Raw genomic sequence first — 52,885 nt, forward strand, 5'->3', positions numbered from 1 at the left:
ATCTCTTGAAATCCCAAAAAATGCACACTTTTTCCGGTATACCCTTCAAAACCCTTGCACTTTTTTTCTGTTTATCAGCCTCTAACCTTTGATATATCAAGGTTTTAGGTTTATTCAGCAAACCCTAGATATTTAATATATTTGTCAGAATCAGGATGTCCAGGATTTAAGGATTTTCAGGATGGAGATATTTAATATTTTCAGAATATGATTATATTACTTTCGATATAAAGATTTTGAATGTTTTTTGATAAATACTATATTATTACAATCTCCAAATCATCTTGAACAAAATCCCAATAAAAATCCTGAAAATCCTCAAATCCTGGATATCCTAATTCTGACAAAAAATCTCTCAATCATCATCAAAAAATCCAAATAAAAATCCTGAAAATCCTCACATCCTGGATATCCTAATTCTGACAAAAAAATCTCTCAATCATCATCAAAAAATCCCAATAAAAATCCTGAAAATCCTCACATCCTGGATATCCTGATTCTGACAAAAATCTCTCAATCATCATCAAAAAATCCCAATAAAAATCCTGAAAATCCTCAAATCCTGGATATCCTGATTCTGACAAAAATCTCTCAATCATCATCAAAAAATCCCAATAAAAATCCTGAAAATCCTCAAATCCTGGATATCCTGATTCTGACAAAAAAATCTCTCAATCATCATCAAAACATCCAAATAAAAATCCTGTAAATCCTCAAATCCTGGATATCCTGATTCTGACAAAAAAAATCTCTCAATCATCATCAAAACATCCAAATAAAAATCCTGTAAATCCTCAAATCCTGGATATCCTGATTCTGACAAAAACCTCATTTACTCAATCGGAAACCCAGGAATAATTTGATCAATTTCTCCCATAATACGTAAAGTTTCAGTTAACACAACCACGATTTTTTGATAATGGATAATTTCCTCATTTGATAATTTGCGTTTAGCATTTTTTCTGTCCTTTAACCATTTATCTAAAACTTGATATCCACCAATCTTAAATTCCCAGATATGTTGAGGAATATCTGTAAAATAATTCTGTTTATTAATATATACCCTTTGTAATTCTGAATTATAGGTGACTTCAGTAATTTGATGATCTCCTATTTCCTGATATGTTGTAATTAAATTATTCAGAATATCAGATTTCATTAAATGTAAATTAACTAATGCTTCTCCTTTGTTTGCTAAAGCATTAAATAGATTTTGATTACTTGTCAAAGGAAGACGGGGAAAATCTATTTTAAGAAATTCAGCGTATCTACTGCGATAAGTAGGACTATGAAAAATAGCATAAGCATAGTAAAATATTTGTTCTGGTGTGGGTATTTTACCGAGTTTATTTTTAATCGCTTCTAAAAATTGAGAAGATAAATTAGGAGTTTTTTCAATAAAAAGACTCGTTTGTTTATTTTCAGTATTAGGGTAGATATAGAGAGGAAAAATACTTGGTCTTCCTCTATTACTAAAAAAACTACGATTATCAGCAATTGTATTACAAACCATAAAATGTGTATATTGATTATCTCCTGAAGCTACTTGTCGCATTAATAATAAACCCAAATTATCTTGAATTAAATTATTTAAAACTTTTTCTTGCATTCTTCTTAAAATGCTGTGATAATAGGTAAATCTTATATCAAATGGTCGGTAGTAAATAGGTTTAATTAATTCTTGTTTTACGCCGTCTCTAACAATTAATAAACGAGATTTAAAAAAATTCCAGTTGGGAGAATCGGAAATTTTATAAATTTCAGCTATATCTTGATCCAAAATTTTATCATTGCATAAGGTTTGCATAACTTCCAACAATGTATCTCGTTCAAAAGCAATTAAAACATCGTCTTTACCTGTTTCTATAACATTAGAGTAAACTGAAAATATGTCTTGAACACTCCACAAAGTTTGATACTCTTGTTCTATATCTACAGAAAAATTTCTGGGGTTTAAAAAATAATTAGGTGCAGTAGGTTTAACCTCTATCCAATTAACATTATCCAAACTTGTAGACTCTAAAAAATTATATTTTTCCTCCCGACATCCCCACAAATCATAATAAAAAACCTGCGCTAACTCCTTCACCCCATCTCTAGATTTATAAGCAGTAGAAAAATAATCAGGTGCGCTTTTTTCCCTGACAGCAATTAAAATCGCTACCCCTTGCTGAATATCAAAAACATTTTCATCAACACCCCCATCGGGTGAGGTTTCTTTTAATAAAGAATTACCATGTAAATCCATTATATATAAAGTATCAAAATACTTTAATAACTCCTCTCTCATTCCTCGATGAATCAAACCATTAATATAGGAATGATTAGTAATAAAACCGATAATTCCATAACCTTGAGGAGTTTTTTGAATTTGATATTGTGCAAACCGAATAAATTTAATATAATCATCATCTAAAGGTTGAATATTTTTCTCACCTTCTAATCTCACCCTACCTTTATATAATTCTAAAAGTTCCCCAATATGGGTTAATTCTGTAACTGTTTTTCCAGCTTTACCATTTTTCAAAACTTTATTCCACACTAAACCCGTATATTCAACATCTGCTAAATATTTCTCATCTTTATTTAAAATTCTCTTGCGTTTACTCGCATTTTGTGAACTGACAGAATAGGGAGGATTACCCAATACTACCATAATGGGAATTTCTGTTTTCACATTTGCAGCTTGACTAGATTCTTCCGCGATAATTTGGGTAATACCAGGAATTAAATCACCTTGTTTTATCCCTTCTTCCAAAGCATTAGTTAAATAGATTTTTAACCTTTCATCCGGTGCAAACTCATATTTAAAATCTGCTAATAATAACCCTAATTTTAAATGTGCTATTGTATAAGCAGTCATTAATAATTCAAATCCAAATAAACGATTTAAAACTTCTGCATCTTTTAACCACAGATTCCATCTATCAACACCATATTTAGCAACATTATCACGCATTTGTTTAATAACTGCATATAAAAATGTCCCTGTTCCCGTTGCAGGATCAAGAATTGTTACTCGTCTATTACCTAACCCGTATTCTAAATCAAAAATATTTCTATCAGTTAAAATATCATTAACTGCACGCACAATAAAATTAACTACAGGTTCAGGAGTATAATAAACACCGCGACTTTTTCTTAAAGATGCTTGATAAGCTGCTAAAAATGTTTCATAAAAATGCAAAACTGGATCTTCCGTTCGCGTTTCTCGACCAAAATTTTCTAAAATATTGGTCATATCTATTGTGTTAAATAATTCTATTAAATTTTCAATTGATTTGTGAATTTTACTAACACTATTAGCACCATTAGCATTAATTACTATATCGAAAAACCCTTTTAAAAAAGGTATTCTTTCAGTAATATAAATACTAGCATTGGTGCGGTTAAAAACAAAATCTCCTGGGTTTTGTGCATGATTTATCTTTGCAGTAAATAAACCATAAGCGATAGTTTGGGCGTACATATCCGCAAAACTAGCGTTATCTATATCTAAAAGTAGTAATTTTTTAAATGTTTCTTTTAATTCTTTTAATTCGTCCGTAGTTGTTTCAATAATCAAAGATGATGCAATAGCATTTCTGATAGTTTTAGTATAAGTTGCCATTGCTTTAGCCAAATCATAATAGTTATTAATGTCTTTGGCTTTTTGATTAATAAATGACTGTAATAATTCTGTTATCGGTTGTAAATCATCAACCAAAGAAATTTCATTGTCTTTGATATTAGCTAATTTAGCTATTTTTGCACATTCACCATCTACATACCAACGAAAATCTAGATAATTTGTTAATATAAAATTATAACCAATATTAGATTCTAAATAGCGTTTAATTTGTTCAGATTTATCTAACTTACTAATATCAACATTAACATCCTTAGCCTCAATATATCCCACAACCCGATCATTTTTTCTAATAGTCAGGTCAGGAATACCAGCTTGATTACCTTTTTCTTCCACTATAACATTAACACCAATAATCAAACCCTCTATCAGACGTTCTAAACTAGAGTAATGACTACGTTCACCACCATGTTTAATCTTGTCTTGTAAATCTTGGATATAATTATTAAAATCTGACATAAGTCTCTAAAAACCTCTTACCTTTGTGTACTTTGCGTCCTTTGCGGTTCAATCAAATTAAGCCTGGGATAATTTTCCATTGTTAGATAAAAATCAAATGACACATTTGGCTTATTACCATCTTATAGAATTTCTATAGTCAACCTAATTAATTACTTAATGGGGGAGGAAAACGAATATCTGTGTTAAATTGGTTAATCCTAGAACTTTGATAAATTGGTAAAACACATTCTAAATTTTCATGGGGACGGGGAATAATATGATGGGAAAGTATCTCACCACCATTCACTTTTAAAACTGATTCTAATCCTTCTGTGACTGCCATTTTCACTTCAGCCACATCACCACGAATTAAAATTGTAATTCTGCCTAAATCGGTATTTTCATAACCTACAAATGTGATTCTAGCTGCTTTACACATTGCGTCTGCTGCTTCCACTGCTGCGGGAACACCATATACTTCTATCATGCCTAATGCTAATGTCAATGTTGTTTTCCTCCTATTGTTAGCTCAAATTTTGTTAGCTCAAATTGGCGTAAACCATTAATAAAACCTCAATTCCCAAAGAATTTTCAGACTGTCACCTGTCACCTGTTCCCTGTCACCTACTATAGTTATCTGGAATACCTACAGGTGATAAACCAGCGATCGCTCTTAAATTTTGACACCTAATTAATTCATTAAAATCTAAACCAGAACGCCCTTCAATTTTTGCTACTGTTTCAATGGCAGTTAACAAATGTTGGGCTGCTTCTGCTTCTGAATAACCCCGTCTTTGGGCGATAAAAACGGCTGTTGTATCGGCTTTTAATTGTGATGCTTGGGATTGATTGATGCGCCAGATTCGCACCCCAGCTAAAGCACTTAATCCCCCAGCTATAATTACACCTATCACATCAGACTGAGCAGCTTCCACTACTCCACCCAATAACCCTGCTAAAAACACTCCTTGATAAATGTCTGGTTGTATCCACTTCACCCCTGTTAACCAACTTACCTGATGTAACAGTAGTAAATCTCGCTGTGGTTTTGTCAAGCGTCGCCACAAATCAAAATTAATATATATTGGTCTATCCTGACTCCAGGGTAAGGGAAAAGCGGCATCTATGACTTGACTTTGTTCTGGTTTACTGACAATTTTAGTCATCATCCGCCCAGAAGCGGGCATGACATCTAACAAACGGCGAATTTCAATATTTGGCTCTATCATTTTCATTATTAGAGATAATATTATTATGTATATTAATTTACTACTAAAACTTTACTGAAAATATTTATATGGACGCTTTTGCTCCCACACCACCAGAATGGACAAATCAAGCAGTTCACGCTTATGAATTTTGCTGTCCCAAATGTCACTCTAGCAGTAGAGAAGCGGTACAAGTTTGGTTAAATCGGCGATCGCCTGTGACAACACCAGAAAATCGTCGCAAATGGCAAGAATTTTACCTGTGTCATTGTGGTTGTGCTTGGTGGGCTTGGAGTAGCGATCGCAAAGCTCCCAACTAATATCAATCACATATAGACAGTGACAATTAAGAAAGCAGACAGGCAGGGTGCAGGGTGCAGAGTGCAGGGGTAAAAGAGTTTATATTCTGACTCCTGACTCCTGACTTCTGACTCCTGACTCCTGACTCCTGTACGGGCGTTCGCGAAGCGTGCTGGAAGCATCAGCATTCGGGCAATCAATTATCAATTTTTGTCTAAGGTTATTTTCCTGTAAGGGCGAAGCATTCGGACGATAAATTATCAATTTTTATCACAGGCTATTTTCCGAATGCTTCGCCCCTACTTCGCCCCTACTGACTTCTTCTACATAAGCTTTCACTTGCAAATCAATACCAGTAATTGCAGTACCAACTACAACTGCATCAGCACCTACTAAATTCAATGCTTTTTTTGCTTCTTTGGGGGAAGAAATACCACCTTCACAAATAACAAAGGTATCTAATTTTTCTACTATCTGTGTGAGAAGTTCCCAACCAGGAGGGGCAAAATTTTTAGTTTCCGCAGTGTACCCAAAAAGAGTAGTACCAACAATATCAGCACCTGCGTCAACAGCTAATTTTGCAGAAGTAAATGTATCCACATCTGCCATGACTGGTTTACCTAATTCTTGATGAATGCGGGTAATAATATCAATTAATTTTTCATCACCTGGACGATATCTAGTAGTGGCATCTATAGCAATAATATCAGCACCAGCTTCAGCCACTGCTACAGCATGATGAAACTGGGGGGTAATATATACATCAGAACCTGCTATTACTTGTTTCCAAAGTCCAATAATTGGTACATTGACTTTTTCCCGCACGGCTTTAATATGATTGGGTGTGTCAATTCTCACAGCAACCGCACCATTATTAACTGCTGCTTGTGCCATTGCTGCAATAATATAAGGATCATGTAATGGTGAGTCTACAGGTGCTTGACAGGAAACAATTAAACCTTTTGGTAAATTAATCATGTTGAATTTTTAGTATTTTATAATCCAGCAATTTATCAAATATTCTGACTCCTGACTCCTGACTCCTGACTCCTGACTCCTGACTCCTACTTTAATTGTTTTGGTATCCAAACAGTAAAAATTGAACCCATACCTACAGTTGATTCTACTTCAATTCGACCCCGATGAAGTTCTACCAGTTGTTTAGTTAAAGCTAAACCAACTCCTGTACCTTCATAGCGACGACGATAGGGAGTATCAAGTTGTTGAAATTTCTCAAACAGTAATGGTAATTTTTCTTCTGGTATACCAATTCCAGTATCTTCTACTTGAAATACAGCGGTATTTTCTTCTACCCATAGACGTAACGTGACATTACCACCTTCTGGGGTGAACTTAATAGCATTAGTTAATAAATTCCAAAGAATTTGTTCTATTCTTCCAGAATCAGCTTGAAAAATATCACTGGTAGAATTAATTTGTAAATCAAGTTTCAGGGTAACTTTTTCACTGGTTGCTTTTTCTAATAAAGAGTCTAATATCTTTTCTGCTGACTTCACTAAAGAAAATTCAGCAATATTTAATACTGTTTTCCCCGCCTCAATCTGTGATAAATCGAGGATATCATTAATCATTTCTAATAAGTGTTCTCCGCTGTCATGGATAGTTTGTAAATAATCCCGTTGTCGTTGACTTAACTCACCCAAAGGCCAGCGCAATAATGTAGAAGACATCCCAATAACATAAGTTAAAGGAGTTAATAATTCATGGCTGATAGTAGCGAGAAATTCACTTCTGAGACGACTGGCTGCTTCTGCTGCTAAAAGTGCTTCTCGCATTGCCATTGTCCGTTCAATTACTCGTTGTTCTAAAGTTTGTTTTTCTTGAGTCAAAGTGCGTGTAGCTTCTCGCAAAGAACCCATTAATTCAGATTGATGAATAGCTATAGCTAACTGTTCTGCAACTGATGACAACAAGCTTTTTTCACTTTCACTCCAATTACGAGGAGTATGACATTGATGAGCAATTAATAAACCCCAAAGTTTATCTTCAAAAATAATCGGGGCTGCCAACTTTGCCCTAATTTTATTCTTCCTTAAAAAATTCAATAAACAATCTTCTAGGGAATAGGTTTTTTCTACATCATCTACTGCTAAAGTAAAACCTTGGTGATATTTTTCCCAAGATCCAGAATTTCGATTCAGACAGTTTTCTTCTTGCAAATTCAAAACAGAGGTAATCGAATCTTGTCCTAGAGATTCATATACTACACAACCCCCATACTGTTGACGGTCTTGTTCTGTAAGTTTAGAGTTGACTACAGTAGGTGCTAAATATTGACAGTTAAGAGATGTGTTTTGCGTATTAGCTGGAGATGATAAAAATTTATAGATGACTAATCTATCTAATTCCAAAAACTCACGTACTTGAGTAATTGCCGTGTCCATAATTACAGGCAAATCTAGACTTTTACGGATTTGCGTTGTTACCTTATTTAACAGCCGTTCTTGGGCAATTTGTTTTGTGAGAGCATCTTCTACAGGTTTACAACTAAAACCTTCCGTGAGAATGGAAATAGTAGATGTTTGTGCGTCCTTGTTAACAAGTGGGAGGAGATATTCCAATAACAATAGGGTGAATTTACTTTGCAGCGTTGCATCATTAGGAGCAAGAACTTGTTGATATTGTGTGATGTTTTTGTAAGTGTAAGAATGAGACTCAAATAAATTTCTTAAATTAGATACAAAAGCAGCGATCGCTTGGGAATTAAATGTCAAACTAGCATTTAAGCAATTTAAGGTAACATCTTCCTTGTGTGCTACCCTACTTCCATCCTCTCCTGCTTCTATGTTGCCTAACAACAGCGCACTAAATCGCTCAGAAACTACAAGCGTAAATCGTTGTTGTTGCCACTCAACAGGAATGAGAATCCGCGCCAGCACAGCTTCTGTAAGTACCAAAGCAGCACTGCCTATTGCTTGAGCCATCTGGTGCAACAACTCGCCAAGCCGATTAAATATACTTAAAGGCAAGGTTCGAGAAAAGCTCAAATCGGGAGAACTAAGCATTTTCAAAATTCTAATGAGATGGGCGGAATACCTAAGTAGGGTAATGGGGAATGGGTAATGGGTAATGGGGTTATTTACCTCCCCAGCTTCCCATCTCCCTATCTTCCCATCGTCTTAGCCTGTTCGTAGGACTTGCAGGATTTTTCCTGGTTTTTTGTGATTGTGTACTAATCAACAGTTTAAGGTAGTAATAAAGAATTATGCATCGTATAAGTGCCACACCAGGCGGATGGAATCAGTCAGACGGTTTAGTTTTTCTGGAACAAACCCCAGCCCCTTTCGTTTTGATTACTGCTGCTGACACCGACATTCAAACTTTAGCAGCAACAGTACCAAAATTACCTGCCGAATTTCCTCAAATTAGAGTTGCTAACCTGCTGCAACTACAGCAACAAATCAGTATTGATAATTATGGCGAACAAGTTTTAGAACTTGCCCAGGTAATTGTTTTGCGCCTATTAGGAGGAAGTTCCTATTGGGCGTATGGTTTGGAAGTGGTGCAGGAAATTGCCGCAAGTAATGGCATAACTTTAATTGTAATGCCTGGAGACGACGCTCTTGATCCAGATTTAATATCAAAATCAACTATTTCTACTGAACTTGTTAACCAAGTATGGCAGTATTTCCGGGAAGGTGGTATAGAAAATTTCCTGAATGCTCTACTTTTTATCTCTGATATTTCCCTCTTAACCACATTCAACCCCCCACAACCACAACCTGTTCCCCGTGTGGGATTGTATAAAGGACAGGGAGCAGGGAGCAGGGAGCAGGGGGAAGATTTTTCCCAGTTACCCAAAATAGGTATTTTATTCTACCGCGCCCATTATTTAGCCGGAAATACAAAAGTTATTGATGCTTTATGTACTGCATTAATCAAGAAAAATTTACAACCTGTACCGATTTTTGTTTCTTCTTTACGTGAACCAGGTGTAACTGATGAGTTAATCAAGTTTTTTCAACCTGAAGATTCTCAACCTATTAGCCTGTTATTAAACACTACCAGTTTTTCTCTAGCACGTTTGGAGACGGAAACACCGCAAATTGAACTGTGGGAAAAGTTAGATGTGCCGGTGTTACAGGTGATTCTTTGTGCTAGTTCAGTGGAACAGTGGGAAGCACAGTTACAGGGTTTAACTCCCCGTGATATGGCCATGAATGTGGCTTTACCAGAGGTAGATGGGCGGATTATTACTAGGGCGGTTTCTTTTAAAAGTTGGCAAACTCGCAATGATGACTTGGAAACTGATGTAGTCGTTTATGAACCTTTGAGCGATCGCATTGATTTTGTTGCCCAACTGGCTGCAAATTGGGTCCGATTACGCCATAAAATGCCCTCAGAACGTCGTCTATCTCTAATTTTGGCAAATTACCCCAACACCAATGGTAGGCTGGCTAATGGCGTAGGTTTGGATACTCCTGCTAGTTGTGTAGAAATCCTCAAGTCCTTAAAATCGGCTGGTTATGATGTGGGCGATATCCCCGCTGATGGTGATGAGTTAATTAAAATTTTAACTGCTGGTGTTACCAATGATCCAGAAGGAAAAGATTGGAAACGAGTAAATCAAAGTCTTTCTGTAGAAGAATATCAAGCGTATTTTGCTAGTTTACCCGCACCTGTACAACAAAGAATTATTGAACGTTGGGGAGATGGGGAGGTAAATAACCCAATCACCAATCACCAATTTCCGATTCCCGGTATTCAATTTGGTAATGTTTTTGTAGGTATTCAACCATCAAGGGGTTATGAAAATGATCCGAGTTTAAATTATCATGCACCAGATTTAGAACCAACTCACGATTATTTGGCTTTTTATTATTGGGTAAGAGAAATTTTTGGCAGTGATGCGATCATTCATGTCGGAAAACATGGCAATTTAGAATGGTTACCAGGTAAAAGTGTAGCTTTATCTAATACTTGTTATCCTGAAATAGCCTTTGGTCCCATGCCTCATTTATATCCTTTTATTGTTAATGATCCAGGTGAAGGTTCACAAGCTAAACGTCGTTCTCAAGCAGTAATCATTGACCATCTTACACCACCCATGACACGGGCGGAATTATATGGAGCATTGCAACAGGTAGAAAATTTAATTGATGAATATTACGAAGCAGAAACTTTAGATCCTTCTCGTTTACCCACATTACGCGATCGCATTCAAGAATTAGTCATCAAAGAAAATCTCTACAAAGATTTAGGTATCACTGATGAAAAGGATATTGTAAACTTTGAAAGTTTAATTTTAAACTCCTTAGATGGTTATTTGTGCGAACTCAAAGAAGCACAGATCCGCGACGGTTTACACATTTTCGGACAAGTTCCCCAAGGTAGACAACTAAGAGATTTAATCATTGCGATCGCCCGCATCCCCAACCGTCATTCTATCGGAATTACCCGTGCGATCGCAGAAAATTGGGGTTTAGATTTCGATCCTTTAACAACAGAATACAGTAATAAATTTCATCCTCCTGAAACTCTCTGTGCGCCTCTGCGTCTCTGCGTGCAAATTAAATCTTGTCATACCCACGGCGATGTCATTGAACTATTAGAAGAAGAAGCCGCTTTTTTAGTCGAAAAAATCATCAATTCCCAGTCACCAGTCACCAGTCACCAGTCACCAGTCCTTAACTGGATAGAATTAAAACTTCTTCCAGCATTAAAAAACACAACCCAAGAAATTACCAACTTACTTAAAGGAATAGATGGAAAATATGTTCCTAGTGCTGCATCTGGCGCACCGACAAGAGGAAGGCCAGAAGTTCTTCCCACAGGTAAAAATTTCTATGCTGTAGATATTCGCGCTATTCCTACAGAAACCGCCTGGGATGTGGGCAGAAAAGCAGCAGAAAATCTCATTGAAACCTACACTCAAGAACATGGAGAATATCCCAAAACTCTGGGTTTATCAGTTTGGGGAACTTCTACCATGAGAACAGGAGGAGATGATATTGCGGAAGCTTTAGCTTTACTTGGTGTGCAACCGATTTGGGATGGTGCAGCTAGAAGAGTAGTAGATTTTGAAATTCTACCTTTATCAATTTTAGGTCGTCCCCGTGTTGATGTGACTTTGAGAATTTCGGGATTTTTCCGTGATGCTTTTCCTAATTTAATTGATCTATTTTCTCAAGCAGTGGCAGCGGTTGCAAGTTTAGATGAACCAGAGGAGGAAAACCCGTTAGTAGGTGCGGTAAAGCAAGATATTGATTTATGGACACAACAAGGTTTAAGTTTAGAAGATGCCAAAGAGCGATCGCTTTATCGGGTTTTTGGTTCTAAACCCGGTGCTTATGGTGCTGGACTTCAAGGTTTAATCTCTTCCCAAAACTGGCAAACTGATCAAGATTTAGCCCAAGCTTACATCAACTGGAGTTCCTACGCTTACAAGGGAACAGAGAATCATAATACTGTCACCTCTCAAGAAGTATTTGTCGAAAGATTAAAAAAAATGCAGGTTGTTCTACATAATCAAGATAATCGAGAACATGATTTACTTGATTCTGATGACTATTATCAGTTTCAAGGTGGTTTAACTGCTGCGGTTCGTTCTCTCCAAGGCAAAAACCCCGAAACTTATTTTGGTGATAATGCTAATACATCTCAACCCAAAGTCCGTAAACTCAAAGAAGAAATTACCAGGGTTTATCGTTCCCGTGTGGTTAACCCGAAATGGATAGCAGGGGTAATGCGTCATGGTTATAAAGGCGCGTTTGAAATGGCAGCAACGGTAGATTTTTTATTTGCCTACGATGCCACCGCCCAATGTGTGGAAAATTATATGTATCAGGGAATTGTAGATAATTATTTACAAGATTCTGTAGTTTGTGAGTTTATTCACAACAAAAACCCTTGGGCTTTGCGAGATATAGCTGAAAGGTTGCTAGAAGCACACAAACGAGGTTTATGGGAAGATGTCAATTTAGAAACTTTGGAAAATTTGAGAAATTTAGTCCATGAAGCAGAAGCAGCTATAGAAGAAAATTAGTTATTGGGCATTGAACATTAGGTTATTCATCCGCCCAATCACCAATCACCAATCACTTATTGATTCCTATGCTGATTGATCAAATATTCTGACTCCTGTACAGGTGAAGCATTCGGGACATCAATTATCAATTCTCGTCCAAGGCTATTTTCCGAATGCTTCGCCCCTAAGACTCCTGACTCCTGACACATTAGCTAAAGTGGCATTAATGCCCGTTGGCATTTGGGACAAACAGCATGAATAGTTAATTGACAATCTAATAAGTGATAACCTTCTTTTTGGGCTGTTTTTGCACCGATTTTCAAAATTGAATCGTTTTTGAACTCAATTGTAGTATTACAACGAACACAAATCAGATGGTGGTGATGATGGGGGTAAGGTTGGTTAATTTCATAGTGTTTATGTCCTTCACCCAACTCTAGTTCCCGTAAAATTCCCATCCTGGACATTAACTTGAGGGTGCGATAGATGGTTGATAAACTGATACCCTCACCATCACTTTCTAGGCGATGATAAAGATCCTCAGCACTTAAATGTTCACCCTGGGGAAGTTCTTGAAATATATGTAGAATTGTTTCTCGTTGAGGAGTTAAACGCCAGCCTCGGTCGTTTAGTTCTGCCTTAAGTGAACCAGTTGTGTAGACAGTCATACTAAATTTTCTCAACAAAGCCTGTTAATTGAGAATATAACAAATATTAGGAGCAATTTGCAACAATCCTAACTTATTGAGAATGTTTGTTAGTTGTTATTGGGCATGGGGCATGGGGCATGGGGCATTGGGTTATTCATCTTCCCAATCACCAATCACCAATCACCAATCACCAATCACCAATCACCCTAACTTAAAGATTCTAAATAGTCGCGGACGAGGTTACGGCGCTTGGGTTGGCGAAGTTTTTGTAAGGCTTTGGATTCTATTTGTCGTACTCTTTCTCGTGAGAGGTCTAAAGCGCGGCCTATTTCGGCTAATGAATAGGGATGTCCATCGGATAAACCAAACCGCATCAAAATCACTTCACGTTCACGGGTGGTTAAATCTGCTAGTAAATGCTGCAAATCTTTATGTAAAGATTCTCGCATTAACATTTCTTCTGGGGTAACGCTATCAGTTTCTAATAAATCTCCTAACTCGGTGTCTTTGTCTTTCCCTACTTTGGTTTCTAGTGAAACAGAACGAGGAACTCGCAACAACACTTCCCGCACTTGGGTAGGTGTCATATCTAACTCAAGTGCTAAATCTTCTAAAGTAGGTGTACGACCTTTTTCTTGAGCAATTTTCCGTTGTGCTTTTTTGATTTTGTTGAGTTTTTCGGTAATATGAACAGGTAGGCGAATTGTCCGGCTGGAAGTAGCGATCGCTCTGGTTATTCCTTGACGTATCCACCAATAAGCATAGGTACTAAAACGATAACCCTTTGTAGGATCAAATTTCTCTACTGCTCGTTCTAATCCTAAAGTACCTTCTTGTACTAAATCTAATAATTCCAAGCCACGATTTTGATACTTTTTGGCAACAGATACTACAAGGCGCAAGTTAGCCTTGATCATGTGTTCTTTGGCTTGAAGTCCTTGAGATTGAATTTCATCAAGTTCTTCTACTGTCAACTTGGCAATTTCCGCCCAGCGTTTTTTACCTTCTGATAATGTAGGTTTAAGCTCGGATAATTCTATGCCAGCAGTTTTAGCCCATCTTTCTAATGAGGGGCGGTGTCCTAATTCAGATACTAAACGCTCCTGAACTTCTATTAAATTCAGATAAGGGGCAATTACAGCGTCACCTTGTTTTGCTGCGTTAGCAAGCACGATCCGCATCCGCAAATATCGCTGTACTTTTTGAGCTTCGGAAACTTCTTCATCCCGCCCTAACAAACGTACTCGGCCAATTTCTTGAAGGTATAAACGTACTAGGTCTGTACTACGACGGTTGGTATTATTTGCAGCCAAGTTATGAGGATCAACAGCAGCTATTTCTATATCTTGTAGTTCATCTAGGGACAAATCACCCTCATCAATATTGAGATCAGAATTTAGATCAGAGTCTAATGTTAGGTTAGACTTTTGGGAATCGTAGGCTGCATCTGTGTGAAAAGATGTTGCGGGCATAATGTCTTAATTGTGAAGGTACTAATAGATTACGGTCAGCTAAAATCGCTAAAATTACGGTCAGATCATCAACTGTTGCTATTGTTCCCGTAATTCACGATGAAATAACACAATTGAATTTTGCAGTACAATTCTTTGCAGAAGGAAGATTGTACTAATTCTGCGGGGCTGTCTGAAAAGTAGGTGGCGAATATAATTCGCTAGTACACAACTCAACTTACCCTACCTAAGCTACAACCAAAATTATTAATGGTATAAAATTAGATTCTTGAACTCACTTAGGGATACACTTTTACCGAATTTTTTTGGTGACTGTAGGTTTTTGATTGAACTCATAGACGTTTCTAGCTACAGCCAGGCTGGAAACACAGTAGCGGTATGTAGAGATGTTCTGGTGGAACTTCTCTAAGGACGAACGTCTGTATAGCAGTCAAAGCTTCTTGGTACATAGGGAAAGTAAATAAAAAGTACATCAATTGTTGACTTCATTTACCTGCTTTTTGCGGTAATCACTGACTTAGTTAACTGAGATGTTCTAGGAATATTTACGGTTATTTTCATAACTATGTACAATTCTATCCCTAGTAATTTTGCTGTTGATAAACTACATAGTTATATTTACATGATGGGGGAAGTAGTTTCCTGACGATTTAACAATTTCTTTAGTGATTATTTGGTAATTAGCAGATGTGAGTTACGAAATAATGCTTATAGTGGAGCATGGTGCAAGCCATTAATTTATTGGTGATATTCTGGCTTAGTATCTCTTAACATGAGTTCATCTAATGCCTGTTTGGGTGTAACTTGAGTTTCCAATAACCGATAAACCTGCTCAGTAATAGGCATAGTAATATTTTGCTCCTGGGATATTTGCATCAAAACTTGACAAGTGTTTACACCTTCAGCGGTTCCTGGTAAAGAGGCGAGAATTTCTGTCAGCGTTTTTCCACTGGCCAACTGATAGCCGACTTGATAATTACGGCTTAAGGGGCTGTTGCAGGTGGCTAACAAATCTCCTAGACCGGATAAACCATAAAAAGTTTCCGTTTTTGCGCCTAAAACTTTACCAATACGAATGATTTCTGTCAAGCCGCGAGTTACTAAAGCTGCTTTGGCATTAGTTCCCAAATGCAAACCATCACAGACACCAGATGCGATCGCCATCACGTTTTTGAGTGTACCACCTAGTTCCACACCTACCGGATCAGAGTTAGTATACACACGAAAACGTCCAGAAGAAAAGACTTGTTGCACGACTTGGGCAGCAGCGGTATTTTTGCTGGCTACTACGGTAGCAGCGGGTAAACCCTGAGAAATTTCTTCAGATAAATTAGGGCCTGAAAGGACAACTACTGAATGATCAGGAAATTCGGTTTGCCAAATTTGGGAAGGTGTACGGGTTGTTTTCGCATCTAAACCTTTGGTAGCGGTAACAAATATTGTCTGTGGAGATACTTGACAAGATTTAACCGATAACGCTACATCCTGTACACCTTTCATAGATATAGCGGATAGGACTATTTCGGCATTTTTAACAACATCCTCTAAGGAAAGATCACCCTGGCGTGACCATAAACGCACCTGATGATCATTTGCACGTGCTAAATTTGCCAGGGTTGTACCCCAAGCACCTGCACCTAAAATAGCGATCGTTTTGGTCATTGGTAATGGGTAATGGATAATGGGTAATTGGTAATTAGTAATTGGGGAAGAAGGGAACAGGGAACAGGGAAAGAATTTTCTCCCCAGTCACCAGTCACCAGTCACCAGTCACCAGTCCCCTATCTGGGATAACGTTTCATTAATTCCCTGACTTGTTCAGCATGATAGGAGCTTCTTGTCAAGGGGGAAGAAACAACTTGTAAAAATCCGATTTCTTCACCATAAGCTTGCCAAGCTGCAAATTGTTCAGGAGTAATAAAATCAGTAACTTGCAGATGTTTTTGACTGGGTTGGAGGTATTGCCCAATGGTCAAAATATCACATTTTACTGATCGTAAATCTTGCATGACTTGGCGAACTTCGGCATCTGTTTCACCTAAGCCGACCATGATACCAGATTTGGTGTAAGTGCTAGGGCAAATTTGGTGAGTACGTTCTAACAGAACCATCGTTCTTTGATAGTCACCTTGGGGACGTACTCGACGATACAAACGTGGGACGGTTTCCGTATTATGGTTTGTGACTTCTGGTTTAGCCTGGAGTATGATTTCTAGTGCATCCCAGTTTCCGCATAAATCAGGAATTAGCACTTCAATAGTAGTTTTGGGTGATACTTCACGAACTGCGTTAATACACTTAACAAACTGGGACGCACCACCATCTACTAAATCATCTCTGTTCACGGAAGTAATCACGACGTGATTTAGCTGCATTCTGCGAACAGCCTCCGCGAGTCTTGCGGGTTCGGTGGGATCTAAGGGTTTGGGTTTTTTCTCAAAGTCAATATCACAGTAAGGACAAGCTCTGGTACAGGCTGGACCCATAATTAAAAATGTAGCAGTTCCAGCGTTGAAACATTCGCCAATGTTGGGACAGGATGCTTCTTCACAAACTGTATTCAGGGCTAAATCCCGTAAAATTTCTTTAACGTTACCAACGCGCTCCCACTGCGGTGCTTTTACCCGCAACCAGTCTGGTTTTACAGTCACAATCCGCTTTGTTTACTGAAGTTATACAACTATAATCCTAGCAAGCAAAGTCCTTTATAAAATATTTTGTTTTTTTATTTGGCTATGGTTATGATATACTAGTCTTGATAAGCATATTTTTTTTACGGGATGTAGCGCAGCTTGGTAGCGCACTTCGTTCGGGACGAAGGGGCCGCTGGTTCGAATCCAGTCATCCCGATTTTTTTATCATGTATAATTTTTTGCTAACTTGCCTGGTCAGTTTTGGTGTAATATTTTAAGCTAAACCATTAATATTAAAAATCCTACAGTACAGTAAATGTTTGAGCAAACTTTTAAAAATATTGATGATGTTCTCTGGAAAGAGGCCGGGTGTACTACAGAGTTAGATTACACTGAACAAACTTCATGGTTATTGTTTTTGAAGTATTTGGATGATTTAGAACAGGAACGATTTGATAAAGCAAAATTAAGTGGCGAATCTTATGCGTTTATTATTGATGAAAAACATCGTTGGTCTGTTTGGGCAGCACCAAAAAATACTTCGACTTCGCTCAGTAAGCAGGGTAAATTAGATCATGATCATGCCTTGACTGGTGATGATTTGATTGATTATGTAAATGATCAGTTATTCCCTTATTTACGGAGTTTTAAGGAACGGTCTAGCGGTTCAGATACCATAGAATATAAGATTGGGGAAATTTTTGGCGAGATAAAAAATAAGTTTCAAAGTGGTTATAGTTTGCGGGATGCGTTGGAATTTATTGATGAATTAAGATTTAGATCCCAGCAGGAAAAACATGAGTTATCCCATCTCTATGAAGCGAAAATCAAGAATATGGGAAATGCGGGGCGTAATGGTGGAGAATATTATACACCACGTCCTTTAATTCGGGCAATAATTCAGGTGATCAAGCCGAAAATCGGGGAAAAAATTTATGATGGTGCTTGTGGTTCGGCGGGTTTTTTATGTGAAAGTTATGATTATTTAAGACAGGGTTTCGGCTTCGCTCAACCCAGGGGTAATTTAACTACTAAACAACTGGAAATACTGCAAAAAAATACTTTTACAGGGAAAGAAAAGAAAAGTTTAGCTTATGTTATTGGCATCATGAATATGATTTTACATGGGATTGATGCCCCGAATATTATTCATACTAATACTTTGACGGAAAATCTTAGTGATGTTCAAGATAAAGATCGTTTTGATGTGATTTTAGCTAATCCTCCTTTTGGGGGGAAGGAACGGAAGGAAGTACAGAACAATTTTAATATTAAAACTGGAGAAACAGCGTTTTTATTTTTACAGCATTTTATCAAAATGTTGAAGGTTGGTGGTAGGGCGGCGGTAGTTATTAAAAATACCTTTCTTTCTAATTCTGATAATGCTTCCCGTGCTTTGCGTCAAGAGCTTTTGAGTAGTTGTAATTTGCATACTATTTTAGATTGTCCTGGGGGTACTTTTATCGGGGCGGGGGTGAAAACTGTAGTTTTATTTTTTGAGAAAGTTCCCTTCGACTCCGCTCAGGGAACGCCTTTAGACGCTATTCAGACTACACCGATTTTTAATCAAGGTAAGTCTATAAATGAACAAATGGCGACTAAAAAGATTTGGTATTATCAATTAGATCCGGGGCGAAGTTTGGGGAAAACTAATCCTTTAAATGATGATGATTTACGGGAGTTTGTGGAGTTACAAGCTACTTTTGCAGAGTCGGAAAAGTCTTGGTTGGTGGATGTTGCTGATATTGATCAGGAGTCGTTTGATTTATCAGTGAAGAATCCCACTAAGGGGGAAGAAGTGATGTTAAGAGAACCCCAGGATATTTTGGATGAAATTACAGTTTTGGATCTGGAAAGTGCTGATATTTTGGCAGATATTGGAGGGATGTTATGAGAGAAGGTTGGGAAGTAAAAACTTTAGGAAGTTTATGTGATTTCATTCGCGGACCATTTGGAGGTAGTCTTAAAAAATCCTGTTTTAAAAGTTCTGGATATGCGGTTTATGAGCAACAACACGCAATTTATAATCAGTTCAAGGAAATTCGATATTTTATTAATGAATCAAAATATCAAGAGATGAAGAGATTTGAGATTTTTCCAGGTGATTTAATTATGAGTTGTTCGGGAACTATGGGAAAAGTTGCAATAGTTCCTGATGGTATTCATAAAGGAATTATAAACCAAGCTCTTCTGAAACTTGCTCCTAGACAGGATATTAATGCTAATTTTTTAAAATATTGGATGAGTAGTCCAAATTTTCAAAATCAAATTTTAAACCTTTCTATGGGCGTTGCAATTAAAAATGTTGCTTCTGTAAAAGTTCTTAAAGAAATTCTAATTAATTTACCACCACTTCCAGAACAAAAGAGAATTGTAGCAATATTGGATGAAGCATTTGAGGGGATTGATAGAGCAATAAGCAACACAGAAAAAAACCTCAGCAATGCACGGGAACTATTTGAAAGTTATCTAAATTCTATTTTTAGTCAAAAAGGCGAAGGTTGGGAAGAGAAGAAATTAGAGGATGTTTGCAGTATTACATCTAAACTCGTTGATCCTCGACAACCAGAGTTTATTGATTTACCACATATTGGCGCAGGTAATATGATTTCTATGACTGGGGAACTAATAGAGGTTAAAACTGCCAGACAAGAACAACTAATATCTGGAAAATTTCTTTTTGATGAAACTATGGTTCTCTATAGTAAAATTCGTCCTTACTTAATGAAAGCTTGTAGACCTGATTTTAGTGGTCTTTGTAGTGCAGATGTTTATCCACTACTTCCTAATAATGAAGAATTAAACAGAGATTTCTTATTTTATATTCTTATGAGTCGAGATTTTACAAATTATGCAATTTCAGGTTCAGACCGAGCAGGAATGCCGAAGGTAAACCGAGATCATCTTTTTAGATATAGTACATGGATTCCTAGTATTTCAGATCAAATAAATATTGCACAAAAAATTGATGAATTATTTACTGAAACCCAACGCCTTGAAAATATCTACCTTCAAAAAATCGCCGCATTAAAAGAACTGAAACAAAGCATCTTGCAAAAAGCCTTTGCAGGGGAATTAACAGCAGATAACTCGAAAACCGAAAAGGGGCAAGTAGCCGCATGATTATCTTAAAAAAGTGTTTTAGAGCAAATCGAGATTAGCAACCCTCAATTCCTGAAACCCTCGCAAAATCAACAAAAAAGTGTTTTAGAGCAAATCGAGATTAGCAACTCTCAATTCCCGAAACCCTTGTAAAATCAACAAAAAAGTGTTTTAGAGCAAATCTAATTGCTAGAACTAGATAAAAGTGGTATTCATGTTGCCTCATACCTGACCGTGTTACCACTTAAAGAGTTGTTACAAGCTAAACTACAAGAAGCGATCGCTACTGCCCGTCGCCGACTGCCATATTCTCAAGATGAGCCATAATAAATACAGCACAACTTATTGATGATTAACCACTAACCGAAAATTTCCCAAAATTTAATTTATGTTGATTGATCAAATTATCCAAGAACTGCGAGACATTCCTGAAGATAAATTAGCAGAAATCTATGATATAATCCACCACTTTCGTCTAGGCTTACAAGAAGAATTATCTGCGGAAGAAACACCTACAGAAATCGTCATCGAAGGTATTCATCAAGGCATCAGAGAGGCTTTAAGTGGGCAAACTCTACCCCTTTCACAAATGTGGGATGGTATTGATGCAGAGTGAACCATTGATCCAAATTGCTCTTACACCTCGATTTCAAAGGGATTTAAGAGAACTTGCTAAACGCTATCGTTCAATTCGCAGTGATATTCAACCCTTAATTGAACAACTGCAAACAGGAGAAACTCCTGGAGATAGAATTTCTGGGCTGAAATATCAGGTGTTTAAAGTTCGTCTGAAAAATAGCAACATTCAAAAAGGAAAAAGTGGAGGTTATCGAGTCATTTATTATGTGAAAACTGCCCAAGCCATCATACTCACTACGATCTATTCTAAATCCGATATTTCAGATGTGAGTAATGAAATAATTGAAGAAGCGATCGCCAAATATGAAGAAGAAAATCAAATAGAAGATAATCCAAACTAACACTACAAATTAAGTTAAATTTACTTAACTACTGTCAACTGTCAACTGTCAACTGTCAACTGTCAACTGTCCAATGAACGAAGCCGAAACCCGCGCCGAATTAATTGACCCCGCCCTTACTGCTGCTGGTTGGGGAGTAGTTGAAAATAGCCGCATCCGTCGAGAAGTCATCGCCCCTGGCCGTTTAATTGGCAATGGTAAACGGGCTAAAGCAGACATCGCTGATTATGTATTAGTTTATCGTGGTGAAAAACTCGCTGTTATTGAAGCTAAAAAACGCGATTTACCCGATACAGAAGGTCTAGCACAGGCGAAAAAATACGCCGAAAAATTAAAAACTCGCTTTGCATATTCTACCAATGGTGTGGGCATTTACCAAGTAGATATGCACACCGGAAAAGAAGGTTATATCAACAAATATCCCACTCCCGATGAACTCTGGAAAGCTACCTGGCGGTTGAGCGAAGTCGAAACCAGCGAAGTCGAAACCAGCGAAGTCGAAACCAGCGAAGTCGAAACCAGCGAAGCGAATACATGGCGCGATCGCTTTGCAACTATTCCCTTTGAAGACAAAAGCGGTACGTGGGAAGCTCGATACTATCAACATAATGCCATCAAATATGTGTTAGAGGCGATCGCTCAAGGACAAAACCGAATTTTATTAACCATGGCCACTGGTACAGGTAAAACTTTTATCGCTTTCCAACTGGCCTGGAAACTCTTCCAAAGCCGATGGAACTTGAACTATAACCCCACACTTCGACTTACTTCGACTTCGCTCAGTACAAGTCGCTCAGTGACCACACGCCGCCCTAGAATACTATTTTTAGCAGATCGTAATATTCTCGCCGACCAAGCTTTTAACGCCTTTTCTGCCTTTGCTGATGATGCTTTAGTTCGCATAGATCCCGAAACCATCAAAAAACGGGGTCGAGTTCCCAAAAATGGCAGCATCTTTTTTACAATTTTCCAAACCTTCATGACTAAAAAAAGCGGTTCTCTGAGCAGTTGTCTGAGCGAAGTCGAAGACAACACCCCCAAATTTAACGACTATCCCCCCAACTTTTTCGACTTTATTATTATTGATGAATGTCACCGAGGGGGAGCAAGTGACGAAAGCACCTGGCGAGGAATTTTAGAATACTTTTCCCCTGCGGTACAACTAGGACTTACTGCTACACCCAAACGCAAAAATAATGCTGATACTTACGCTTATTTCGGCGAACCAGTTTATACTTATGCTTTAAAAGATGGTATTAATGATGGGTTTTTAACTCCCTTTAAAGTCAGGGAAATAGAAACTAGTTTAGATGAATATATTTACAGTCCTGATGATGATGTCATAGAAGGGGCGATAGATGATGAAAAAACCTATACAGAAACAGACTTTAACCGCATTATTGAAATTGAAGAACGGGAACGCTACCGAGTGCAATTGTTCATGGAGGAAATAGATCAAAATCAAAAAACTCTAGTATTTTGTGCTAACCAAGATCATGCCCTAGCGGTAAGAAATTTAATCAATCAAATCAAGATTAGTCATAATCCTAATTATTGCCACAGAGTGACAGCTAATGATGGAAAATTAGGAGAACAACACCTGAAGAATTTTCAAGATAATGAAAAAAATATTCCTACTATTTTAACAACTTCTCAAAAACTTTCTACCGGAGTTGACGCTCGCAATGTGCGGAATATAGTTTTAATGCGTCCTATTAATTCCATGATTGAATTTAAACAAATTATCGGTCGTGGTACTCGGTTATATGATGGTAAGGATTATTTTACTATTTATGATTTTGTCAAAGCTTATGAACATTTTAACGATCCAGAATGGGATGGTGAACCCCAAGAACCTGTAAAAGTTACCAACAGAAAAGCACGGGAATTATCACCAAATACAGATAAGAATACCACAAAAGAAAGAACCGAAAAAACAGAAGATACCACACCTAAAATAATTAAAGTTAAATTAGGAGATGGTAAGGAAAGAACTATTCAACATCAAATATCTACCAGCTTTTGGAGTGTAGACGGTAAACCCATAACGTCCGCAGAATTTATAGAAAGGCTTTTTGGTGAAATTCCCGAATTGTTTAAAAATGAAAATGAATTAAGAACTATTTGGAGTCGTCCAGATACTCGAAAAGCACTGTTAGAAGGATTATCAGAAAAAGGTTATGATGCAGAACAATTAACAGTAATTAGCCGTTTAATTAATGCGGAAAAAAGTGATTTATATGATGTATTAGCTTATATTGCTTATGCTGCTGTACCTATTAGCCGTCGGGAAAGGGTTTTAGCTCATAAATCGTTAATTTTCTCTAAATATGTAGGTAAACAACAGGAATTTCTTGATTTTGTCTTGGATCAATATATTAAAGATGGAGTAGAAGAACTGGATCGATCTAAGTTACCCCAATTATTAGAGTTGAAATACCATACTATTCATGATGCTATTAAAGAATTAGGTAGCGTTGCTAATATCAGTGAAGTATTTATCGGGTTTCAGCAGTATTTGTATTCACAGGATATAGCAGCTTAATTGTCGCAATCTATCAAATTAAGCTTCCAAATGACGATTATAAACACCAAGAGTATCTGCTACTGCCTTATTTATTTGAGATTTAATAGTGAGGTTGGGTGATTTAGCAAGCCACTGGATGAGATGAAATTTCAGTTTTGCCTTGATTTGCGACATACAATATGCAAAATAGGCAAATTGGTCTGTGGTAGAGATAAATAGGCTATACTCCTTACATAGTAAAGGTTTCAGCTATTAAATTCTATTGCGACATAAGTTGCGAAAAGCGACATTTAATTTGCGAACGTACACATATAATACTCGGTTTATTAATGTTTTGTAAGAAATCGCACTTTGGGCTAAAATTTACCTTAGCTTATCATTATAATATATATATGGATAAAATTCAAGTAGAAATCAAAGAACTCAACTCACAAATTCAAGCTCTCCTAAGAGAAAGGGCTGCATTAACTCAAAATAGTATAGAATCTAGTGAAAATAATACAAATTTGGCAATAGTTGAAGCTTATCGCCGTCAAGCTAGGGAAAATCCCAAAATTGCGGCAGAAATTCAAGGTATAGATAATGCGATCGCTTTTTTAGAAAAACAAAAACAACAAAAACAAGCTCAGTTAAATGGTTCACTGACTTTTTCTAAACGTCTTGCTCAACAACAACAAGAATTAGAAGCAGCGAAAAAAGTAGCCGAAATTCACGCCCAAAGGGTAAATGAACTCGCACAAGAACTAGCAGAAGAAATTAAACTACTCAAAGCTTGTGCTGATGAACTTAGCCCCATGTATTGGCAAGTGTACTATAAACCGTTCATTACCGGATTCAAAACCATTTCAGTTCCCCATGTTCGTTCTGATGGAGAAGTATGGACAATTGTCAACCGTATTGTTTAGGTATTTAATACCTTGCGTGTATCTGGGTTTCTGCTCTTTTTTAACTCAAGAAAATCTGCCTTTGATCTTCCCACAAGATAAAATTCTTAGTAAAAGCGTTGATGAATCGTCAGAGGAACTCATGGCTGTAAAAAAAGGAAATATGGTTCGTGCTGTGCGCGAGAAGTTGGAAAATAGTGTAGAAGCAAAAGCTAGTGATACTCGCTTTCCCTCCTATTTATTTGATAGTCCAGGGGAAATAGTAGATATTAAAGGTGATTACGCTTTGGTGAAGTTCGGAAAAGTACCAACTCCCAATATTTGGTTAAAATTAGAACAATTGGAAGAGTTTGCATAACAAAGGTTGTGCTTTAGTGTACAATTACCGCAAGGAACTTAAGTTCCTTGCTAATAGCTGAAGTCATCTAAAGATGACTAAATAATTGGGAGTTTCCCAAATTTGTAAATTTATTTCTATCCAAGGAAATAAAATAATCCAAGGAACTGGATATGATTGAACCGCAAAGGGCGCAAAGGACACAAAGGTAAAAGAATTTAAGAGATTTTTTGGTTTTGCTGCGGTGATTTTTTTCCAAATTGGGATGCTCCAAATTAAATTAGAAATTAAATTTCTAACTTCAGTGGATATCAATATCTACTAATCTACTCTACTATCAATACTGTTCGGTTAAGGATTTTTGTAGGTTGGGTTGAACAAAGTAAAACCCAAGAAATGTCTATAAATGTTGGGTTTCGTTCCTCAACCCAACCTACAGAATTTTATTTTTTGGGCTTAACCGAAAAGTATTGACTCTACTATTAGTCAGGAATTGCAATTGTCAAGAAAATATTTCTTATGTCTGATTTACCTTCTTCCCCTGTTTCCTGTAAATCTCCCCGTGTAACTATTGTGGGTGCGGGTAGAGTTGGTAGCACTTTAGCCCAACGCATCGCTGAGAAAAATTTGGCCGATGTAGTATTGTTAGATATTGTCGAAGGAATGCCCCAAGGTTTAGCTTTAGATTTGTTAGAAGCGAGGGGATTAGAATTACATAATCGGCAAATTAGCGGTACTAATAATTATGCAGATACGGCTAATTCTAATATTGTTGTCATTACCGCTGGTTTTCCCCGCAAACCGGGAATGAGTAGGGATGATTTGCTAAAAATCAATGCCAAAATTGTGGTTGAAGCGGCAAAAAATGCGATCGCCCATTCTCCCCATGCTATTTTTATTGTCGTCACAAATCCTTTAGATGTGATGACTTATTTAACTTGGCAAGTTACAGGTTTACCCAGAAATCAAATCATGGGAATGGCTGGAGTTTTAGACTCAGCAAGATTTGAAACTTTCATTGCTTTAGAATTAGGGGTTTTACCTGCGGATGTCAAAGCAATGGTTTTAGGAAGTCACGGTGATTTAATGGTTCCTTTAGCCCGTTATGCTACTGTTAATGGTATTCCGATTACAGAATTATTAGATGCAGAAAAAATTGAACAGTTAGTACAAAGAACACGCAATGGCGGCGCAGAAATTGTGGAATTAATGCACACAGGCGGCGCGTTTTTTGCTCCTGCTTCTGCCACTTCTTTGATGGTAGAATCTATTTTATTAAATCAGTCTCGCTTATTACCAGTTGCAGCTTATTTACAAGGTGAATATGGTTTAAATGATGTAGTGATTGGTGTTCCTTGTCGTTTAGGATGTGGTGGAGTCGAGAGTATTTTAGAATTGACTCTCAACGATACAGAAAAAGCAGCTTTACAAACTTCAGCTAATTCTGTAAGTAATAATATCAAAAGAGCGCAAGAAATTTTATCTAATATAGGTGACTGGTGATTGGTGACTGGTGATTGGTGACTAGTGACTGGTGACTGGTGACTGGTGACTGGTGACTGGGTAATAAATTTGATGTTTCCCTATCAACTATCAACTATTATCAATTACCAATCACAAATTGATCAAATTTTACAACTTGCGAATCAGGTTTTTTGGTATTAAAGCGATAACTACTAATAGTACCTGTTCCCGTGTCGAAAATGCTGAAAACTGTAATCTCATTACTAGCAATATAAGGTAAAGGTTGACCATCTTCTCCTAATAATGAAGAAATCGTTGGTATAACTGGTTCTAAACCATTAGGATCACCAATTCTAGTATAATTATCTTCTGAATAATTTACAGGAATATATCGCTTTCTTTCACCCCAAGCAGCACCATAGGAATTACCAACATTAGAAGTTTCTAAAAAGTGCATTCCACTAGAACTAACAAACCTATTCCATAAATGGGAATGTCCATAAAATACTAACTGCACTTTAGCAGCTTCTAATAAAGGAATCACATCACGAATAATGTAATCTGCATTTTTGGGATATTCGTAATTTACAGATTTAATATTTCCTGTTTGATCTTTTTCAATAATCTGTAAAGGATTAGTGTAAGCTGGAACAATATTATCACCCAACGTATGAGGAGGATGATGGAACATAACCACCTTATATTTTGCCTGTTGAAATTCAGGACTTTTTAATTCTTCCTGCAACCAATTATATTGATCACTTCCTTTAAAACTAGGTTCAAAAATTAACTGTCCATAACCCCAATTTTCAGGATTATTCAAATCTGTTTCTGGTTCTATATATCTACCTTTTCTCTCTGAATTTAATTGAGGATGTCGCCACATATTAGTAATATACAAAACCACCAAACGGACATTACCAAAAGTCACAGCGTAATAGGTTTTTCCTCCTGATTTAGTTTCAGGTAAAGTAAAAATTTCCTCGTAAGTGATAGTATTAAAAGAATTATCTATTAAAGATTTTTGACCATACAAATTTTCAGCTACTTCACGGGGAACAGTATCATTAAATTCATCATTTAAACTCTTTTTTCTCTGATATCTTCCCATGACTTCATGATTACCAATACAAGGAAACATAGGGGCATTTTGAATAATTTTCCCACCAGTGTAAGTAACCTTGACACCATCATTAGATTCCATTGTATAATTACCACGACCTTGTAAACCTGAAAATAAAGCATTTCCGCGATTATCATCAAACCATTCAGAAGCACGATCTGGAACATTAATTAAATCTCCAGCAAACCATACACCGTCAACTCTCCCCACAGTTTCCACAACTTTTTGTAAATTTGCTGCTGTCATTGGTTTTAATTGATGATCAGATGTGAGGAGAACTTTTAACGGTGTACCGGGTTTTGGAGTAGGTGCAAGAGTAAAAACCTCACTATTAACCTTTTTCCCATCTTCTCGTATACTGGTGACAAAATAGGGAACTCGCAGATTAGGAGTTAAACCAGTAACTTCAGCTTCATGTCGCCAAATATCTCTTTTTACAGGTTGTTGATAAACTTGCCCATTTGCCTTTTGATCTGCTACTCTTGACTCTTGATCTTCCCGAACACGACTAAGTTTAGTAGTTTTTGCAATTGAATTTCTATCAAATTTATCACCGTAAACAACCAAATGTTTATCACCGGCAAACTCAGTAAACCAAACTACACGCACAGAATTTTCTGTTGGTAGTTGTAAAAATGGATCTGTTAATAGTTGTGGTGGTGATATCATAGTTGCTTATCCCAAATAACTTACACAACATATTACCAGAAAAAGTACAATATTTAGGGTATTCTTCATGTGCTTATTCCAAAAACTGAACTCCTACCTTCAAACGGAAAGAAGACTTCTTTTCTTCTTTTGTGTACTTTGCGTACTTTGCGGTTAGTTTAATCAATATCAAAAGCAGCATAACAGATAAGTAGTCGTGCAAAATAAATTTTATATTTGGGAGAGGGAACAGGTAACAGGGAACAGGGAACAGGTAACAGGTAACAGGTAAGAGGTAACAGATAAGGAATACAGGGATTTTTGTTTGTTCCAAAAATGTTAAATTAATTTTGCCCAGGTACTTAATTCTTATTACTTTGCGTCTTTGAGTGAGACAAAAATATGAACATCCAAAAATCAAACCGACAAATCTTCATCATATACGGATTATTGACAGCGATCGCACTCCTCACCCTGTTTCCCTTATTATGGCTCATTAGTACAGCCTTAAAATCACCCACCGAAAATCTTTTACAGTCTCCACCCCAGTTATTACCCATTCAACCGACTTTAAATAATTTCTCTCGTGTTTGGCAATCTTTACCTTTTGGGCAATATTTATATAATAGTATTTTGGTGTCTGTATTGACTGTAATTTTGAATTTAATGTTTTGTTCTTTAGCCGCTTATCCTTTAGCCAGATTATCATTTTTAGGACGGAATGGAATTTTTATTGCGATTGTTTCTACAATTATGATTCCCTTTCAAATAGTCATGATTCCCTTATATATTTTGACGGTGCAGTTAGGGTTAACAAATAGTTATTTAGGAATGATTTTTCCCAGTTTAGCTTCTGCTTTTGGCATTTTTTTATTAAGACAAGCTTTTATGGGAGTGCCTAAAGAAATAGAAGAAGCCGCCCGCATGGATGGTAGTTCTGAGTTAGGATTATGGTGGTTTGTGATGTTACCCGCTATTCAACCAGCACTAATAACTCTGGCTATTTTTGTATTTATTGGTGCTTGGAGTGACTTTTTATGGCCGTTAATTGTTATCCAAGATGAGAGTTTATATACTTTACCCTTGGGAGTGGCTAAATTAGCAGGTACATTTTCTTTAGATTGGCGATTAGTAGCAGCTGGATCTGTAATTTCAATTGCTCCAGTTTTGCTGTTATTTCTCTTTTTACAAAGGTTTATTGTCCCCACAGATACAGGTAGCAGTGTTAAAGGATAACAGGACTTACGCAAAAGGGAACGAAAGTAGGGGTAATTCATGAATTACCCCTACGCAAGAATAAGGTTTTTAGTCATATCTTGCGTAAGTCCTAGATAATTGCAATTCAAAAGTCAAAGTGTAAAAATTCAGGAGTCGTAGGGGCGAAGTAGGGGCGAAGCATTCGGAAAATAACCTGTGATCAAAATTGATAATTTATCGCCCGAATGCTTCGCCCTTACAGGAAAATAACCTTTTCAGAAAATTGATAATTTATCGCCCGAATGCTGATGCTTCCAGCACGCTTCGCGAACGCCCTTACAGGAGTCAGGAGTTATTAATTTTGGATTTTGGATGCAAGGATTTTGGATTGTTTTTGTTATCTCCAATCTAAAATCTAAAATCTAAAATCTAAAATCTAAAATCTAAAATTTTCCTCCCTGTTCCCTTTCTCCACGAAAAGACTTTCTCAGCAACCCCTATTTATTGGCTAACAGTTGAGATCAAGTTAACCGCTAAAGGTTCTTCTAGTGATTGTAAAGAACTAGCTTTGATAGCATCCAGATAACGACGCAACAATAGAAGTTGTTGAGAATTGGGACGATATGTGAGATTTCCTTGTTTTTGAAACAATGGTGCAGAGGCGATCGCCTGATAATCAGGATTTTCCTGAGAAGTTTTTGCTAACCACAGAGAATTTAAAGATGTTTGCCCTGAAAGAAGTTTATCATCTGGTTCTGGTAAGATTTCAGCAGCAGTAGGTATTAAACCAGCAGGTAGTTCACCTTCCAAAAAAGCCAGCAAACGCTGTTGACAAATGCGGGTATTGATGCCACGATTCTCAAACAATTGCAGAATTTCACCAAAAGATAGAGAACGCATAGTTTCACCACCTGAGCTATGCGGTAAAATTTTCAGCAATTCCGAAAACAAGAAGTAATCTGTATACTGTTGTTTAGGTACTTCTAAAACCTGGGGATGTAGAGGTAAGGTAGCCAACCCATAAGCCACCCGACTACATTTAGGAGCGCCATTTTCACCCAGATATAAATCCTGAATAATTTTGGCATTGGGAAGTTTTTGTCTTAACCAACGGTTGACTGTAGCAATAGCAGCCACCCCACCAGAAATAATTGTCTGATCAACAGCTTCCGTAGGAATACCACGAGCTACTAATAATTTATTCAGTTCCCGGTTGAGACGACGTATGTAGGGGACAAAAACCTGAGTTTCCAAATCTCGTCGCTGCAATATCCAGCACTGATCTGCTAACTCCAGAGTGAAAGATTCTTGATGTTGCAAAATCAGCTTCAGAGCCAGAGCAGCATCTAACAATCCTTGTCCCAACAAAGAACTTTCTAACTTTTGCTGGAAGCGGATGCGGGAAAGTAGATCCGGTTCTCCAACTCGTGGTAGTTCTAACGCTTCCAAACTCAAACTAGACCATTGTATCTGGTCTAAACCAGGAATTGAGGGTTGCCAATGCCAAGGATTACTACTAGAAATGCTACTGTTAGCTTTTGACCTCCCACGGGGTTGGCGAGATTTTGGTGGTAGTAGCAACTGACAAATAATATCCTGCTCCATAGCCTTACCAGCATAGGCAAAACTGTGAAGCATAAAATCTCTGTATGTTAATTGGCTCAAATCTGCCGGTAAATCAACCAATGCCATCTCTGTAGCAGTAGCACCAATATTTAGAGCCAGGGTTGTACCCCCATGGAAATTTTCACTGGTTTTTAAAGGACGCAAACCTTGATTATCATGCAACTGTACTGAAGGAGAATTGCTAGGATTAAGTTCTGGCAGCAAACTAGCGATCGCCTCCTCCACAAAAAATATCTCTTGGGGATGGGAAACAAGCTGACTAGCCAGTATTGCTTCCCGCACATTAAAACGATATTGTTCAGACCAACTAGAAGGACAACTACAAACAACACCGGTAATATTATTCATAATCGCAGAGAAAACTTGAGGATCTATGCCCACAGCATGAGCAATTAAAGCCGGAGTTGTACTAGTTTGATCCGACTTGAGAGTTAACAGTAACTTCGAGAGCGATCGCACCACCCAAATCAAAGGACCTGCGGAAAATTCATTTAACTGCAATACAGGTTCCCATTTTTGCTGCGTAGTTCTATAGGGAATCCCTATGTCTAAAAAAGGCTTTAAATGAGCAGAGTAAAGATTTTGTTTCGGTGCTGTTGTGGAGTGAGTTTGATCCTGTGCCACTGCCGCAGGTGTTGTCTGCTCTCTATTTTCTCTATTTTCTCTATTTTCTCTATTTTCTCTACTTTCTCTGCTTTCTGCGTCTGAATGAGGTATGGAAGCCGTAGGTAAATAAACTTCTGCCGGTAAACGAAAAGATTGCTCAAAAGCAGTATTACCTAATGGATTTTCTGTTGACCAGTAGATCGGATACACAACCAACTGCGAACGATTCAACAACGCCGCGGAAATCCCAGTTGTACCCAAATCAATTCCTAAATACCAAACAAAGTTTGGGTCGTTGACTCTCAACACAGAATTATCACTTAACTTGTTATCGCCAAGCAAAGCAACTTCTGGTGAAGAATTTGTGACTTCCTTTTTTTTTTCAGTTTGCGGACTTTGCGGACTATTCACATTAGAAACAGCAGCTAATGGGATATTTTCTGTTGCTGTGCTGCTAGGAGATTCCATCAACTGCATTCCTGTATCCAGGATATCCCGGAGAATATTCTGACCTTCAGATACCGAATCCTGCAAACTTTCTACATTCGTTGTCTGTTGCGATTCAGAATTTAACCGCCAATCAAAATTGGTTAAATCTCGATCCAATTGTTGCAACTGCGCTTCATCTAAAACAATATTCGGTATACCTTGCGTCTCTGTATCCGTGTTATCTATAGATAGTAAATTTTCCTGTGGTGAAGCCAGAATGTAAGCAGATGCTAAATTTTGTGTCTCTGTCGATTCCTCTACAGCAGAGCTAACTATGGGAGTCTCTAGTTCTGTCGTGTCTGGATGATCATCAACAGCTAAAGCTTCTGTAACTTGTTCTTCACCGAAGACATCAACTAACAAGTCCGTCAGGACTGTGATTGTATCACTACTATCTGGATGAAAGTTCAGTAATGTAGAAGTGCTGGCAAATTCAGCTTGTGATTGCGTATCCTCTGGCAACAAGGATTTTTCCCATAAATCAGATGATGCTGGCTCTGTGGTTTCTACAACCATAGCCGCATTTTCAGGTGGAAAATTGTTACTCTGCTCAAAAATATTTAAATCCTCTTGCTCTACACTCTCTGACGACACCTGCACATTAAGCTCTTGTGCTTCTTCTTGTGCTTCTGGAATAATTAGTGATGCTGACATACTTTCACTAATCTCAGCAGTGTTATCTACCTCACTTGTCACCACTGGCACAGCAGTAGATTCTGTAGTCGATTCTGTTGATTTAATCCTATCTGCACCACCAAACAAACTCGCATAAAGTTCATCTACTTCATCAATACTCTCTGACTGAGTTTCATCAGGGGTGGTAAAAGAAGCAGCAACTGAACTTGAAATCTCATCTGACCTCAGTTGTAACAGCACTGCCTCCAAATTCTCCACAATCTCAGGTTCTTGAATGTCCGCAGTCACAGTATCCTGAATTAATTCCTCCCCATTCTCTGATGGAGTTTCATCAGAACTAATATTAGAACTAATAAAACTATCAACTGCTGAAACTGGTGCTGGTTGTGCAGTCAATTGTGAAAGCACTGCCTCCAAATTCTCCACAATCTCAGGTTCTTGAGTGTCCGCAGTCACAGTATCCTGAATTAATTCCTCCCCATTCTCTGATGGAGTTTCATCAGAACTAATATTAGACCTAATAAAACTATCAACTGCTGAAACTGGTGCTGGTTGTGCAGTCAGTTGTGAAAGCACTGCTTCCAGATTTTCCACAATCTCAGGTTCTTGAGTGTCCGCAGTCACAGTATCCTGAATTAATTCCTCAGCAACAGAAGAAACAGGTTGTACTTCTGTTGCAGAATCTAATCCAAAGGTTAAAGGTGGAGCATCTGGAGATTGTATTTGTAAAGTCTGATGCAAATTATTCAGAAAATTTGCCATCAACTGTTCACCTTGCAACCCCTGACTGTGCATTCTTGCCAGTGCTTGGGATAAAGACTGATAATAAGTGTTAATGTTACGCTCTAATGCCTCAAAGATAACGTTAACAGTTCCATCTAGTGATAGTAAACGTTGATCCAACTCCTTCGCCAAACTAGCTAACCTTTCTAACCCTTCGACGGATTCCACAACAGGTTGAATAGCAGAGTTGCTGACTTCTTGCTTAGTTTCACCTGTAGTCAAACTAGAAGAATTAGCTGCATTTCTTGTTAAATATGGAATTAAATTTGGCACTAAACGACTGATTAGCACTTGTAAAAATTCGCTAATTATCTGCTCTTGGGTGGCTAACTGCTGTGTTAAGGAATAGTTTTGCAGTCGCTTTTGCTCTAGCTGTCTAATTTCCTGGACAAGAGAAGCTCTTTCTTGCAACAGACTTGATAATTCTGCCTGCAAAGGTTGAAGCACAACCGAAATTTCATCTTTTAATTGTTCTGCGGTAAAATTAGCCTGTGGCTGTTGGGATTGATAAGACTTTGATCCAGCTTGGTTATGCTCCTGCTCCACATATCGCGCCAACAAAGATGACAGTGGTTGTGTCTGTGATTGCTCCACAGGAGTTTCTTCTGGTGTCTCACTTTCATTGAGTTTGACAAGAAACTCACGCACTCGCTGTAAAACATCTCTCTCTTCTTGTCCCTGACCAGACAGCAGTTTTGATAGGGGATTACCACTATTGGCAAGCAAGTTGTCAATATCTGCAATCAGTTTGTGAATTTCATCTTTACGGGAAGTCACGTTAAATTACCTTAGCTAGAAATGTACTGTGATGTTTATGGTAATTAAGTTTACGAAAGCACTGAGTAACCAAATTTATTGCTCGTACTTCTGACGGCAATTATGTTATGAATCACTCAGAGATGCAACTTGATCTAGATGATTAGCTTTGTTTTTAGGTAGTTTGCCAAATTTTGCGTTAGGTTAAGGTAAAATCAAATTCGTGGTATTGGTGACAGGGGGGTTAAGCCTGGTGTATTTAATCAGCAAATACTAAGGGAAAGTAAAAATTGTTGAGAAAAAATTATTTGTCGTTTTCTTGTGTAACATAGTTTAGTCTCCTCTTTGAAAGCGGCTGTAATAATTTGATAGGTAAGGCTAAAAACACCGATCTTACTTGTTCTGTTCATAGCAGCTTAAATAAATATGTCCTAATGGAAGACCGATATAGCTTGCAGACATCCGCTCAAAACTTGATCACTTCAGCACCCTTTTTTCAAGGGTTGCCTGAATCTATTGTAGAAACAGCCCTCACCAATCTTGTTACCCGTACCCACCCAGCCAACCAAGTGATCCTGCTAGAAAATGACTGGGGTGGTTCAGTATATTTTATTTTAGAGGGATGGGTAAAAATCCGTACATACAATTTAGAAGGAAAAGAGGTAACACTAAACATTATTGGGCATGGGGAATTATTTGGAGAAATGGCGGCACTAGATGAAGTTCCCCGTTCCACTGATGTCATAACTCTTACCCCAACCATGATAGGCAGTATGCCTGCTCAAGATTTTGTCAAATTGTTGCAAACAGAACCTTTAGCGGGAATGAGATTATCCCAATTAATGGCGCGACGATTAAGACAAGTAAATCGTCGTTTGCGTCTGCGAGAATCAGATAGTCAATCACGGGTAGCAGATACTTTGCTATTTTTAGCAGAGGGACAGGGTAAGATAGGAGAAACAGGTACAGAAATTCCTAATTTACCCCATCGAGAATTGAGCAGTTTGAGTGGACTGGCACGGGAAACAGTTACACGCGTACTGACAAGGTTAGAAAAAAAAGGCTTGATTATCCGGGAACAAGATGTAATGTGTATCCCCGATCTAGTAGCTTTGGAAAAAATGATCATTTAATAGGGAATAGGGAATAGGGAATAGGGAATGGGGAATGGGGAATGGGGAATGGGGAATGGGTAATATTATTCCCAATCACTAATCACCAATCACCAATCACCAAGCAAAACAGATATGATAGGTGTTAAAACAAACATGATATGGGTATTTTAGATTCTATGCCAGATGAACCGGGAGAAGATTCATCACCTGAATCATCAAACCCTGGTAATCAGCCAGATATACACCAACACTTAAAGCGTCCCCAACTTAAAGTTGATGCTCCTTTGAGGATGGTGGAAACGGCATTTTTAGCCAGTACAGCTAGTTTAATTTGGTTTATTAATTTTTATTTTCCTTTGGGTCCGGTTTTACGGATGTTTTTCCCTTTACCCATTGCTTTAGTTTATTTGCGCTGGGGTAAACGTGCTGCCTGGATGGCTGCGGTAACATCTGGTTTACTGTTGGCGGTGCTGATGGGACCTGTTCGCAGTATGTTATTCGTGATGCCTTTTGGTTTGATGGGTGTACTTTTAGGGGCAACTTGGCATCGTCGTGTACCTTGGATTGTGTCAATTACTTTAGGTATGCTCCTGGGTACTTTGGGTGTGTTTTTCCGTCTGTGGTTACTGTCGGTTTTATCTGGTGAAGATTTGTGGGTTTATGTGATTAACCAGGTGACAGAAATTATTGAATGGATATTCCTGAAACTGCAAATATTAGCAACTCCTAATGTGTTTGTTGTTCAGGTGGGGGGGATGCTTTTGATTGCATTCAACAACTTGATTTATTTGTTTGTGGTACATCTGGCAGCATGGTTACTTTTGGATCGTCTGGGAAATCCTATCCCCCGTCCCCCACGTTGGGTACAAATCTTGTTGGATTATGAAGGTTAGTGATTGGTGATTGGTGATTGGTGATTGGTGATTGGGAATAATATTACCCATTCCCCATTCCCCATTCCCTATTCCCCATTCCCTATTCCCTATCCCCTATGACTAATAACAATGATTAAAATTTATACCCAAATTGAACAGGGTGAAGCATGGCTCAAACGTTATTATGGTAGTTTACCTATTTTTGCCTGTGTTTTAGGTTTTACAGAAACTTGTTTGATTCCTGGTATTTCTGCTGCTGGTTTGACTCCAGAGGATAGAAAATATACTGCTTGTGCTGATGCGGAATTTTTGTATTATGGTGCAGCACATCAGCCTCAATATCCCTTACCACCTTTGACTGCTGGCGCTTCCCCGGTGCTAATTTCTCGTGCTGTGGTGGAAGAACTAAAAATACCAGTTTATTTGTTTAATGCGGGTTTACCTTTGATTCCGGCTGTACCATTAATTGATTTGGGAGGCACGACTGCTAGGTGTTTAAGCACAGGTGCAGCTATGGAAATAGCCACAGTTAAACATTTGCTGGAACAAGGTTTACTTTGGGGTGATCAACTCGGTGCTAAACACTCTCAGGGATATCTAATTTTAAGTGAGTGTGTTGTGGGTGGTACTACAACTGCTTTGGCAATTTTAACTGGTTTAGGTATTGATGCGGCTGGAAAAGTTAATAGTAGTCATCCTGTTTGTAATCATGCACAAAAGTGGGCTGTAGTACAAGCAGGTTTGGAAAACCGACACAATTTTACAGATCCTCTGGAACTTGTAGCAGCAGTAGGTGATCCCATGCAAGTAGTGGTAGCTGGGATGGCGATCGCTGCTAGTCGGCGTTGTGGGGTTTTGCTGGCTGGTGGTACACAAATGCTGGCTGTTTATGCTTTACTGCAAGCGATCGCTCAAGCTTACTCTTTATCTTGGCAACCAGAAGCTATTATCGTCGGTACAACCCGTTGGGTAGCAGAAGACACTACCGGGGCTACAGTTGACTTAGCCCTCAGCTTGGGTAAAAACAACTTTAGTTGGGGTAAAATCACTCCTCCCCTACTAGCTACACAATTAAGTTTTGCTAATTCTCGTTATCCCCAACTCCAAGCTTATGAGCAGGGTTTTGTCAAAGAAGGTGTTGGTGCTGGAGCAGCGTGTCTAGCGGCCTATCTCAGTCAAAATTGGCTGCAAGAACAACTTTTAACAGCCATTGAAGCCCAAATGACACAATTAATAAATTCGTTGTCGCATTAATTGTTCTTCTAAAGCAGCAATACGATTATATGCCGCTGTTAATTGTGCTGTTAGTCGTTGGATTTGAATTTCTGGTGTTATTTGCCTATCTCCAGCTTGCATATTCATATCTGGATAAATGCCATCTATTAACACATCCTTATGTTCCAAATTAGAATTGAAAGTAATCTGTGGTTTGAAGTTGAACATTTCAACTTCATGATTTTCTAGATAATTATCTTTTGGCTGTTTTTGCTCTAAAAAGCAATCAGTCAAACCCTGAGACAGTTTCCTGTCAAGGTTTTCAATCACCTGGTATAGAGCATCTACTTTCTGGCTCAAAGTCAGTATCTGTGTTTGCAGTGAGTCCATTTAATACCTTTATTCCCAAATAGTGTTTCTATGTTATTCAATTTACTGGCAATGTTAAAAATACTTATGATTTATTTAATCTTTGATATTTTTCTTGGTAGGTTGTGAAAGAGATTATTAATTATATATGTACATCAATAAAATCTATCCATATCACTCAAATATTTATTAATAAATTGAAGTATTAGGGGGCATTGCTCACCAACACTGATGGGAAAGTTACAAGATGTGAATATTGCTATACGCAAGATTGTACTAAAAAGCTGATTCTTGTCTAGGGGTAATTCATGAATTACCCCTACTTTCGTTCTATTTTGCGTAAGTCCTGCTAATAATCAGTTACAATTTGTTGTCATCGGTTTCTAAAGATACAGGAGTGAGATATTGTTATTTTCTTAGCAAATTTTGCTCCTATGGTTAAGATTATGTTGATAGCCCTAAAGTTGAAAATAAATGGATCGACGGTTTTTTTTACTAGGTACAAGCGGTATGATAGTTTCCCAAATGTTAATTGGGTGTAACCGCGAAAATGAGTCACAGTTCAAAGTACAGGTTTTAAAAGGTTCTATACCTGGACACGTTGTTAATCAATTTCGCAAAACTGTACAGTCAGAGGTAAATTTCAAGTTTGTCCCTGTTAATCAAATTTATGATTTATTTAAACAGTTACAAACTTGGCAACAACCAGACGCTAATAACAAAGAAGGATGGAGTCGTTTGATTCCATTTAGGCAAAATCAAAAAGTTACTAAATCTGACTTAGTAACATTAGGAGATTATTGGCTAAAAGCAGCTATTGAACAGAAATTAATTCAACCATTGGAAACAGAAAAAATTAAACAATGGTCAACTTTAAATCCAAAATGGCAACAACCGGTAAAAAGGGATGATCAAGGAAATATAGATCCACAAGGTAAGGTTTGGGCTGCACCTTATCGCTGGGGTAATACAGTAATTGTTTATAATCGGGAAAAGTTGCAACAATTTGATTGGCAACCACAAGATTGGAGTGATTTATGGCGCAGTGAGTTGCGATCGCGCATTTCCCTACTCAACCATCCTAGAGAAGTAATTGGGTTAGTTTTAAAGAAACTCGGAAAATCCTATAATACAGAAAATCTTGCAGAAATTTCCGATTTAGAAACAGAATTAAAAACATTAAATCAACAAGTTAAATTCTATGATTCCACTACATACCTAGAACCGCTAATTATGGGAGATACTTGGTTAGCTGTGGGTTGGTCAAATGATGTTATACCTCTACTCAGTCGTTATCCTAAACTTAATGCTATAATTCCCCAATCAGGAACAGCAATTTGGGCAGACTTATGGGTAAAACCAGCAGGAGTTGAGCAAAGCAATTTATCATCCGAATGGATTAATTTTTGTTGGCAACCAAATATAGCTAAGGAAATTACTATATTGACTAAAACCAACACGCCTATTACCACAAATATTGCTGCCTCTGATATTTCCCAACCATTACAAAACCTATTATTAACTAATCAGGAATTGTTGGAGAAAAGCGAATTTATTCTCCCATTATCAGCAGCAGCAACACAGCAATATGAATCTTTATTTAAGAAAATGAAAAATACAGGCTAGGGAGAGAACCACCTCGCTTGTTAGACACCGCAAGGGATCTAATCTAAGTGGACTCGTTGAACTAAGAATCTGCGCTCCTTTAGGACGCAGAGTGTCAAAAAATCACCGCTTACAAAATAACTGCCCCTTGCACATCAATGGGGAGCGATCGCACATGAGAAGTAATTCCCTCTTGCTTCCAAGCATTAGCCATCGCAGTTACTACAGCTTGTGTATGTAAATTATCAGTCAAAGCTAAAAGCGTAGGTCCTGCACCACTAATAACCATCCCATAAGCACCAGCAGCTAAAGCAGAAGTTTCTACATCATCATAACCAGGAATCAAAGCCTTACGATAGGGTTGATGTAATTTATCTTGCAAAGCAGCTTTTAGCCATTCTTCCCGACTCGTTGCCAAAGCCCGCAACAACAAACCCAAATGAGCAGCATTAAAAATCGCATCAGCCCGACTTATTTCCGTAGGTAAAACCTTACGTGCTTCCGAAGTTGATAACTCAAAATCAGGAATTGCCACCACAGGTATAATATCTTTGTGCCAAGTCAGATCACAAATTTTCCAACCATTCAAACCAGTGGCCGCTAAACGACATCCACCCAAAAAAGCAGGAACAACATTATCAGGATGTCCTTCCATTGAGATCGCCAATTCCATTACCTGCATATCAGACAAAGGCGAACCCGCTAACGCATTACCAGCAACCAAACCACCCACAATAGCAGTAGCAGAACTTCCCAAACCTCTGGCTAAGGGTACACCCAACTTAATCTCAATTTTCACAGAAGGCGGTGTTTCCTGGATATATTCATATAACTTGACAAAAGCCTGATAAAGCAGATTACTTTCATCAGTTTGCACCTTATCCGCTTCCGTCCCAGAAACCTGAATCACCAAACCGCTATCATTGCGAGTAAACTTAAATTCATTGTGCAGTTGCAAAGCCGCACCGATGCAGTCAAAACCAGGACCTAAATTAGCAGTAGTAGCAGGGACTTTAACAGTAACAGTAGAAATAGTAGACATTTGCCGATATTTACTAATCAATAAAATAGCATCTCATGGAAAGGAATAATTTAACACTAAAACTGACATTTTAGACAGCGATTGCTTGGGCTAAACACAAACTCAGAGGATGTCTGAAAACTTTGTCGTGTTGCATAAAACACTTGTAGATCCCCCTAAATCCCCCTTAAAAAGCTATCCATTACCCACATCTTTCTTAACATTCATGAGAGCGATCGCTTGCAGACCCCCAACCCTTAATCCTCCGTTGCTGATTCTCAATAAAATGAGGTTTTTATCAATAAAGATGAGGTGCATTTTGTCAAGATCAGGTAAATTCAAAAGTCTTGAAACCTTTACCAAGTATAGGTTTTAAGATTGTTAAGAAAGATGTTTATAATGGATAGCCAAAGAACAAGGGAATATTAGGAATTTGGGATGTACTATATCCAGAAAAATCCACAGAACGTGCCAGTAAGCCTTGCCAATTTAGCCCCAAAATTTGACAAAACGCTTTGAATACTGAGGCATCAATGGCATCACCTTTCAGAAAATGTTTCCAGGTGGGTAAAGATACACCATTTGCAAAAACTTCCGCATTTTCCCAGTTCCGTCCGGGTTCGAGAATTTGACTCGCAGTTTCTAACCAACAAGGATTATCAATCGTCCATCCTTTTCTTTCCGAGCTTGTTTGATGATGTGCAGTCCGGTAACTGAGAGTTTGAGACTAGGCATGAGAGATTATTAGGGGCTTGTGCTAAATCTGTCAAGCTCAATTTTAGATCAGTATTATAGTGAACCGAAACTGAACTAGAAATAGTTAATAGACATCAGTGATATTAAGTATATTCCTCAAAGACGACGGAAAAGACCATGAAGCACTTTATCTCAACCGCTGTTGCTACGGTTACAATTATGGGTTCGTTATCAACTCAGGCATTTGCTCAAACCAAACCTTCCCCGGTTACAGCCTTCTTGGATCGCTTAGGGATGAATTATGAAGTCCAAAAAGATGGGACTATTGCAATATTAGCTGGAGTTGACGGTAATCGGACTCAAAATGGATTTATCGTGCCAGAAGTTGGAAAAATTGGTAACAATGATTTTATTCTCGTAATGTCTTTTTCTCGAATCGCTAAAACACCTCCAGATTCGGAAAAAACCAAGCAATTGCAAAGCAAAGTTAATGACATATCAAGCGGTTGGGATACAGTTTCTAAACAAGGAATGTATGCCACTTTTTACTACAAGATTATACCTCTAAACAAAGATCCGGATTTGGCGCCTAAAGACATCATAGAAATTCTCAATATTGCAGACACCGAAGAAAAAAATCTGGGTAGCAAAGACAGATTGTAAACAATTCCAAATAGAACACAGAAAAATTATGCAAAAAAGTAAATTCTTAGGGATTGTATTTATTCCCTTGCTGCTAGTTGAGGCAGTATTTGTACCCACTGCTCATGGGTTGGATGCAAGAAAGCTATACCAGCTATGTTCTCGCTTTCCCCTCAATTCCCAATGTCAAGGTTATGAAACGCCTATAGCCTTGGATGATCGAGCCGGCAAAATAGGTGATTGCATATTTAAAAATAATGAGGTAGAAAGCCGAGGACTTTGTAAGATTACTGTCAATGGTACAGGCATTACCATTTACCAAGAAACTGGCAAAGAACTGGAAATTATTAACGATAAAAAATCTACTCGTACCGTACAGATTACCCCGACTAGCGTGGGTAGAATTCAATATCGTGAAGATGAAAAAGGCAACACAGGCGCGAAGATAGTCAACACGATCCTATTTGGAGTTGCTGGTTTGCTACTCACTCCCAACAAAAAGGTATCAGAAATTGAGTTTGATTATACATCAACTACTCCCCAAGACACCAGCCAGGAAAAAAGTGTGAACTCCTTAAGGGTATTTATCGAGCGAGAAACTGGTAGAGAAATGCGATCGCAGTTAGAAAAAATCACTGGTCGTCAAGCAGAAACTCCACAAACTAAACTTTGATCCGAAAAATTAACGGCAAAAGAAATTTACTAGCAACTGATACATATCTATCATGAGCAACATTAACAACGTCCTGTGGACGCAACAATTTGGCGGCACATTACCTGATACTGGTTTTAGCATCGCCGCCGACACTTCAGGTAACACTTATGTCACGGGAGCATTTAACGATACTGCCACCTTTAGTAATACCACCCTCACCAGTACGGGTTTTGGTTATAGTGATGCCTTCGTCGCCAAATTAGACAGCAATAAAAACGTCCTGTGGGCAAAGAAATTGGGCGGCACATTGAGTGATTTTGGCTTTGGCATCACTGTTGATGGGGCTGGTAATAGTTACGTCACAGGATATTTCTCAGTTACAGCCACTTTTGGCAGCACTACCCTTACCAGCACAGGTAATGAAGATGTCTTCATTACTAAGCTTGATAGCAGTGGCAATTTCCTATGGGCACAAAAATTGGGTGGCACGTCATCTGATATTGGACTTGGTATTAATACTGATGCTAATGGAAATATTTACGCCACAGGAACATTAAACGCTAATTCGGACATTAATAATTCTACTTCTCTTAGTACGAGTGATACCTTCATTCGCAAGTTGGATACCAATGGCAATATTTTGTGGACGAAAAACTTAGGTGGTAGCTCACTTGATTCTGGCTCTAGTGTTATTAACGATCAGGATGGTAACACTTATGTCTCAGGATTTTTCAGTGGCACTGTCACATTTGACAACATCACTCTTACTAGTGCAGGCAACAATGATGCTTTTATCACCAAGCTTGATCGCAGTGGCAAATTCCTGTGGGCAAGGAACTTGGGCGGTACATCGGATGACAGAGGCAGAGGCATCATTGTTGATGAGACTGGCAATGCTTATTTCACAGGATACTTCTCTGATAGTGCCACATTTGGTAGTACCACCTTCAGCAGTGCTGGCAATACTGATGCCTTTGTTGCCAAACTTGACAATAATGGCAACACCCTCTGGGCAAAGAACTTGGGTGGTATTGAGATTGACGAAGGCTATGGTATTGTCGCAGACAAAGTAGGGAACATTTACGTCTCAGGAAACTTCAGTGGTACTGCCACCTTTGGTAGCACTACCCTCAGCAGTACAGGTGATTCTGACGCTTTCATCGCCAAGCTCGACAGCAATGGTAATGTCCTATCGGCTCAGAAATTTGGCAGTACATCGCTCGACCTCGGTATTGGCATCACCACTGACGGGAAGGGCAACATTTACGCCACAGGAGGCTTCTCGGATACTGCTACCTTTGGTAATACCAGCCTCACCAGTGCTGGCAGCATAGATGCCTTTATTGTCAAGCTTGGGGATGAAGTAGGGGAAACACAAATCACTCTAATACCTAATAATACTGACAGCGTATTCAATCTTAACGGTGCTGCAACCCCTATACAGTTTCTCCTCAAAAGTGCTAGTCCTAGTGTTGTCAACGAAATTGGACTATTTACTGTAGACGATGATCAAGGAACTATAGACGGTATTGCGCCCAACGATTCTAATTACACTCAAGCGGTGCTGTCACGTTCTCGCAGTATTTTCTCAACTTTAGGAAATTCGCCCAACGGATTTGATACTAACCTCACCCGGACTCTAGACCTCGATGCTGGTATTCGCTTCCGCCTCCTATTAGTACAAAACGGCACTCTCGATGGTTTAAGGAATGGTACAGTACCACTGTCACAATTGTTGCTATCCTCTCCTGCCTCCTTGCAAGTTTCTGACGTAGGTAACAGCACCTTTGACCTGCGTTTTGAGGATAGTCCTGGGAGTGGTCAGTTCAATGATGCAGTGTTGCAAATGCAACTAGGAACAGAAGCTGATAAACCTATAGGTACTAATCTACAAGACCAGCAGGAAGGTGAGGTACTTGACTTACGTGGGCTAACAGATACGCAAACGGCAACATTTACGGTTAACCGTGAGGCAGCATATAACAACTTTGTTGGGTTCTTTCGTGTAGCTGATGCCAACGGTAGTATTGATATCAACGGTGACGGTATAGGGGATTTGCTACCCGGACAAACAGGTTATGGAGAAGCTGCGGTAAAGAACCGTGTCGGTGGTATTAACCTGAGTGTGGGCAATCAAGGTCAAGCAAGCTTTACGGGTCAGTTTGAGGGTGGCTCAATATTTGCGCCATTTCTCATTGTCAATGGCACACCAGACCAACTTCTTGATAGCAACCCCAATAATAACCCCGCCATTTACTTCCCGTATATTGGTGCAAATTCGGACAAAGTAGACCATGTGCGGATGTTAGGCAACAATGTCTTCGGATTTGAGGACTTGCCCAATGGTGGTGATAAAGATTTCAATGATATCATCGTTAGCGTCAAGTTCAACTGATTTCTGGCTCTCAATACTATGACTTTGAGTAATAGAGAAGCTTTTAATTATTGTGCGGAGATTTGTGAAATTTCCGCTTCATCAATAATTCTTGAACTACATTCAATAGGTTAAATTATGTGGACTAAACTTATCCGAAGATTGTCTCTATTTTGCGTTGCTCTATTTTTCACTATTGCACTTTCTCTCAATCATGCTGCCGCACAAACACCTCTTTTCAGCAATCAATAATCGAAAATGTCCTGAATGTGAAAAATTTACGCTAAACAGGAATTCTACAATATTAGTTGCTGCAACGACTAGCAGTACAGGAAATAAAAGAGTAACCCACCACTGTACAAACTGCTCATACCATAACGAGTATGAAGAAGTAATTCCAGTAATTAGTGAAAGTAGTGGTGGTGGCGGCAGTTAATTCGTAACCCACATTTCACAGAAAAACACTCACAAATTGCTTTCCTAGATATCAAAATTGATATAAAAAAGGGGTAATCAAATTTAAGATTACTCTTTCTTTTATCAATGTTTTTGACTAGATATCAAGAGAGCGATCGCCGATTACAAATTTTGTCCCACTCTCAATAGAAATAAGTAAGTAGGCTTAATTAACTGTTAGATAGTGGAACAGGCTTCTAGCCTGTTGACGGTCTGTCTGGCCCATCTCACATCTTATATTTAATTGCAACTAGCTACTGACTTGATAACCTCAAGTTCAGATTATATCTGATATCTCAAGATCAGATGAGTTAGCTAATTTCACTTAAATTTAATGCTTCACTATAAAAAATACCCACTACCAATATAGTAAAAGTAGTGGGATTAATTTATGATCAAAAATTTTCTATTTTGTTGAGTAAACAATAAAAAACTTAATTTCGTTCCCAAGATTAGGTTTATTCAACAGTCGCCAAAACAGACTTAACCTCAACATCAGCAATTTTTGGACTGGCAAACCCAGCATAAATACCAGGCTTAGTTTCAGAAATCACAGTGTAAGATTGACGTACCTGGGCATTAATAGCCACAGTTGTAGCGTCATACATCTGCATCGCCACTTTAGGATAGAAACCAATACCGATAATTAAAACTAGAAAACAAGCTGCAATAAACACTTCACGGGGTCTAGCATCAGTGTAAAGTGATTGACCTGGTAATAAACAATCAGTACCAAAACAAGCAGTACCTTCATCTTCCAGGTTTTCCGAACCTCCATTATTGATATCACAAATCAATGCTGCATCCTTACCATAAAATACCTGACGCAGCATAGAAAGTAGATAAATAGGTGTGAGGATAACACCCACAGCGGCGAGGAAAACTGTCACTGTGCAGAAAGTGGAACTATAAACATCACTGGTTGTTACACCCACAAACACCGAGAGTTCACCAACAAAACCACTCATACCGGGTAAAGCCAGAGATGCCATTGCACCTATAGTAAACAACGCAAACACCACAGGCATCGCTTGTCCAATACCACCCATATCCTTCATCACCATTGTATGGGTGCGGTCGTATGTGACACCTGCCAGGAAGAATAACACGGAGGCGATTAAACCATGTGATATCATTTGCAACATAGCCCCATTCATCCCTAAATCGGTGAAGGAAGCTAAACCTAGCAGTACAAAACCCATGTGAGAGATAGAAGAAAAGGCTAAACGCCGTTTCATGTTAGTTTGGGCAAAGGAGTTTAACGCACCATAGATAATATTGACCACACCGAGAATAGCTAAAACTGGTGCAAAGTAAATATGGGCATCGGGTAAAAGCTGCATATTCAGGCGAATTAAACCATAACCGCCCATTTTTAGTAACACACCTGCCAAAATCATAGATACAGGGGAAGATGCTTCACCGTGGGCATCGGGCAACCAGGTATGTAAGGGGAAAATTGCCAACTTCACCCCAAAGGAAATAAACAAACCTGCATAAAGCAGTAATTGTAAACCGAGAGGATAATTTTTAGTAGCTAAGTCACTGATATCAAAACTCAGAGTACCGTCGCCTTGTAAACCCATTGCGAGGGCGGCTACTAAGATAAATATAGAAGCTGCTGCGGTATATAGTATAAATTTGGTTGCGGCGTAGCGTCGTTTTTGACCACCCCAAATGGAAACTAACAGATATACGGGGAGAAGTTCTACTTCCCACATAATGAAAAATAACATCAGGTCTTTGGCAACAAACACCCCTATTTGTGCCGAATATAGCACCAACATTAAAAAGTAAAATAGGCGTGGTCTGCGGTCAACTTGCCAAGCTGAAAATATAGAAAGGGTGGTGACGAAACCTGCTAAAAGTACCAAAGGCGCAGAAATACCATCCACTGCCACAGACCAGTTTAGTCCCAGGGTAGGCATCCAGGCATAATTTTCTATTAGTTGGAAACTCGCATCAGCAGGATTGTAATGTGTCCAGAAAGCATAGCACATTAACGCAAAGTCAGCGATACCCACACCCAAGGCATACCAACGGACAAGTTTACCGTCTTTATCAGGTAGTACAGGAATCAGAAAGGATGCAAGGAGAGGGAGGAAAATAATCGCGGTCAGCCAAGGAAATTGTTCCGCCATCATGTCAATAGAGAAAAATACTTATTTGTGTAATGATGACATTGTACTGGAATTTGTAACAATTTCTTTATCAATTTTTACCCTCTTTACATATAGAGAGAATAAATACCTAGAAAAATCCTATGGTTAGTATTGGTAAGGGTATATGTAGCTGATGTGATAAGATTTAGTTATGTTATGAGTGGCGATCGCACTATTAAATTAAATCTATTAAATTAAATCTATTAAATCCATGACAGAGATTCAATTAGTAACAGAAGGTCTTTATAATCAGGATCAGTATCTATGGTTAGAAAATACCATCCTCAAACTCAAGGCGCGAGATTTTCATGGGTTGGATGTGGAACATTTAATTGAGGAGATGGAAATCTTGGCGGGTAGGGATAGGGCTGAAGTTGAAAGCCGTTTAATTGTATTATGGACGCATTTATTAAAACGGATTTATGTTAATAGTGAATATGATAATCGTGGTTGGGAAGTGACGATTCGAGAACAACGTCGTCAGTTAAGAATACTTTTGAAACAATCTCCTAGTTTAAAACAATATTTTACAGAAGTATTGGATCAAGCTTGGGAAGATGCGTTAATGGAAGTTAGGGAAGATTATCCTCAAATTGAGTTTCCTGATTTGTGGCATTTTAGTCTTAATGTTGATGCACTTTTGAGTGAGAAACTTTGGGAATATTCTTAATTTTTTTTGTCAGAATCAGGATGTCCAGGATTAAAGGATTAACAGGATTGAGAATTTAAGCTACTGCAAATCCTGTATATTGTCTGACATTAGGTTCATGAAATCCTAAAACAATCTCTTCTTTAGGAATACCGGATTCAATCAGTTCACTAGCAACACCATATTCTGTATTATCACACTGAATCCAAACTTTATCGTTAATTATTTCAATATGAATTAAACAACTATGCAAATGCTGTTTTTCTGTCCAACCTTCAGAAATAATTAGATATTGATCTGTTTCTGAATCAAATGCTGCTCTGTTACGGATATTAGCGTTAGCATAGAAAATATTCAAATAGGATTTAAGGACATTGCGAATTACATTTCGATAAGTTCCTATTCTATCCATTGGGTGATTTTCTCCCCCCAGTATTCAGACTATAGCAAATCATTTTCCACATCTAATATCCTTTTTCCATGAATTACAGATGCAATAGTTATGGTATCATTCTCAATTCGATAAATAATTCGATAGTTGTAGGCAAACTTTTCTCTAATATTATCTTCTTTTAATTCTGGTACTATACGACCAGAAAAGGGAAAGTTATTCAAATTTCGAGTAACATCAAGAATTTTCTGAACAACTGCTGCTGCATAAGCAGATGAATCACGGGATATATAGTTAGCAATTGCTTCTACATCTTCTATTGCAGTGGAAGACCAAACTACTTGATAAGCCATTTATTTAACCGTTCTTCTACTGCTACTTGTGAAATAGTCCCCTCTTTATCAGCCACTTCTAAACCACGACGTACTTTTTCAATTACATATAAATGATATTGAATATCCTCAATTGTGCAATTGTCTGGAAGTTGCTGTAAAAGAGATTGTACTTGTTCTTTTGTGGTACTCATAGTTTCATTTTGAGTTAATTTGTTGATGGGCTGGGATTTACCCAGCCAGGTTTTTTAGAAGTTTTAGAAGTTACTAAAATTAGAAATCGCTTCCTGCATTTTATTCACAACTTCATCTACAGATATCGCTCCCAACTCCCCAGATGCACGGGTACGAATACTCAAAGAATTACTTTCTACTTCCTTCGCACCTACTACCGCCATTACTGGTATTTTATCTTTTTCCGCATTGCGAATCAATTTACCCAAGCGATCGCCACTTAAATCAACTTCGGCTCTAATTCCTAAAGCTACCATTTTCGCAGCAACTTCTTTAGTAAAATCAACTTGCAATTCACCTACAGGTAAAAGTCGAATCTGCACAGGTGCTAACCATAAAGGAAAATCACCCGCATATTCTTCAATTAAAATCCCTATCAACCGTTCCAAAGATCCAAAGGGTGCGCGGTGAATCATTACAGGACGTTTACGCGAACCATCTTCAGCAACGTATTCTAAATCAAAGCGTTCAGGTAAATTATAATCTACCTGCACCGTCCCTAATTGCCATTCTCTATCTAAGGCATCACTGAAGATAAAATCGAGTTTTGGACCATAGAAAGCCGCTTCCCCAATACCTTCAAAATAGTCCATTCCCAATTCTTGCACAGCACGACGAATCGCACCTTCCGCTTTATCCCAAACTTCATCCCCACCAATATATTTATCACTGGCTGGATCACGGAAACTCAATCTCGCTTTAAAATTCTTCAGTTGCAGACTTCTAAACACCGTCAAAATCAAATCTACAACATTCAAAAATTCCTCATCCAGTTGTTCAGGAGTAACAAATAAATGGGAATCATCCACAGTAAAACCACGTACCCGCGTTAAACCACCCAGTTCTCCCGATTGTTCATAGCGGTAAACTGTACCAAATTCCGCCAACCGCATCGGTAATTCCCGATAGGATCTTAATTCACTCTTGTATATTTGGATATGAAAGGGGCAGTTCATTGGCTTGAGGACAAAACCCTGTTCAATGGCTTTAGCTTCCTCATTTTCAGCCATCATCGGAAACATATCTTCCTTGTATTTTTGCCAGTGTCCCGATGTTTTAAATAAATCAACTCTGGCAATGTGAGGAGTAACAACAGGTAAATAACCCCGTTTTAACTGTTCTTTTTTCAGGAAGTCTTCTAAAATGCTTCTTAACAGCGTACCTTTAGGAGTCCAAAGGGGTAAACCAGGACCGACAGGATCGGCGAAAATAAACAAACCGAGTTCTTTACCCAGTTTACGATGGTCACGCCTTAACGCTTCTTCTTTGCGGCGTTTATATTCTGCTAGTTGTTCGGGAGTTTCCCAAGCAGTAGCGTAAATGCGTTGTAACTGGGCTTTAGTTTCATCTCCGCGCCAATAAGCACCGGCTACGCTTTCTAATTCTATCGCTTTGGGGTTAATGTCCTTGGTATTTTCGACGTGGGGACCCGCGCACAAATCCCACCATTGATCACCTAAATGATAAATGGTAATGGGTTCTTCTTTAATATCTGCGAGAATTTCTAATTTATACGGTTCTTGAATTGCTTCAATTCGTTTTTTTGCTTCTTCGCGGTTGACTTCTTCCCGAATAACTGGGAGTTTGCGGTTAATAATCTTCACCATCTCTTTTTGGATGGCTTTTAAATCCTTATCGCTAAAGGGTTCGGGGTTATCGAAGTCATAATAAAAACCGTTTTCAATCCACGGACCAATGGTAACTTGCGCCTTGGGAAACAGCTTTTGTACGGCCATGGCCATGACGTGAGAAGCAGTATGGCGAATTTTTTTTAATGTTTCTGATTCGCTGGTGCGGGGTAAATAGATTTTCTCTGCTGGTTTTTCTAGGTTTTGAGTTTCTTGAGTTGGCGACATCGGCTGTTGAACCATTGGCGATTACAAATAGAATTGTTGAAAATATATTCTTAAAATCATAGTCCACTTGCTGACGACGCAGTGGGCTTTATTCTCTGGACTCCCCTAATTTATCACCCCCACTGAGCTAGTTGGGAAAAGCATTTCCGATTAACCGCAGTTCTGTTAACAGTTGGGGAGCAATGCGATTTTGTGGGATGACCCCACCTCACAGGGGTAGGTTTTTAATATAATCTGTGAAGGCAAGACCAGGAAGACAAGGAAGGCTTGTCCTGAGCGTAGTCGAAGGGATGGACAAGGAAGATTTTATACGGACAATGGTTTTTTGACGGACTATTTTTGTGACTAAGAATACAGACACTGAAAATGAGCATTGCGTGTAACTAAAATTAGATTATATTGAAGACTCATTGCGGCGATCCAAATATCATTTTCAGGTAAGGGACGACCTTTTAAACGTAGCTGATTTTTTATTTCACCGTATATTCGAGATGTTTGTGTATTACATTCAAGCACAGTATTTTTAGCGATAAATTCTTAAATACGTTCTATATTCTCTTTTGAACGTCCCGATTTTCTAGCACCATAAAACAATTCCCCTACTGCAATACTGGGAATGAAAACTTCAGTTGCTTGTGAAAGGTTGTTTTTGACAGCTATTTCATCAGCAAAGAAAGCAATAATAATATTAGTATCGAGCAAGTATCTACCATTCATCAAAGTCAACCTTTTCGCAATCTTGGTTTATTGCTTCACTCATTAGCTGTAAATCTTCTTTGGGTATTGAACCTGCAAAATTTAGTAATTCTTTACCGGGAACACCTTTGATTTTTGAATTTGTCAAACTGCGGGCAAATTCCAGGACTTGATATTGCAAGTCTTGAGGCATTATTTTTAATTGTTCAACAATTTGATCAGTAATAGATACATTCATAATATTTTTTTCCTTGAATCTTGAAATATTGTTAGTCTGACTTTTGCAGTGTAACCCAGATCAACAAGCCAAACTTCTCCACGTCTAGGGGTAAGCTGTTGTGCATTTAATTTATATAAGTGGAACAGGCATCTTGCCTGTTAAACAAGAGTTCAAAATATTAGGATTATACAATTTAGCTGTGTAACAGCTTACTCATAATCTGTTTCTTGTTGATCTAATTCTAAAAAAAAGTTCTTCAGCATTCCACACTAAATCATTATCTGATAAAGGTGGAAAGTCTAAATTTGTAACCCGTTTCAAAATCTCCACAGCTATTTCTAATCTTTCGGATTCTGGTAAACTACCAAATGTGCTTAATAATTCTTTCACTAAAGTAGTCATGGATCTTTTCTTCATACACTTTTATAGCATAACATGATTATAATATTTTTGTGATACAATTGTGAATATATTTATTTAATGTTATTTAATGAATCACATCAAATGGCAGGGTAAGAGCATCTCAATCAGGCTTGACATAAGGGCTTATCGGAATCTAATGTAGAGTCAATGAAACAAGAACTGAGAACTTGAATCATGTAATCGTTATCCATAGCAGTGCGCTTCATTTTTTGTCGAAGACTACGTTTATAAGTTTGTTCACGATTAAGAGCATTGAGAGCAATGCGTCGTAAAAGAGCAAAATTTCGGGGGCTATTCCAAGAGCGAATACGACAAGAATCCTCAGCAAAAGTACAATCAAGAATCCAGTGAGCTTGGTTCTCAATTCCCCAATGTTTACGGATGGCTCGACCTAAAAGTTGAGCATCACTGGGTAAAGAAG

General features: G+C 38.2%; 42 protein-coding genes, 1 tRNA gene and 2 pseudogenes. 22 read left to right on the forward strand and 23 right to left on the reverse strand.

The genetic code is table 11. From position 1 onward, the window contains the following. Nucleotides 1-832 precede the first annotated feature (832 nt). The 3 genes from FFR48_RS02190 to FFR48_RS02200 form a co-directional block, all read right to left on the reverse strand. The gene (locus FFR48_RS02190; RefSeq protein WP_137666217.1) at nucleotides 833-4,087 is read right to left on the reverse strand and encodes a type ISP restriction/modification enzyme; all 3,255 of its coding nucleotides are present in this window, start codon (nucleotides 4,085-4,087) and stop codon (nucleotides 833-835) included. Nucleotides 4,088-4,235: 148 nt separating this feature from the next. Continuing rightward, on the reverse strand, nucleotides 4,236-4,574 hold the full coding sequence (locus tag FFR48_RS02195; protein ID WP_137666218.1) for a carbon dioxide-concentrating mechanism protein CcmK: 339 nt from the start codon (nucleotides 4,572-4,574) through the stop codon (nucleotides 4,236-4,238). Between the two features lie 115 nt (nucleotides 4,575-4,689). After that, on the reverse strand, nucleotides 4,690-5,295 hold the full coding sequence (locus FFR48_RS02200) for a DUF3318 domain-containing protein (protein WP_137666247.1): 606 nt from the start codon (nucleotides 5,293-5,295) through the stop codon (nucleotides 4,690-4,692). Between the two features lie 71 nt (nucleotides 5,296-5,366). Between FFR48_RS02200 and FFR48_RS02205 the strand changes: the two genes are divergently transcribed. After that, the gene (locus FFR48_RS02205; RefSeq protein ID WP_096572155.1) at nucleotides 5,367-5,597 is read left to right on the forward strand and encodes a hypothetical protein; all 231 of its coding nucleotides are present in this window, start codon (nucleotides 5,367-5,369) and stop codon (nucleotides 5,595-5,597) included. A 250-nt stretch (nucleotides 5,598-5,847) separates the two neighbouring features. Here the strand turns inward: FFR48_RS02205 and FFR48_RS02210 are convergent, their stop codons facing one another. Both FFR48_RS02210 and FFR48_RS02215 read right to left on the reverse strand, forming a co-directional pair. Next, nucleotides 5,848-6,555, reverse strand: a complete 708-nt coding sequence (locus FFR48_RS02210; RefSeq protein WP_137666219.1) for an N-acetylmannosamine-6-phosphate 2-epimerase — start codon at nucleotides 6,553-6,555, stop codon at nucleotides 5,848-5,850. Nucleotides 6,556-6,641: 86 nt separating this feature from the next. After that, on the reverse strand, nucleotides 6,642-8,603 hold the full coding sequence (locus tag FFR48_RS02215; RefSeq protein ID WP_137666220.1) for a GAF domain-containing sensor histidine kinase: 1,962 nt from the start codon (nucleotides 8,601-8,603) through the stop codon (nucleotides 6,642-6,644). Between the two features lie 200 nt (nucleotides 8,604-8,803). Between FFR48_RS02215 and cobN the strand changes: the two genes are divergently transcribed. After that, nucleotides 8,804-12,583, forward strand: coding sequence for a cobaltochelatase subunit CobN (gene cobN / locus FFR48_RS02220; protein WP_137666221.1), 3,780 nt, complete (start codon nucleotides 8,804-8,806; stop codon nucleotides 12,581-12,583). 194 nt (nucleotides 12,584-12,777) lie between these two features. Here the strand turns inward: cobN and FFR48_RS02225 are convergent, their stop codons facing one another. The 4 genes from FFR48_RS02225 to lipA form a co-directional block, all read right to left on the reverse strand. Continuing rightward, nucleotides 12,778-13,233 (reverse strand): Fur family transcriptional regulator, encoded by a 456-nt coding sequence (locus FFR48_RS02225; protein ID WP_096572159.1) that lies wholly within the window; start codon nucleotides 13,231-13,233, stop codon nucleotides 12,778-12,780. A gap of 188 nt (nucleotides 13,234-13,421) precedes the next feature. Beyond that, nucleotides 13,422-14,687, reverse strand: a complete 1,266-nt coding sequence (gene sigC, locus FFR48_RS02230; protein ID WP_137666222.1) for an RNA polymerase sigma factor SigC — start codon at nucleotides 14,685-14,687, stop codon at nucleotides 13,422-13,424. A gap of 738 nt (nucleotides 14,688-15,425) precedes the next feature. Then, nucleotides 15,426-16,349 carry an NAD(P)H-dependent glycerol-3-phosphate dehydrogenase gene (locus FFR48_RS02235; RefSeq protein ID WP_137666223.1) on the reverse strand — a complete coding sequence of 308 codons (924 nt, stop codon included), beginning with the start codon at nucleotides 16,347-16,349 and terminating at the stop codon, nucleotides 15,426-15,428. A 119-nt stretch (nucleotides 16,350-16,468) separates the two neighbouring features. Further along, entirely contained in the window at nucleotides 16,469-17,338 is an 870-nt protein-coding gene (lipA, locus tag FFR48_RS02240) for a lipoyl synthase (protein ID WP_137666224.1), read from the reverse strand. Between the two features lie 125 nt (nucleotides 17,339-17,463). Here lipA and FFR48_RS02245 point away from each other — a divergent pair. The 10 genes from FFR48_RS02245 to mdh all read left to right on the forward strand — a co-directional run bounded on the left by FFR48_RS02245 (nucleotide 17,464) and on the right by mdh (nucleotide 26,653). Then, nucleotides 17,464-17,537 (forward strand) — tRNA-Pro (locus FFR48_RS02245). A gap of 99 nt (nucleotides 17,538-17,636) precedes the next feature. After that, a complete protein-coding gene (locus FFR48_RS02250) occupies nucleotides 17,637-19,214 on the forward strand; it encodes a class I SAM-dependent DNA methyltransferase (protein WP_137666225.1) in 1,578 nt (525 codons plus the stop codon). Further along, nucleotides 19,211-20,443: a restriction endonuclease subunit S gene (locus FFR48_RS02255; protein ID WP_137666226.1), complete on the forward strand. Its 1,233-nt coding sequence runs from the start codon at nucleotides 19,211-19,213 to the stop codon at nucleotides 20,441-20,443. Before FFR48_RS02250 ends, FFR48_RS02255 begins: the two co-directional genes overlap by 4 nt. A 165-nt stretch (nucleotides 20,444-20,608) precedes the next feature. Further along, nucleotides 20,609-20,749, forward strand: a complete 141-nt coding sequence (locus FFR48_RS02260; RefSeq protein WP_201277561.1) for a hypothetical protein — start codon at nucleotides 20,609-20,611, stop codon at nucleotides 20,747-20,749. 61 nt (nucleotides 20,750-20,810) lie between these two features. Beyond that, nucleotides 20,811-21,038, forward strand: a complete 228-nt coding sequence (locus tag FFR48_RS02265; RefSeq protein WP_137666227.1) for a hypothetical protein — start codon at nucleotides 20,811-20,813, stop codon at nucleotides 21,036-21,038. Beyond that, nucleotides 21,028-21,402 (forward strand): type II toxin-antitoxin system RelE family toxin, encoded by a 375-nt coding sequence (locus FFR48_RS02270; protein WP_137666228.1) that lies wholly within the window; start codon nucleotides 21,028-21,030, stop codon nucleotides 21,400-21,402. Before FFR48_RS02265 ends, FFR48_RS02270 begins: the two co-directional genes overlap by 11 nt. 73 nt (nucleotides 21,403-21,475) lie before the next feature. After that, nucleotides 21,476-23,947 carry an EcoAI/FtnUII family type I restriction enzme subunit R gene (gene hsdR / locus FFR48_RS02275; protein ID WP_137666229.1) on the forward strand — a complete coding sequence of 824 codons (2,472 nt, stop codon included), beginning with the start codon at nucleotides 21,476-21,478 and terminating at the stop codon, nucleotides 23,945-23,947. Nucleotides 23,948-24,321: 374 nt separating this feature from the next. Further along, on the forward strand, nucleotides 24,322-24,834 hold the full coding sequence (locus FFR48_RS02280) for a hypothetical protein (protein ID WP_096572167.1): 513 nt from the start codon (nucleotides 24,322-24,324) through the stop codon (nucleotides 24,832-24,834). A gap of 121 nt (nucleotides 24,835-24,955) precedes the next feature. After that, nucleotides 24,956-25,171: an NAD(P)H-quinone oxidoreductase subunit O gene (locus tag FFR48_RS02285; RefSeq protein WP_096572168.1), complete on the forward strand. Its 216-nt coding sequence runs from the start codon at nucleotides 24,956-24,958 to the stop codon at nucleotides 25,169-25,171. Nucleotides 25,172-25,669: 498 nt separating this feature from the next. After that, the gene (mdh, locus tag FFR48_RS02290) at nucleotides 25,670-26,653 is read left to right on the forward strand and encodes a malate dehydrogenase (RefSeq protein ID WP_137666230.1); all 984 of its coding nucleotides are present in this window, start codon (nucleotides 25,670-25,672) and stop codon (nucleotides 26,651-26,653) included. 100 nt (nucleotides 26,654-26,753) lie between these two features. Here mdh and FFR48_RS02295 read toward each other — a convergent pair whose 3' ends face one another. Then, nucleotides 26,754-28,406 (reverse strand): metallophosphoesterase family protein, encoded by a 1,653-nt coding sequence (locus FFR48_RS02295; protein WP_137666231.1) that lies wholly within the window; start codon nucleotides 28,404-28,406, stop codon nucleotides 26,754-26,756. Between the two features lie 381 nt (nucleotides 28,407-28,787). Here FFR48_RS02295 and FFR48_RS02300 point away from each other — a divergent pair, with 381 nt between their 5' ends. After that, nucleotides 28,788-29,621 (forward strand): carbohydrate ABC transporter permease, encoded by an 834-nt coding sequence (locus FFR48_RS02300; protein WP_137666232.1) that lies wholly within the window; start codon nucleotides 28,788-28,790, stop codon nucleotides 29,619-29,621. A 462-nt stretch (nucleotides 29,622-30,083) separates the two neighbouring features. On the opposite strand, the gene FFR48_RS02305 is transcribed toward FFR48_RS02300, so the two are convergent. Continuing rightward, a complete protein-coding gene (locus FFR48_RS02305; RefSeq protein WP_137666233.1) occupies nucleotides 30,084-34,499 on the reverse strand; it encodes a hypothetical protein in 4,416 nt (1,471 codons plus the stop codon). Nucleotides 34,500-34,912: 413 nt separating this feature from the next. On the opposite strand from FFR48_RS02305, the gene FFR48_RS02310 reads away from it, so the two are divergent. From FFR48_RS02310 to cobT, 3 genes are all read left to right on the forward strand, one after another. After that, entirely contained in the window at nucleotides 34,913-35,611 is a 699-nt protein-coding gene (locus FFR48_RS02310) for a Crp/Fnr family transcriptional regulator (protein WP_137666234.1), read from the forward strand. A gap of 140 nt (nucleotides 35,612-35,751) precedes the next feature. After that, entirely contained in the window at nucleotides 35,752-36,486 is a 735-nt protein-coding gene (locus FFR48_RS02315; protein ID WP_137666235.1) for a DUF2232 domain-containing protein, read from the forward strand. Between the two features lie 111 nt (nucleotides 36,487-36,597). Further along, complete coding sequence (cobT, locus tag FFR48_RS02320; RefSeq protein ID WP_137666236.1) at nucleotides 36,598-37,722, forward strand: nicotinate mononucleotide-dependent phosphoribosyltransferase CobT; 1,125 nt, start codon at nucleotides 36,598-36,600, stop codon at nucleotides 37,720-37,722. Here cobT and FFR48_RS02325 read toward each other — a convergent pair. After that, entirely contained in the window at nucleotides 37,699-38,073 is a 375-nt protein-coding gene (locus tag FFR48_RS02325; protein ID WP_096572176.1) for a hypothetical protein, read from the reverse strand. The genes cobT and FFR48_RS02325 overlap by 24 nt on opposite strands. 453 nt (nucleotides 38,074-38,526) lie before the next feature. On the opposite strand from FFR48_RS02325, the gene FFR48_RS02330 reads away from it, so the two are divergent. Beyond that, nucleotides 38,527-39,678 carry an extracellular solute-binding protein gene (locus tag FFR48_RS02330; protein ID WP_137666237.1) on the forward strand — a complete coding sequence of 384 codons (1,152 nt, stop codon included), beginning with the start codon at nucleotides 38,527-38,529 and terminating at the stop codon, nucleotides 39,676-39,678. A gap of 109 nt (nucleotides 39,679-39,787) precedes the next feature. Here FFR48_RS02330 and thrB read toward each other — a convergent pair whose 3' ends face one another. Beyond that, the gene (gene thrB / locus FFR48_RS02335) at nucleotides 39,788-40,699 is read right to left on the reverse strand and encodes a homoserine kinase (RefSeq protein WP_137666238.1); all 912 of its coding nucleotides are present in this window, start codon (nucleotides 40,697-40,699) and stop codon (nucleotides 39,788-39,790) included. Between the two features lie 174 nt (nucleotides 40,700-40,873). Then, entirely contained in the window at nucleotides 40,874-40,996 is a 123-nt protein-coding gene (locus FFR48_RS29960; protein WP_255427246.1) for a hypothetical protein, read from the reverse strand. A 555-nt stretch (nucleotides 40,997-41,551) separates the two neighbouring features. On the opposite strand from FFR48_RS29960, the gene FFR48_RS02345 reads away from it, so the two are divergent. From FFR48_RS02345 to FFR48_RS02355, 4 genes and pseudogenes are all read left to right on the forward strand, one after another. Further along, a complete protein-coding gene (locus FFR48_RS02345; RefSeq protein ID WP_137666239.1) occupies nucleotides 41,552-42,037 on the forward strand; it encodes a hypothetical protein in 486 nt (161 codons plus the stop codon). Between the two features lie 28 nt (nucleotides 42,038-42,065). After that, the gene (locus FFR48_RS02350; RefSeq protein WP_096572181.1) at nucleotides 42,066-42,689 is read left to right on the forward strand and encodes a hypothetical protein; all 624 of its coding nucleotides are present in this window, start codon (nucleotides 42,066-42,068) and stop codon (nucleotides 42,687-42,689) included. 52 nt (nucleotides 42,690-42,741) lie between these two features. Then, nucleotides 42,742-43,029: pseudogene (locus FFR48_RS30485) on the forward strand (SBBP repeat-containing protein); the annotation flags it as partial. Nucleotides 43,030-43,149: 120 nt separating this feature from the next. Continuing rightward, the gene (locus FFR48_RS02355; protein ID WP_236103973.1) at nucleotides 43,150-45,066 is read left to right on the forward strand and encodes a DUF4114 domain-containing protein; all 1,917 of its coding nucleotides are present in this window, start codon (nucleotides 43,150-43,152) and stop codon (nucleotides 45,064-45,066) included. A gap of 893 nt (nucleotides 45,067-45,959) precedes the next feature. Here the strand turns inward: FFR48_RS02355 and FFR48_RS02360 are convergent. Then, nucleotides 45,960-47,645 carry an NAD(P)H-quinone oxidoreductase subunit 4 gene (locus tag FFR48_RS02360; protein WP_137666241.1) on the reverse strand — a complete coding sequence of 562 codons (1,686 nt, stop codon included), beginning with the start codon at nucleotides 47,643-47,645 and terminating at the stop codon, nucleotides 45,960-45,962. A gap of 229 nt (nucleotides 47,646-47,874) precedes the next feature. Between FFR48_RS02360 and FFR48_RS02365 the strand changes: the two genes are divergently transcribed. After that, on the forward strand, nucleotides 47,875-48,333 hold the full coding sequence (locus FFR48_RS02365) for a DUF29 domain-containing protein (RefSeq protein ID WP_137666242.1): 459 nt from the start codon (nucleotides 47,875-47,877) through the stop codon (nucleotides 48,331-48,333). 55 nt (nucleotides 48,334-48,388) lie between these two features. Here the strand turns inward: FFR48_RS02365 and FFR48_RS02370 are convergent, their stop codons facing one another. The 8 genes and pseudogenes from FFR48_RS02370 to FFR48_RS02405 form a co-directional block, all read right to left on the reverse strand. Then, entirely contained in the window at nucleotides 48,389-48,724 is a 336-nt protein-coding gene (locus FFR48_RS02370) for a XisI protein (RefSeq protein WP_137666243.1), read from the reverse strand. Nucleotides 48,725-48,753: 29 nt separating this feature from the next. Next, nucleotides 48,754-49,056, reverse strand: a complete 303-nt coding sequence (locus FFR48_RS02375) for a type II toxin-antitoxin system RelE/ParE family toxin (protein ID WP_137666244.1) — start codon at nucleotides 49,054-49,056, stop codon at nucleotides 48,754-48,756. Continuing rightward, on the reverse strand, nucleotides 49,041-49,229 hold the full coding sequence (locus FFR48_RS02380; protein WP_096572187.1) for a hypothetical protein: 189 nt from the start codon (nucleotides 49,227-49,229) through the stop codon (nucleotides 49,041-49,043). The genes FFR48_RS02375 and FFR48_RS02380 overlap by 16 nt, the downstream gene beginning before the upstream one ends. Before the next feature lie 63 nt (nucleotides 49,230-49,292). Beyond that, the gene (gene thrS / locus FFR48_RS02385; RefSeq protein ID WP_228051585.1) at nucleotides 49,293-51,140 is read right to left on the reverse strand and encodes a threonine--tRNA ligase; all 1,848 of its coding nucleotides are present in this window, start codon (nucleotides 51,138-51,140) and stop codon (nucleotides 49,293-49,295) included. Between the two features lie 330 nt (nucleotides 51,141-51,470). Further along, nucleotides 51,471-51,842: pseudogene (locus FFR48_RS30490) on the reverse strand (type II toxin-antitoxin system VapC family toxin). Beyond that, on the reverse strand, nucleotides 51,832-52,059 hold the full coding sequence (locus FFR48_RS02395) for a hypothetical protein (RefSeq protein WP_137666245.1): 228 nt from the start codon (nucleotides 52,057-52,059) through the stop codon (nucleotides 51,832-51,834). Before FFR48_RS02395 ends, FFR48_RS30490 begins: the two are co-directional and overlap by 11 nt. A 195-nt stretch (nucleotides 52,060-52,254) precedes the next feature. Continuing rightward, the gene (locus FFR48_RS02400; protein WP_236103975.1) at nucleotides 52,255-52,443 is read right to left on the reverse strand and encodes a hypothetical protein; all 189 of its coding nucleotides are present in this window, start codon (nucleotides 52,441-52,443) and stop codon (nucleotides 52,255-52,257) included. 125 nt (nucleotides 52,444-52,568) lie between these two features. After that, nucleotides 52,569-52,885, reverse strand: a 317-nt coding sequence (locus FFR48_RS02405; protein ID WP_137666246.1) for an ISAs1 family transposase, incomplete at its 5' end; no start/stop codon positions are given.

Source organism: Sphaerospermopsis reniformis (assembly GCF_005402885.1).
Taxonomy (GTDB): Bacteria; Cyanobacteriota; Cyanobacteriia; order Cyanobacteriales; family Nostocaceae; genus Sphaerospermopsis; species Sphaerospermopsis kisseleviana.

Bases quoted from the DNA above. Each gene is read 5' to 3' on its own strand.
- FFR48_RS02190 (WP_137666217.1), bottom strand. From the start codon at position 4,087: ATGTCAGATTTTAATAATTATATCCAAGATTTACAAGACAAGATTAAA.
- FFR48_RS02205 (WP_096572155.1), top strand. From the start codon at position 5,367: ATGGACGCTTTTGCTCCCACACCACCAGAATGGACAAATCAAGCAGTT.
- FFR48_RS02210 (WP_137666219.1), bottom strand. From the start codon at position 6,555: ATGATTAATTTACCAAAAGGTTTAATTGTTTCCTGTCAAGCACCTGTA.
- FFR48_RS02215 (WP_137666220.1), bottom strand. From the start codon at position 8,603: ATGCTTAGTTCTCCCGATTTGAGCTTTTCTCGAACCTTGCCTTTAAGT.
- cobN (WP_137666221.1), top strand. From the start codon at position 8,804: ATGCATCGTATAAGTGCCACACCAGGCGGATGGAATCAGTCAGACGGT.
- FFR48_RS02225 (WP_096572159.1), bottom strand. From the start codon at position 13,233: ATGACTGTCTACACAACTGGTTCACTTAAGGCAGAACTAAACGACCGA.
- sigC (WP_137666222.1), bottom strand. From the start codon at position 14,687: ATGCCCGCAACATCTTTTCACACAGATGCAGCCTACGATTCCCAAAAG.
- FFR48_RS02235 (WP_137666223.1), bottom strand. From the start codon at position 16,349: ATGACCAAAACGATCGCTATTTTAGGTGCAGGTGCTTGGGGTACAACC.
- FFR48_RS02250 (WP_137666225.1), top strand. From the start codon at position 17,637: ATGTTTGAGCAAACTTTTAAAAATATTGATGATGTTCTCTGGAAAGAG.
- FFR48_RS02255 (WP_137666226.1), top strand. From the start codon at position 19,211: ATGAGAGAAGGTTGGGAAGTAAAAACTTTAGGAAGTTTATGTGATTTC.
- FFR48_RS02265 (WP_137666227.1), top strand. From the start codon at position 20,811: ATGTTGATTGATCAAATTATCCAAGAACTGCGAGACATTCCTGAAGAT.
- FFR48_RS02270 (WP_137666228.1), top strand. From the start codon at position 21,028: ATGCAGAGTGAACCATTGATCCAAATTGCTCTTACACCTCGATTTCAA.
- hsdR (WP_137666229.1), top strand. From the start codon at position 21,476: ATGAACGAAGCCGAAACCCGCGCCGAATTAATTGACCCCGCCCTTACT.
- FFR48_RS02280 (WP_096572167.1), top strand. From the start codon at position 24,322: ATGGATAAAATTCAAGTAGAAATCAAAGAACTCAACTCACAAATTCAA.
- FFR48_RS02285 (WP_096572168.1), top strand. From the start codon at position 24,956: ATGGCTGTAAAAAAAGGAAATATGGTTCGTGCTGTGCGCGAGAAGTTG.
- mdh (WP_137666230.1), top strand. From the start codon at position 25,670: ATGTCTGATTTACCTTCTTCCCCTGTTTCCTGTAAATCTCCCCGTGTA.
- FFR48_RS02295 (WP_137666231.1), bottom strand. From the start codon at position 28,406: ATGATATCACCACCACAACTATTAACAGATCCATTTTTACAACTACCA.
- FFR48_RS02300 (WP_137666232.1), top strand. From the start codon at position 28,788: ATGAACATCCAAAAATCAAACCGACAAATCTTCATCATATACGGATTA.
- FFR48_RS02310 (WP_137666234.1), top strand. From the start codon at position 34,913: ATGGAAGACCGATATAGCTTGCAGACATCCGCTCAAAACTTGATCACT.
- FFR48_RS02315 (WP_137666235.1), top strand. From the start codon at position 35,752: ATGGGTATTTTAGATTCTATGCCAGATGAACCGGGAGAAGATTCATCA.
- cobT (WP_137666236.1), top strand. From the start codon at position 36,598: ATGATTAAAATTTATACCCAAATTGAACAGGGTGAAGCATGGCTCAAA.
- FFR48_RS02325 (WP_096572176.1), bottom strand. From the start codon at position 38,073: ATGGACTCACTGCAAACACAGATACTGACTTTGAGCCAGAAAGTAGAT.
- FFR48_RS02330 (WP_137666237.1), top strand. From the start codon at position 38,527: ATGGATCGACGGTTTTTTTTACTAGGTACAAGCGGTATGATAGTTTCC.
- thrB (WP_137666238.1), bottom strand. From the start codon at position 40,699: ATGTCTACTATTTCTACTGTTACTGTTAAAGTCCCTGCTACTACTGCT.
- FFR48_RS29960 (WP_255427246.1), bottom strand. From the start codon at position 40,996: ATGCACCTCATCTTTATTGATAAAAACCTCATTTTATTGAGAATCAGC.
- FFR48_RS02345 (WP_137666239.1), top strand. From the start codon at position 41,552: ATGAAGCACTTTATCTCAACCGCTGTTGCTACGGTTACAATTATGGGT.
- FFR48_RS02350 (WP_096572181.1), top strand. From the start codon at position 42,066: ATGCAAAAAAGTAAATTCTTAGGGATTGTATTTATTCCCTTGCTGCTA.
- FFR48_RS02360 (WP_137666241.1), bottom strand. From the start codon at position 47,645: ATGATGGCGGAACAATTTCCTTGGCTGACCGCGATTATTTTCCTCCCT.
- FFR48_RS02365 (WP_137666242.1), top strand. From the start codon at position 47,875: ATGACAGAGATTCAATTAGTAACAGAAGGTCTTTATAATCAGGATCAG.
- FFR48_RS02370 (WP_137666243.1), bottom strand. From the start codon at position 48,724: ATGGATAGAATAGGAACTTATCGAAATGTAATTCGCAATGTCCTTAAA.
- FFR48_RS02375 (WP_137666244.1), bottom strand. From the start codon at position 49,056: ATGGCTTATCAAGTAGTTTGGTCTTCCACTGCAATAGAAGATGTAGAA.
- FFR48_RS02380 (WP_096572187.1), bottom strand. From the start codon at position 49,229: ATGAGTACCACAAAAGAACAAGTACAATCTCTTTTACAGCAACTTCCA.
- thrS (WP_228051585.1), bottom strand. From the start codon at position 51,140: ATGGTTCAACAGCCGATGTCGCCAACTCAAGAAACTCAAAACCTAGAA.
- FFR48_RS02395 (WP_137666245.1), bottom strand. From the start codon at position 52,059: ATGAATGTATCTATTACTGATCAAATTGTTGAACAATTAAAAATAATG.
- FFR48_RS02400 (WP_236103975.1), bottom strand. From the start codon at position 52,443: ATGACTACTTTAGTGAAAGAATTATTAAGCACATTTGGTAGTTTACCA.